Source organism: Ruegeria sp. HKCCD6428, from assembly GCF_013110595.1.
In the GTDB taxonomy this organism is placed as follows: domain Bacteria; phylum Pseudomonadota; class Alphaproteobacteria; order Rhodobacterales; family Rhodobacteraceae; genus Ruegeria.
Map to the genome: position 1 here is coordinate 1 of NZ_WVQX01000003.1, position 55,129 is coordinate 55,129.

Genomic DNA, 55,129 nt, shown 5'->3' on the forward strand with positions numbered 1-55,129 from the left:
AATTCGCGCAAGCGAATGATCAGACGGAAAGGGCGCCCCGCGGGGCGCCTTTTTTCAATTTCGGAAACGCACACCGAGATGTTACCCTTTTCCGTATTGAAACATTGCAATTCGAAAGAGGTCATAAGATGCACGTAACGGCACGTTCACTCTGTCTTGTCGCAGCAATCGCGTTTTCATCAACCTCGGTATCGTCCCAACAAATCGCGGATCGCATTTTTCTTGGCGGTCCAATCGTCACAATGAATGACGAAGGCCCCTCTGCCGAAGCGGTTGCAGTCAAAGACGGGCGTATTCTGGCCGTCGGATCGCTGTCTGATCTATCTGCGTATCAAGGTGATGGAACGGAAACCTTCGATCTGAACGGACGCGCGATGCTGCCGGGCTTTGTGGACAGCCATGGGCATGTTGTCATGGGAGGTTTGCAGGCACTGTCAGCCAACCTTCTCGCGCCGCCGGATGGAGATGTCGTTGATATCGCAAGCCTGCAATCAACACTGTCCAACTGGGCCGCTGAGAATGCGGAAGCCGTTGAGCAGGTGAAAATGATCGTTGGCTTTGGTTACGACAACGCGCAGCTGAAAGAGCTGCGTCACCCGACACGGCAAGAACTGGATATGGTGTCCCAAGACTTGCCGGTCATCATCATTCATCAATCCGGGCATTTGGGGGTCGCAAATTCAAAAGCTCTGGAGTTGGCAGGTATCACCGCCACCTCAGAAGCACCTCCGGGCGGTGTGATTCAGCGCGATGAAGCTGGTGAGCCTAACGGCGTTCTGGAAGAATACGCGTTCTTTTCGGTTCTTGTTCCCATGCTTGGAAATCTGGGTGAGAAAGGCTTGGCGGCATTCGCGAAGGCCGGAACAGAGCTTTGGGCTAAGTTTGGATATACAACCGGACAAGAAGGCCGATCGTCCGGCGAGATTGTCGAGGTTCTCAGGAAAGTTGCAGCCGAAGAAGGGCTGCCCATCGACGTGGTCGCGTTTCCAGACGTTTTGGAAGCTCGGGAGTTCATCAGAGAAAACACATCCGCAGACTATGAGAACCGGGTCCGGGTTGGGGGTTGCAAGCTGACAATCGACGGTTCACCGCAGGGTTTCACAGCCTTGCGGGATCGACCCTATTACAATCCGGTTGGAAATTATGCCGCCGGGTATGCCGGATATGCCGCCATAACGATGGAGCAGCTTCAGGACGCGGTGAACTGGTGTTATGAGAACGGCTTCCAGATCCTTGTGCATTCCAACGGCGAAGGAGCATCCGATATGCTGATTGCGGCGCTCGAAGAAGCGCAGATCAAGTATGGCGACCCGGGCAACCGCCCCGTTCTGATACACGGCCAATTTCTGAGGGAGGATCAGGTTGCCAGTTTCAAACGGCTTGGCGTGTTCCCGTCGCTTTTCCCGATGCACACGTTCTATTGGGGCGATTGGCACCGGGATCATACTGTGGGACCGGTCAATGCCGACAACATCTCACCCACGGGATGGCTGCGAGAAAGGGACATGATGTTCGGCACACACCACGATGCCCCGGTCGCGTTTCCCGACAGTATGCGGGTTCTTGCCGCGACGGTCACTCGCCGCACCCGTTCGGGCGACATATTGGGGCCGCATCAAAGGGTGGACGTCATGACTGCACTTAAGGCCATGACAATTTGGCCTGCGTGGCAGCATTTTGAGGAAAACGAGAAGGGGTCGATTGAAGTTGGCAAAGTTGCAGACTTTGTGATCTTGTCTGACGATCCCACGACGGTCGATCCAGAGACCCTAGCCGAGCTCAAAGTGCTTGTAACCGTCAAAGGTGATGAGGTTGTTTACGAAGCTGAAGAAGGTGTCAGAGAGGGAAAGGTGCGTTTTTCTCCATTTTCCAGTGACCCAGTTATTGCGCATCTTTTTTTGCACGCGGTTTACCAAGGAATGAAGGTCGAAAGTCCATGGTTAACCAATGGCGTTTCTGGAGGTGAATAGAAGGGTTTTCATTCTGGCATTTGCCTCTTGCAAAAACGCTCAGGTCGCTATAGTACGCGCGGGTTCTCAATAAGAACATCAAGGCGGGGTGATTCCCGCCTTTTGGGTTCGATGAGGGTTGGCGATGCGCGTCTGTCCTCCTCTCAACTCCAACGCCTGAATAAAAGGCTGTTAATATGCAAAGCCAAAACATCCGTATTCGGCTGAAGGCATTTGACTATCGCGTTCTGGATGCCAGCACGCAAGAGATCGTCAACACTGCCAAGCGGACCGGCGCGAACGTGCGCGGACCGATCCCGCTGCCGAACAAGATCGAGAAGTTCACGGTTCTCCGTGGCCCTCACGTTGACAAGAAATCCCGCGACCAGTTCGAGATCCGCACGCACAAGCGTCTTCTCGACATCGTTGATCCGACCCCCCAGACCGTTGACGCGCTGATGAAGCTCGACCTCGCTGCTGGTGTGGACGTCGAGATCAAGTTGCAGTCGTAATCGGAGGGTATGAGAATGCGCTCTGGTATTATCGCAAAAAAAGTTGGCATGACCCGCCTGTTCATGGAAGACGGCAAGCAGATCCCTGTGACCGTTCTTCACCTGGACAACCTGCAGGTCGTTGCACAGCGGACCGCTGAAAAAGACGGCTACACCGCCGTTCAGCTGGGCGCCGGTGCTGCCAAGGCAAAACGCACCTCGAAAGCCATGCGCGGTCACTATGCCGCTGCCAAGGTCGAGCCCAAGCGTAAGCTGGCCGAGTTCCGTGTCTCTGAAGATGGCCTGATCGAAGTGGGTGCCGAGATTTCGGCAGAACATTTCCTGGAAGGTCAGAAAGTTGACGTTTCGGGTACCTCGATCGGTAAAGGCTTTGCCGGTGCGATGAAGCGTCACAACTTCGGTGGTCTGCGCGCCTCGCACGGTGTTTCGATCAGCCACCGTTCGCACGGTTCGACCGGTCAGTGTCAGGACCCGGGCAAGGTGTTCAAAGGCAAGAAGATGGCCGGTCACATGGGTGCTGCCCGTGTTACCACCCAGAACCTGGAAGTCGTCAAAACCGACGCCGACCGTGGTCTGGTCTTCATCAAAGGTGCCGTTCCCGGACCGAAATCGGGCTGGGTCACCGTCAAGGACGCCGTGAAGAAGAAAGCACCGGAAGGCCTGCCTTTCCCGGCTGCTGTGAAATCGGCTGCATCTGATGCACCTGCGGAAGAAGCTCCCGCGGAAGGTGGTGAAGCATGAAACTTGATGTAATCAAACTGGACGGCGGCAAGGCCGGCGACATCGAGCTGAACGCCGATCTGTTCGGTCTCGAGCCGCGTGCGGACATCCTGCACCGTGTGGTCCGTTGGCAGCGCAACAACGCGCAGGCCGGCACCCACAAGGTCAAGACCCGCTCGGAAACCAGCTACTCGACCAAGAAGATCTATCGCCAGAAGGGCACCGGTGGCGCACGCCATGGTGACCGTAACGCGCCGATCTTCCGCAAGGGTGGTATCTACAAGGGCCCGACCCCTCGTTCGCACGGCCACGACCTGCCGAAGAAGTTCCGCAAGCTTGGCCTGCGCCACGCTCTGTCGGCCAAAGCCAAAGCAGGTGAACTGGTTGTGATCGAGAACGCCGAAGCCGAAGGCAAGACCGCCGCACTGGCAAAACAGGTTGCAAACCTGGGCTGGAAACGCGCTCTGGTCATCGACGGCGCGACCGTGAACGAAGGTTTCCTGAAGGCGTCGCGCAACATCGAAGGTCTGGATATCCTGCCGTCGATGGGTGCAAACGTTTATGACATCCTCAAGCGTGACACCCTGGTGCTCACCAAAGCGGCTGTCGAAGCACTGGAGGCTCGACTGAAATGAGCGCGAAGGCAGAACACTACGACGTGATCCGCAAGCCGATCATCACCGAAAAGTCGACCATGGCGTCCGAAAACGGCGCGGTTGTCTTTGAAGTGGCGATCGACAGCAACAAGCCGCAGATCAAAGAGGCCGTTGAGGCACTGTTTGGTGTGAAGGTCAAAGCGGTGAACACCACCGTGACCAAAGGCAAGGTCAAGCGGTTCCGCGGCCAGTTGGGCAAGCGGAAAGACGTCAAGAAGGCCTATGTGACCCTGGAAGAGGGTAACACCATCGACGTGACCACCGGTCTCTGATCGGACCCGTCGTTTAGAAAATCAGAACCCCCGCGCGAGCGGGGGTTTTTTTGTTTGGCACAGACTGTTCGCTCTGCGCCCTTAGCGGCTTCTTATTCAGCTTGCTTGCGCGCGGTCTCGATGAAGGCTAGCCAACCATCCGGCTTGCCAAACACGCGCATCTTTTCGTGCAGCAAGGGGCCGTAGATTTCCCACATACGTTTTCGCAGCTCTTTCCCCTTGTCGGTGATCTTCAGGACTTTACCCCGCCGGTCACCGTCAAAGGGCACATATGTGATCAGTCCTTCTGCAACCAGGCGCCTGCTCAAATGGGACAGGTTCGATTGCTCGAATATGGTGTCCTGCGCCAGCTCGTAGGGGCGTAGTTGGCCGCCGTGCCGCTCGAGGGACCAAAGGATATCGTACCATTTCAAAGGCGGCAGGCCAGCGTCTTTCAGGGCGGCACTGATTTCAAACTGGATGAGCCGTGTCGTCCGGTTCATTGCAACCCAGATGTCGGTTTCCAGCGATGTTGGCAGATCACTCTTCACAACTTCGTGTTCTCCTTGATTCCGATTGCGGTTTGTTGCGCGTTCAATTAGATGAAAATTCATCTAATATCCAGCCCCTACCGGATGAAAGGAACTCAGCCATGAGCTTTAACTCTATGATCGCTGCCGTCGCCCTGACCGTTGCCGTGGCACCTGTCTATGCGCAGACCTACAAGACTGACCAGGGGCATACAGAAGTCCGGTTCAGCTGGAGCCATGCAGGGGTGTCCACCCAGCATGGCGAATTCACCAAAGTCGAAGGTGTGCTGGATCTGAACGCGGATGATGTAGAGGCATCGACACTGAACGTGACGATCGACACAAACAGCCTGTCCTCGGGGTTTGGGCCTTTGGACGATCACCTTAAGTCGGCGGATTTTCTCGAGGTCGAAACCTATCCGGAAATCACTTTCGCCAGTACGGGAATTGAACGGACGGGCGACACCACGGCGGATGTGACCGGCGACCTGACCATTCATGGAGTAACCAAACCCGTGACCCTGAACGCCACGCTGACTCACCAAGGCCCGCATCCGCTGGGCGGTGCCATTGAATACTATCAAGGCGACTGGGTGGCGTTCTCGGCCGAAGCTGAGATTGACCACACGGAGTTTGGCGTCGGACCATTCTCAACCGGGCCGATCACCATCCTCATCGACACCGAGATGAAGGCTGACGGGTAAGAATGGTAAGTCAGCCCGCTGGCGCTATATTGAATGCTATGGCTGACTCAAAGAACACACCGCAGCATGGAAATAAGCAGCACACATTGCTACGACGCTTGCTAGGTGGTTTCGCGACCTCGGCGGTTCAAACCGACGAGGTCGCTTTCGTCTCTGATCCAACGGCTGAACGTGAGCAGGTGCTGGCGAAGATGCGCGCGTTTAACGGTGAGCCGTATTTCCAGATAGCCGATGAAAAGCTGGGGCTCTTGTCGGTATTCGATGATCTGAAATACGATCGGGCGGATGTGGACATGATCTCTCCGGCGATGCGTAAGCATGTTGTCACCAAGCTTGGTCCGCTGGGGTTTCGACAGATTTCCGGCACGGTACTGGAGCACGTGAAAGCCGACATGCGTGTACATATTCCAAAGTTCCACGCCCTCGGCGCGTCGCCCTTTGACATTACGCGCTACACAGACAAGCGCGCTCAGGATTATTGCCTGCTGACCCCGACGCAGGTGGCTTGCCAGTTCATCGATCACTATGTGCTGGACGACGCCGTGCAGCGGATCGAAGCGCTTGTTAAAAAGCACCCAATCAATCTGCTAAAGCTGGCGGATTATCTGGAAGGCAAACCCAAGCACCGTGCGTTTCGAGAAGTTCTCAGCCATATCAAGCTCAAACAGCGGATTGCAGTGGAGTCTGAACCACTCTGCCGCAGGCGGTCTTTGGGGTAGGGCGTCAGAAGGCCAGGGGTCAGGGAAACGTATGTTGCGGGAGCCCACGGTTGGAAAGCGCCGTAGAGCCGGATTTTAGCTCCGTACAGCGGCATTGTGATCTTCAGTGGGCCTATCCTGCTGTTACGCGTCTACTGGTCGTGCTGTGAGCCAACGCGTGATACAAAAAAAGGCGCCATTCGGCGCCTTTGTGTCTTGCTGCGGATTATCCGCGATTAAGAGCAGTAAACATGTTTGTGCGCAATATCTGCGATGTCGCAGCGGCGGATGCCGATGTCATCCAGTTCGCGGTTGGTCAGGCTTTGCAGTTCGCGGTATGTGCGCTGATATTCAGCGGCCCGTTTGCGTGCGGTTTTGATCCGTTCGATCATGTCCATGATCCGGGTGCCGAAGTTGAAGCCGGTATTTGTCAGTGTTGCGGTTGTCATTTCTGTGTTCCTTTCTCAAATCAGGGCGAATTCCCTGACGTTACCTTTTGTGTTCCTTGTTTGGACAAGGCTGAGATAGGGTTAATAGTTATCGCTAACAATACAGGTTTCGGTCTAGCCGCTATGCGTTTTCGGTATGACAAAGGTTGATCCCAACGCAATACGGATCGCGCAAGACATTCAGAATATTATTTACTTGCGTCAGAAGCACTCAGAAACTGCCGTAAGGGCGCTTCTCCTATTGAACGCAGGCCGTGTGGCAGTGCTAACGCCTTGCGATAAAGCTGTACGAAATGCCCTAAAAACCGACTATTTCCTAATCTTCCCCTCGTATCGCTCTTTTTGTTCATTAACCAGAATCAGTTTGCCGTTGTTCACGACGTAAAGATCAAACCGGGGGTTTTGGTATCCAATGCAACGCATCCCGTTGTCATAGAATTTGTATGAGTTTGCTTTCCATGTTTGGCCATCCCTTTTGTAGGAATAGGTTCCGTCGGAAAAATATGTTTCTGTGTCTTTGCCAGTGTAAACGACTTTGCGTCCCGCAAGGTTGTTTTGGAGCCAGGCTGCATTCACTTTCTGGTCGCCGTCTGAGAAATAGCTTTTCGAAAGTTTTGGAGCCTTGTTAGGGCAGGCTGCGTGCGCTGAGACACCAATGGCCGTCGCGCAAAGCGCGGATAGGAACAGTTTCATCTTTTCTCACTCTTTAATCAAAATGGATCAAAACGATACGTCAGACGCAGTTAAACGCAAGAAAAAACGCCCCTGAAAAATATCAGGGGCGTTTCGAACTCTGCGAAGATTTAGCGATTAGCCGCGTTCTTCGATGATCTCAACCAGATGCGGGATCTTGTTGACCATGCCGCGGACCGAAGGAGTGTCTTCCAGTTCACGGGTTTTGTGCATCTTGTTCAGGCCCAGACCGATCAAGGTAGCGCGCTGTTCAGCGGGGCGACGGATCGGGGAACCGATTTGCTTGACGACGATGGTTTTTGCCATGGGTCGCTCTCCTTATGCTTCTGCTTCAGCAGCAGCTGGTGCTTCTTCCCGCTTGGGCAGGATGTCGGCAACCTTTTTGCCACGACGCTGTGCAACCGAACGCGGGCTTTGCTCTTTCTGCAGGCCGTTGATGGTGGCACGGATCATGTTGTACGGGTTCTGCGAGCCCAGCGACTTGGACACAACGTCCTTTACGCCCAGCATTTCGAACACGGCACGCATCGGACCACCGGCGATGATACCAGTACCTTCAGGTGCGGTACGCATAACCACTTTACCAGCGCCGTGACGGCCTTCGATATCGTGGTGCAGGGTACGACCTTCGCGTAGTTGCACGCGGATCATCTGACGCTTGGCTTGTTCGGTCGCCTTACGGATGGCTTCAGGTACTTCTTTCGCTTTACCTTTACCAAAGCCGACGCGGCCTTTCTGATCGCCGACAACCACCAGAGCGGCGAAGCCAAAGCGCTTACCACCTTTTACGGTTTTCGACACACGGTTGATCGCAACCAGGCGATCTGCAAATTCCGGTGCTTCGTCACGGTCGCGGCCACGGCCCCGACGGTTTTCACGTTCTGCCATCTTGGCATCCCTTTTCTCTAGAGGCGCTCTCGGCGCCGTTTGTTCAATCCAAGTGAGCCCCGACTAGTGCCGAGGCCCCCGGATCATCGGGGCGGATCGAAACCCGCCCGCAGGTCTTAGATCTTCAGACCACCTTCACGCGCAGCGTCGGCCAGAGCCTTCACCTTGCCGTGGAACAGGAAGCCACCACGATCGAAATAGGCCTCTTCGACGCCTGCCTTCTTGGCACGCTCTGCAATGGCCGCGCCGACTTTGGTCGCCGCATCGATGTTGTTTTTGCCAACAACGCCCAGATCCTTTTCCAGGGTCGAGGCCGAGGCCAAGGTCACGCCACGTACGTCGTCGATCAACTGAACAGAGATGTTCTTGTTCGAACGGTGTACGGACAGACGCGGACGACCCGCGTTGACCTTGCGAAGTTTGTTCCGAACGCGCAGGCGGCGCTTCAGAAACAGGGTTCTTTTGCTGTTTGCCATTGTGTTCGTCCTTACTTCTTCTTGCCTTCCTTGCGGAAGATGAACTCGCCCTTGTAGCGGATGCCTTTGCCTTTGTAAGGCTCGGGGCGGCGCCATTCGCGGATTTTGGCCGCGGTTTCGCCCACCAGCTGCTGGTCGATACCTTCCACAACGATCTCGGTCTGCTTCGGCGCGGTGATGGTGACACCTTCCGGAGCAGTGAAATCAACATCGTGGCTGTAGCCCAGGTTCAGCTTCAGGGTGTTGCCCTGCATCTGAGCCCGGTAACCAACACCCTGGATCTCCAGCTCTTTTTTGAAGCCGGTCGTCACACCGGTTACCAGGTTGGCAACCATGGTGCGGCTCATGCCCCACTGCTGGCGAGCACGTTTGGACATGCCGCGGGGGTCGATCTTGACCACGTTGTCTTCAACCGACAGCGTTACGTCGTCGGTGGCGGTAAAGCTGCGGGTGCCTTTCGGACCTTTCACTTCGATGGTCTGACCCGACACAGTGGCGGAAACGCCGCTGGGCAGCTCGACCGGCTTTTTACCAATACGAGACATTGCAGACCTCCCTCTAGAAGACGGTGCAGAGCACTTCGCCGCCAACATTGTTGGAGCGAGCGTTTGCGTCCGACATCACACCTTTCGGAGTGCTGACAATCGACACACCCAGACCCTGACGGACCTGTGGGATGTCATTGACGCCCATGTATACGCGACGGCCGGGCTTCGAGACCCGCTTCAGTTCACGAATAACAGGGGTGCCTTCGTAGTATTTCAGGCTGATTTCGATGGCCGGATGACCGTTTTCACCGGTCGTCTTTTCATAGCCACGGATGTAGCCTTCGTCCGCCAGCACGTCCAGAACCCAACCGCGCAGCTTGGAAGCCGGGGTGGAAACGGTGGACTTGCCGCGCATTTGCGCGTTGCGGATACGGGTGAGCATATCGCCGATAGGATCATTCATATCTATGTCTCCCTTACCAGCTCGATTTCACCATGCCGGGGATCTGACCAGCAGAACCCAGCTCGCGCAGCGCGATACGGCTGACCTTCAGCTTACGGTAGTAAGCGTGGGGACGACCGGTCAGCTGACAACGGTTGTGCAGACGGGTAGCCGAGCTGTTGCGCGGCAGTTTCGCCAGTTTCAGACGCGCCTTGAAGCGCTCTTCCATCGGCTTGCTCTCGTCATTCGCGATTTCTTTCAGCTCGGCACGCTTCGCGGCATATTTGGCCACCAGGCGTTCGCGCTTCTTTTCGCGTTCGATCATTGCTTTTTTAGCCATGTCTCAATCCTCCCGGCGCTTATGCGTTGAACGGCATGTTGAAAGCTTTCAACAGTGCCTTTGCTTCAGCGTCGGTTTTCGCTGTGGTGGCAATTACGATATCCATGCCCCAGACTTCGTCGACCTTGTCGAAATCGATTTCCGGGAACACGATGTGCTCTTTCATGCCCATGGCAAAGTTGCCCTGACCATCGAAAGCAGGCTTTACACCGCGGAAGTCACGAACGCGCGGCAGCGCGATGGTGATCAGACGATCCAGGAATTCGTACATCCGGTCACCGCGCAGGGTCACTTTCGCGCCCAGCGGCATGTCTTCACGGACGCGGAAGCCCGCGATCGACTTCTTCGCCTTGGTTGCAACGGCCTTTTGACCGGCAATCGCAGTCAGATCCTCGACAGCAGCTTTCGCTTTCTTCGAGTCTTTGACAGCCTCGGCACCACAACCGATGTTCAGAACGATCTTTTCCAGCTTGGGCAGCTGCATGTCGTTCTTGTAACCGAACTCTTCTTTCAGAGCGGCACGGATGGTTTCAACGTACTGAGTTTTCAGACGCGGGGTGTAGGTTGCGTTATCAAGCATCGATCACGTCCCCTGTGGTCTTGGCGAAGCGGACCTTCTTGTCACCTTCCATGCGGAAGCCGACGCGGGTCGCTTTGCCGTTCTTGTCCAGCAGTGCCAGGTTCGACAGGTCGATCGGGTTTGCCTGAGGCAGACGACCACCTTGCGAGTTCTGCGACTGGCGGGTGTGACGGATGGCTATGTTGATGCCATCGACAACAGCTTTGCCGGCTTTGGGGTCAACCGAGGAAATGGTGCCCTCTTTGCCCTTGTCCTTGCCGGCCAGCACGACGACCTTGTCGCCTTTGCGGAGTTTAGCAGCCATGATTACAGCACCTCCGGAGCCAGCGAGATGATTTTCATGAAGTTCTTGCCGCGCAGTTCGCGAACAACGGGGCCAAAGATACGGGTACCGATCGGCTCGTTGTTGTTGTTCAGGATGACGGCGGCGTTGCGATCGAAGCGGATCGCGGTGCCGTCTTCACGACGGACTTCCTTGGCGGTGCGTACGACGACGGCCTTGCGGACGTCCCCTTTCTTTACGCGGCCGCGTGGGATGGCTTCCTTCACCGAGACGACAATGATGTCGCCGACGGAGGCGTATTTACGCTTGGAACCACCCAGGACCTTGATGCACTGAACTCGGCGAGCGCCGGAGTTGTCAGCGACATCCAGATTGGTCTGCATCTGGATCATGTGGTTTCTCCCGACCTGTGGGGGCTGGTCTTGTTAATTCCCCCAGGGTTTCGACAAATGGAAAATTCTGGGGGCTTACGCCTCCAGAACCTCCCAACGTTTCGTCTTCGATTTCGGCGCGCATTCGATGATGCGTACAGTGTCGCCGACCTTGAAGGCGTTCTTTTCGTCATGAGCCCGGTATTTCTTGGACTTACGAACGGTCTTGTGCAGCAGCGGGTGCTTGAAACGGCGTTCAACCGAAACAGTCACGGTCTGCTCGTTGGCGTCGCTGGTTACTACTCCGGACAGGATACGCTTGGGCATGGGATTACTCCTCCGATGCCGCAGCAGCGGCCTTTTCGTTCAGAATGGTTTTGACGCGGGCAGCATTGCGGCGGGCCGCTTTGATGCCGGCTGTGTTTTCCAGCTGACCGGTTGCCTGTTGAAAGCGCAGGTTAAAGCTTTCTTTCTTCAGGTTGGCCAGTTCCTCGCGGAGCTGGTCCGGGGTCTTTTCACGCAGTTCTTGGGCGTTCATCGCCTTTTTCCTTTGCTCAAAACACCAGAAGGCCCCGTACACGGGTCACCTTGGACCTGGTGGATGAATGATAGACATGCGAATCCCCCGACTCAGCCGGGGGACACGCAGGATGACGCCGTATAAGGGTTTAGGGAGTGGGGGGCAAGGGAAAGTTTGACGTCTTCTTTAAGGCGAGGGAATTGGATGCTCTCGGTCGCCGAACGGGTTACCAATCACGAAACTTCCGCGAAGTATTCCTCATCCAAACTCAGGCCAAGGTCTGTATTGCCAACGGGCCGCGTTCGGCGCCCAATAGAACAGGCCCACAAAGGTTTGAAGTTCACAGAGGAGGTAAGAAAATGACCAGCCCATATTCAGGAGGATGTGAACACGTCAAGATAGTCGCGACGGCAGAACCGATAGACAACCATGAATGCCACTGTGATGTCTGTAAGTCCGTGACCGGACAGCACACAACCCATGTTGCGTTCTTTAACTACACAGACCTGTCAGCAGACCCCGAAGATAAGATGAACCGTCAACCATTCAACGCCAACAATCCCGATGGCCCTTTAGAGCTTTGCACCTGTTCTGAGTGCGGGGCCGCGCTGATGCTGGATGATAAGCAAAAACGCATACGCGTGGCTGTACCCAACGTGATGGGGTATGATGACAGCAAGTTTCCTGCAGCGACTTACCACGCGTTTTACGATGACAGCAAAGGGTACCCCAAGCCTGATGACGGACGACCGGTATATGAAGCGTTCCGTCCAGAATTTTCTTGGCCTTCACCTGCCGCCTGACAGGGCTTTCGTTCATTCTGGGCGGAGTGCTAACGGTGTTCGCCTGCATTCAAGATGCCGTTATTCGGTGGGAGCGTTCAGTCCCACCGATAGTTAAAGCTCACCGAAATCCGCTCTTCTTCAGCCATGTTCATTGGCACCTCGTGGCGCAACCAGCTTTCCCACAGCAGGACATCCCCGACCTTAGGCTTCATATAGATAAACGGCTGCAAATCGCGCCGCCCACCCTTCAGGCGCGTGGGCGCAGCCATCATGCGGCCTGAGCGGGGGTCTTCCAATTTCAACGCACTGGCCCCTTCGGGCATTGCCACATAGGTCGTGCCCGAGATCACGCTGTGCGGGTGCAGGTGGCTGGAGTGCATCCCGCCCTCGGGCAGAATGTTGATCCACAGGTCTTCCAGCTTCAGCTCGCCCTCTCCCAGATCAAACTCCAGATCCTTGGCAAAGGCTGCGACATGCTGGTCCAGTGCAGTGACCAGATCGGCGAAGATCGGGAAACGCCAGGGCAGATCGGTCAGCGAGGCATAGCTGGTGTAGCCGGGATAGCCGTTTTCCTCACACCACTCCTGCCCGGCCTCGTCATCCTCGGCGATGACAAGGCAGGAGTTTTCCAACTCTTCCGCATCGATCCTCGGACCGAACTCGGACAAAGCTGCGCGATAAAGACGGGTTACGAAAAGTGATTCAATCTGTGCCATGCGGTGGGCATAACTTAGTAACAAACAAATTGCGAGAGACTGCGCTGTTTCCGACTTTACAATCGGAATTGACCCGTTCTCAAAACAGGCGGATTATCTCCAATATTTTGGGGAAACTAGTTATGACCAATGAGATAGAAGCGAAAATAGCTGAGTTGAACTACAAGACTGCGCTCGCCAACCAAGATGCGGCGAACAAACAACGAGCCAGTGGATTGATGCAGTACGTTGTCGGAGGTGCAATTACTGCGGCACTAGCTGCATGGGCGAGTTATCAGGCTTCGACATACTCATACAATTCGACGCTGCGGGAGCTTGAATTGAAATATGCTAAGGAAAATCGCGAAATCGATCTGGAACTTGCCAAACTAAGCCTTACGATCCTTGCAGGCGATTACCAAGAAGACGTCGAGAACTCTTTGCCTGCTAGGATGTTCGCGTTAAATGCCTTGGAGCGTGGCACCGGCGTACTGATACCTGATGAAGACAAAAAAACTTGGGCTGAGACGGGCTTAACGCCGGTAGATATGTTCGGCTTCGGAGAAATTCAGCTAGAAAACCAGATTGGAATAGCAAATTCGTCTCTTAAACAACTGATGGTTGACGCGTTAACGAAAAAGACACACGGCTGTATCATCCACAAGGAAAAAGAACACTGTGGTGAGCTATTTGAGGCTTCGATTGTCGGAAACATGGCTTGCCTCATGTCGGAAAGAACCGAGAAACTCGTTTGCGGCGAGCTAAGGCAATCTGAATAATAAACCCCCGCCGGTTTCCCGACGGGGGTCAATTTTGTCACGAACGGGGAAACCCCGGATCGCTCACCAGTCTTCGCGAACCACGACGCGGGTCTTGATCGGCAGCTTCATCGCGGCCAGGCGCAGGGCCTCGCGGGCGATGTCGTCATTGACGCCGTCGATCTCGAACATCACGCGGCCGGGCTTGACCTTGCAAACCCAGCGGTCCACCGAACCCTTACCTTTACCCATACGAACTTCGATCGGCTTTGCAGTGACCGGAGTGTCGGGGAAGATACGGATCCAGACACGACCCTGACGTTTCATGTGACGGGTCATGGCACGACGTGCAGCTTCGATCTGACGCGCGGTGACGCGCTCGGGCTGCAAGGCTTTCAGACCGTAGGTGCCAAAGTTCAGATCAGAGCCGCCCTTGGCTTCGCCCTTGATCCGGCCTTTGTGCATCTTGCGGAATTTCGTACGCTTTGGTTGAAGCATCTCAAATCCTCCTTAGCGACGGCCGCCTGCACCGCGAGGTGCCGGACCATCCTGGAGTTCCTGTGCTTTACGGTCACGTGCCTGCGGATCGTGCTCCATGATCTCACCTTTGAAGATCCAGACCTTGATCCCGATAATCCCGTAGGGGGTCATCGCTTCGGCATGTGCGTAATCGATGTCGGCACGCAGGGTATGCAGAGGCACGCGGCCTTCGCGATACCATTCGGTCCGTGCGATTTCGGCGCCGCCCAGACGGCCAGCGACGTTCACCCGGATACCCAGGGCGCCCATGCGCATGGCGTTCTGAACCGAGCGCTTCATTGCGCGACGGAACGAAACACGACGTTCCAGCTGCTGAGCGATCGACTCGGCAACCAGCTGCGCGTCAAGCTCGGGCTTGCGCACTTCGACGATGTTCAGGTGCAGTTCGCTGTCGGTCATTCCAGCAAGCTTTTTGCGCAGAACTTCGATGTCTGCACCTTTCTTGCCGATGATGACACCCGGACGTGCGGTGTGGATCGTTACGCGGCACTTCTTGTGCGGACGTTCGATGATCACACGTGCAACACCGGCCTGCTTGCACTCTTTCTGAATGAACTCACGGATCTTGATGTCTTCCAGCAGAAGATCACCATAATCCTTGGTGTCAGCGTACCAGCGGCTGTCCCAGGTGCGGTTGACCTGAAGGCGCATGCCGATCGGATTGACTTTATGTCCCATTAGGCTTGCTCCTCAACTTGACGCACCTTGATGGTGATCTCCGAGAACGGCTTCATGATCTTGCCGAAACGGCCACGGGCACGCGGACGACCGCGCTTCATGACCAGGTTCTTGCCAACCCAAGCTTCGGCGACGATCAGTTCGTCAACGTCCAGGTTGTGGTTGTTTTCGGCATTCGCGATTGCGGACTGCAGGCACTTTTTGACGTCCTGCGCGACACGCTTGTTCGAGAAAGTCAGGTCGGTCAGAGCCTTCTCGACTTTCTTGCCGCGGATCATTTGCGCAACCAGGTTCAGTTTCTGCGGGCTGGTGCGAAGCATGCGAGTTTTCGCCATTGCTTCGTTTTCAGCCACGCGGCGGGGGTTCTTTTCCTTGCCCATGACTTACTTCCGCTTCGCTTTTTTGTCTGCGGCGTGACCATAGTAGGTACGAGTTGGCGAGTATTCACCGAACTTCTGACCAATCATGTCTTCCGTGACGTTTACCGGGATATGCTTCTGGCCATTGTACACACCAAAGGTCAGACCCACGAATTGGGGCAGAATGGTGGAACGACGCGACCAGATCTTGATGACTTCGTTGCGGCCCGACTCGCGCGCTGCTTCGGCTTTTTTCAGCACATAAGCATCGACGAAAGGACCCTTCCAAACAGAGCGAGACATAGATTAACGTCCCTTCTTCTTGGCGTGCCGCGAGCGGATGATCAGCTTCTGGGACGCTTTGTTCTTGTTGCGGGTACGCTTACCCTTGGTGTCCTTACCCCACGGTGTAACCGGTGTACGGCCACCCGAGGTACGACCTTCACCACCACCGTGCGGGTGATCGATCGGGTTCATTGCAACACCACGAACCGACGGACGAACGCCTTTGTGGCGCATACGACCGGCTTTACCGAGGTTCTGGTTCGAGTTGTCGGGGTTGGACACGGCACCAACGGTGGCCATGCATTCCTGACGGACCATGCGCAGCTCGCCCGAGCTCAGACGGATCTGAGCGTAGCCGCCATCGCGACCAACGAACTGAGCGTAAGTACCAGCCGCACGTGCGATCTGACCGCCTTTTCCAGGCTTCATCTCGATGTTGTGGACGATGGTACCGATTGGCATGCCCGAGAACGGCATTGCGTTGCCCGGCTTGATGTCGGCCTTGGCAGATGCCACGACTTTGTCACCAACAGCCAGACGCTGCGGAGCCAGGATATAGGCCTGCTCGCCGTCTTCGTATTTTACCAGTGCGATGAATGCGGTCCGGTTCGGGTCATATTCGATCCGCTCGACGGTTGCCGCGACATCAAATTTGTTCCGTTTGAAGTCAACGATCCGGTAGAGACGCTTTGCGCCACCGCCGCGGCGGCGTGAAGTGATCCGTCCGGTGTTGTTCCGGCCGCCCGATTTGGTCAAACCCTCAGTGAGAGACTTGACCGGACGTCCTTTCCAAAGCTCCGAACGGTCGATCAGCACCAGCCCGCGCTGGCCCGGCGTCGTCGGCTTGTACGACTTGAGTGCCATGCTTTCTGTCTTCCGTTTAGCAAGTGCGAGGGGGTTCCCCGCTATGTGAGAGGCCCCCGTAGGTGCCAAGGGTATAGGGCCCCGAAGGTCCCCGGTTCAAAATATCTAAGGCCCCGGAACGAATCCGAGGCCGCAAGATTGGGTGCATCTAACAGTGTTGGGGCCGGGTGACAAGAGAGAGTGTCAAACTAATTCTGTGGCCGTGAAAACCGCACGTAATCTTGACGTGGTTTTGCCGCTTGTATCTGCATTTGTCGATTTTGTCAGGTATCTTGCGATGGTTTCAGTCGGCGAAGAAGGCCGCCCCGTTGCGTTCACCCAAAGGTTTTCAGCCCTGAGCGTTGCGAGAGATCGGTTGGAAGGTTATCCCTCTTCGCCTTTTAATCTACGAACACCACGCGAATGAATTTCTTCAAACGAAGAACCCAAAACAACATAAATGCAAGCCAGGCTATCGCGAAGATAATGGTGTTTGTTGCTTTCCAATCGATTCTTTTGGTGATGTCCTTGGGGTCAATCTCATACAAGTAACCGGAAAAAACGACCGTTTCCGGTGTATCGCATTTGGTATATGCCGTCTCGGCTGGGGGAAAGCCTTGGTCTTCCGGTGGAATAGGCATTCCGTCCAGAAATATTCCCCTTTCTTCCTCGAACCTTGCGATATTTTCGTTGTTGTCCAGAATGAGCAGCGAGTTTTGAGTACAATTCGACAGAATGGAATAATCATTCTTGTTGATTTGGTCGTAAGACAGTGCGGTTCCGAGTAGGCTTATTCCTGTAATGAAACCAATCTGAAAAACCGCAAATTTGTTTATGCTTTCTTCTCGCAGGGATCGAAACAGAAGATAACCCATGAACACCGCAATATGAAAAACGATAACAAAATAAAGCACGGTGAATATTTCGAAAAATGGTCTGCTTTCGGATTTGAACAAAATGTAGAGAGAAACGAGTCCGCATATTAGACAGAACGACCGAGAGAACTTTAGCTGATGATCCATGTCGACCATGCTGTCATCGGACACCTCGGTCAGGTTTGTCGTCGTGACCAAGTGCCCGGATGCTTTGGCGTTGTGCCGTACAACCTCGGGTGGGCGGTACAAAAAGGACAGCACGACCGTACAGGCAATCACGCAGTAAATTGGAATATGGTACATCCATCCAAATGGGCTCTCAAACAGGGTGTTCTGAGGTAACAGCAAGCACGTCAGAATTGCGACAGATACCAGCACATAGGGTGATTTGTTTGGCCGCAGATAGTCCAGAAATGGCATCAGGGGTGCAGCAAGTGCGGTGATGGGTTCTGCCATAACAATACTCAAACAAAGGAATTGCAATTAGAGTATCAAATTTGCCTGGCTTTGAGAATAACGGTAAGAAAACAGGCCGCTTGGTATTCCAAGAGCGGCCTGTTCTGGTCATCAATTTATTGCTCTGGGGCGTCTACCGCGCAAACTTTTTGTGCTTCAACCGCTTGGGCTCCAGCGCATCCGGTCCCAAACGGCGCTTTTTGTCCTCTTCGTAGTCCTCGAAGTTGCCCTCGAACCATTCCACATGGGCATCACCTTCAAAGGCCAGAATATGCGTACAGATCCGGTCGAGGAAGAAACGGTCGTGCGAGATCACCACGGCGCAGCCGGCGAAATCGACAAGGGCATCTTCCAGCGCGCGCAGGGTTTCGACGTCCAGATCGTTGGTCGGTTCGTCGAGCAGCAGGACGTTGCCGCCCTCTTTCAGCAGGCGGGCCATGTGGACGCGGTTACGCTCACCCCCTGACAGCAGAGAGACCTTTTTCTGCTGGTCGCCGCCCTTGAAGTTGAAGGACGAGCAATAAGCGCGGGAATTGACCTGCGCGTCGCCCAGTTGAATGATCTCGACGCCGCCGGTGATCGCCTCCCACACGGTGTCGTTGTCGTTGAGGTCGTCGCGCGACTGATCGACATAGGACAGCTGCACCGTGTCGCCGTATTCGATGGTGCCGGCATCGGGCTTTTCATGGCCGGTGAGCATTTTGAACAGGGTCGATTTACCGGCGCCGTTGGGTCCGATCACGCCGACGATGCCACCGGGCGGCAGGCTGAACGAGAGATTTTCGATCAGTTGCTTGTCGCCCATGTGCTTGGCCAGCCCGCTGACCTCGATCACCTTGCTGCCAAGGCGCGGGCCGTTGGGGATGACGATCTGGGCGCGGGTCAGCTTTTCACGCTCGGACTGTTCCGCCAACTCGTTGTAGGCGTTGATACGGGCCTTGGATTTGGCCTGACGCGCCTTTTGACCCTGACGCATCCATTCCAGTTCGCGCTGTAGCGTCTTCTGCTTGGATTTGTCCTCGCGGGCTTCTTGCTCAAGCCGCTTGGCCTTTTGTTCCAGCCACGAAGAGTAGTTGCCTTCGTACGGAATGCCACGACCGCGGTCCAACTCGAGAATCCAGCCGGTGATGTCATCCAGGAAATAACGGTCGTGGGTGACGATCAGGATGGTGCCTTTGTAGTCGATCAAGTGCTGTTGCAGCCAGGCGATGGTTTCCGCGTCCAGGTGGTTGGTCGGTTCGTCCAGGAGCAGCATGTCGGGCGCTTCCAGCAGCAGCTTGCACAGCGCCACGCGGCGTTTTTCACCGCCCGAGAGGTTGGCGATGTCGGCGTCGTCCGGCGGGCAGCGCAGCGCCTCCATCGAGACATCGATCTGGCTGTCCAGATCCCACAGGTTTTCCGCGTCGATCGCGTCCTGAAGGGTGGTCATTTCCTCCATCAGCTCGTCCGAGTAGTTCTCGGCGATCTCCATCGCGATCTCGTTGAACCGGTCGACCTTGGCCTTTTTCCCGGCTACGCCCAGCATGACGTTTTCGCGGACGGTCAGGGATTCATCCAGTTGCGGTTCCTGCGGCAGATAGCCGACCTTGGCGCCCTCGGCGGCCCATGCCTCGCCGGTGAAGTCGGTGTCTAGACCGGCCATGATCTTCATCAGCGTCGATTTACCGGCGCCGTTGACGCCGACGACACCGATTTTCACGCCGGGCAGAAAGCTGAGGTGGATGTTTTCAAAGCACTTCTTGCCACCGGGATAGGTCTTGGAGACACCCTGCATGTGGTAGACATATTGATAGGCGGCCATGTCGCGTCCTCTGGGTCGGGAAATTTGGTTGAAACGCTGGATATCCGAGCGGGACGGGCGGGGCAAGCTGGTGGTATTGTGAATTTCGTCTTTGGGTTGGGCGGCATAGTGTGGGTGCGTTGTAAATGGGGGAGTTATGTCGGAACTGGCCGAATTGATTGCGGGTTGGGCGCAGCCCGGTTGCGTGACTTGGATCGGAGCGCGACCAGAGCGCCGGGCCGAGATGGTGTCACTCGAGGAATCCGTGATTACCGAGGCCGGTCTGATCAGTGACCGCGCCTGCGTTGGCAAGCGGGCGGTGACTTTGATCCAGCAGGAGCATCCGGCGGCGATTGGGTCATATCTGGGGCAGGGGCCGGTTGCGCCTGAAATCCCGCGGCGCAACCTTGTGGTTTCGGGGATCAATCTGACGGCGCTCAAAGGGCGCGAGGTGCAGGTGGGCGAGGCAATTTTGCGCCTCACCGTGATTTGTGCGCCGTGCAGCCGGATGGAAGAAGCGCTGGGCAAGGGTGGCTATTCCTCCGTGCGTGGGCACGGAGGATGGTGCGCCGAAGTCGTGCGACCCGGGCGGGTTCAGCTGGGTGATGTGGTGCAACCTGTTGATTGACAACGCCTCGCAGTTCTGAACATCAGCAGGGTATGGAGCGGTACGGCATACCCTATGCGCGACCTGGACAGGTCGTCGGTCTGTTCGGCGGGTCGTTTGATCCACCGCATCAGGGCCATGTGCACGTCACGCTTGAGGCGATGAAGTCGTTCGGGCTGGATCGGGTTTGGTGGCTGGTATCGCCGGGCAATCCGTTGAAGGAACGCGGGCCCGCGCCCATGGACAGGCGAATGGCGGCAGCGCGGAATGTGATGCAGCATCCGCGTGTCGAGGTGACGGACATCGAGGCGCTGACAGGTACACGCGCGACTGCGGATACTCTGACAGCGTTGCAGCGATTGTATCCACAGGTGCGATTTGTCTGGCTGATGGGGGCGGACAATCTGGCGCAATTTCACCGCTGGAAAGATTGGCGAGGGATCATGGACAGTGTCCCTGTCGGTGTGGTCGCACGGCCCGGCGACCGGATATCTGCCCGGATGTCCAGGGCGGCGCGGGTCTATGCCAAGTACAGGATCGACGGGCAGGCGCGGCATCTTTTGGGGCGGGCGCAAGCTCCGGCCTGGTGTTTCGTGAATGTGCCGATGGTTGATGTCAGTTCCACGGAAATTCGGACGCGCGGCGAATGGCGCGCGGAAGTGTTGCCGGAATAGCCTTGCCCGGCGCATAATCGCAGCGAGTGGTTGCGCGCATTTGATCTGTGGGATTTTATTCCAACTATGGCTGGTCGTTTTTCACGTCGTGTGTTTCTGGGAGGATTGGGGGCGTCTCTGATCCCGGCAGCTGGTCTGGCGCAGGCGCCGCTGGTCTCGCTCAGGCCGCGCGCGCGTGCGGCGCTGTTGAGTGGTGCCGAGCGTTTGGTTGCAGCCGCAGGGTTGACGGGCGAAGTTGTTTTCGCCGTCGCGGATGTGGCGACCGGAAAGCCGCTGGAGGTATTTGGTGAAGGTGCGGGCTTGCCCCCGGCCAGTGTCGGCAAGGCGATGACCGCGCTTTACGCGCTGGACGTTCTGGGGCCCGACCACCGGTTCGAAACCCGTTTGATCGCAGATGGGCTAATTGAAAACGGGATTCTGCGTGGCGATCTGATACTGGCAGGCGGGGGTGACCCGCTGTTGGATACGGATGCGCTGGCCACGATGGCGGCCAACCTGCGCGAGGCCGGAATCACCGAAGTTCGAGGAGCCTTCAAGGTCTATGACGGGGCGCTGCCCTTCGTGTTCAGCATTGATCCCGGTCAGCCGGATCATGTGGGGTACAGCCCGGCGGTAAGCGGGATATCGTTGAATTTCAATCGGGTCCATTTCGAGTGGAAGCGTGCCGGTAAGGGTTACGATGTGACCATGGATGCACGCAGCGCACGATATGTGCCGGCAGTGGATGTGGCAGCCATGCGGGTCGAGAACCGCAGCTTGCCTATCTATACCTATCAGCCAAGTGCGCGGCAGGACCGCTGGACCGTGGCCAAGGGCGCGCTGGGCAATGGCGGGGCGCGCTGGCTGCCTGTGCGCAAACCCGCATTGTACGCAGGTGATGTGTTTCGCACTTTGGCCCGATCCAATGGAATCGTTTTGAATCGGGTGCAAGTGACACGAGAGGCGCCAAAAGGCGTCGACCTTGTGGTGCATCGCAGCGATCCATTGAACAGTATTTTGCAGGGGATGCTGAAATACTCGACGAACCTGACGGCCGAGATGGTTGGGCTGGCCGCAACCAAAGCGCGGGGCGTTGACCCGCGCAACCTGGCGGAGTCGGCGGCCGAGATGAACCGTTGGGCGTCTCAGAGCTTTGGCGTGAACGGGATCGCGATGGTCGATCATTCCGGTCTTGGCGATGCCTCGCGTATGGTGCCGGCGGATCTGGTTGCGGCCCTTGTCGCGGCCCGGAAAATGGGCGTATTGCGCCCATTGATGAAGCCTTTTGCCTTGACGGATCGAAATGGGCGGCCGGTAAAGAACCACCCGATCAAGGTCGATGCCAAGACAGGCACATTGAACTTCGTATCCGGGTTGGGCGGTTTCCTGACAACGGCGGACGGGGTCGATCTGGCCTTTGCCATTTTTACGGCGGACGTGGCCCACCGCGCCAAGATTCCTCGCGCACAACGCGAACGGCCTGAAGGCGCACGCAGCTGGAACCGCAGGTCGCGGAAACTGCAACGGGCCTTGCTGGAACGTTGGGGTTCGCTCTACGGAAGCTAAAACTCGCAGATTGCCAAGATCAGACTGTGTGGCGCGCGCGTGCCCCGCGTTCGATTGCGGCGGCATGCAGACGGTCGATATTCAGTTCGTACCGGATTTCTTCTAGCAGGCGCAGTTCCGTTTCGGCCAGCGAACCGTCGGCGGCTGCAACATCGCAAGCCAGCGCATAGGCCGTTTCGTTCAGACGCTCGGGCAGGTTTTCACGGATCAGGCCAAACAGCGCATCCAAACCGTCTTCCTGTTCGAACAGGTCAAAAACAATCTGTGATACACGACGGGTCCGATCGATGTCGTACCCGGCAAAGACCGGCAGCATGTTCACGGCGACCTCGATCTTGACCAGCTCGGCGGTTCGGATGTTTTCATCAGAGGCCGAGACTGCAACCATGATCGCCACAAGGCAATCTTGCGGGGACATCGGGTGGGGCACTTGCTCGGTCATGGGATGGTCCTGATTGGGGTCGTTCGAGGACGCACGATATGAGCGCAGCGGGTCAGGTTCAACACCTTGTTTCATCCATCCCGCGCGATCAGGTATTCATGACCATCATTCCGGAAATCAAAAGCGCGGCCCCCAGCCAGTAGCGCAGCCCAAGTGTTTCGCCGAAGAAGACGTGCGAGGCCAGTGGCACAAGAACGAAGCTGAGGGCCATGAAGGGGTAGGCCTGGGACAGAGTCAGATACCGCAGGACATACACCCACAGCACCGTAGCCGAGCCATAGATGGCAAAGGCTGTCAGAAGGAAAGGATCGAACAGCGTCTGGATGAGGCCCGCCAATCCGGTGGCTTCGCGCCCATCAATCCGGTTTCCCGCCAGTTTGAACAGAATTTGCCCGGCCGAGATCATAACTGGTGTGAACAGCAAACCAGCCCAGACCAGTGTCGTTGGGGCGGGCGGAGTCATCCTTGGTGCTCCGGTTCCGGTTTTTCCTCGGGGCGGTCTTCGCAATAGTAGATGTCGCGCCCCAGGTCTTCGCAGACATGGATGTCCGGGCTGGGATACACCGCGCGCAGAAAGCTGTGGGTGTAGGGGAAAAAGTTGAAATGCGGATTGAAAGTGTACCTGCTTTCGCGTTCACGCGGAACGACGATAATGACGCGTTTTCGCGCGACACGACGCAGTTCAGCGATCGCTTGCCGGTAATCCAGAAGATGCTCGATCACGTGGGTACAGATTACGGTGTCAAAGCTGTTGTCTTCAAACGGCAGTTCTTCGATCCGAGCTGCAACATAGTCGATATTGTCGATGGCAGCCGCATCATCGACGACGAAATCCACCCCTGTCAGTTGCGTGATGTCGGGCCGGGCGGCCTTTATGCGTTGCAAAAGAACTCCGGTGCCGCAGCCGATATCGCAGATGCTTTGCCCGACGATATCCTTGGCAATCCGCTTGATGCAGGCTTCGGAATTGTCGGTGCCCTGATGTACGCGCGGATGATCGCGGTAGAGTTTTTCGTATTCGTCATCCGTCAGATAGGTTGCGCGTTCACGGAATTCGGCAAGGCGCGTGATATGGTCACCCCAAACCCTGCATGCTAGCCAATGAAACGCGGCGCTGTCACGCAGGATAGGCGGTACGATATCTTCGAGTACAAAGCGTATACGGTTGGTGGTTTCGCGTCGCATCCCGTTTCCTCTGGTCCGGGGAACGCCCCCGTGTCGCCTTTGTCTAACACTGCCCGGTGAACGTGCGAAACAACCGGGTCAAGTTTGCGCCCGCGCCCGTGTCTTTTTTGTTTCGGGTGAACAATCGGCCCAACAATGTGGCCTGAGCAAGGCTGGCCGGTGAAAATGCAGCGCAGATATCCCGGGCAGAGTGTTTGCGGGCCAAGGAACGTTTCCCTACCTGCCCGAGGGCGACTGTTTTTTGGCGCAGTGTGTCGCGAATTGCGCCACTGCTTTATTGACTCATGCTGCACTGGCACAATAGGAGGGGCCGGTCCGGTTGCATGGGGTGACCGCGACACTTTCCCCGATGGAGCACATTGAAATGTCTGAACTGCGTGAAACCGCTATGTCGTCCAAGGCCTGGCCTTTTGAAGAGGCGCGCCGGTTGCTCAAACGCTATCAGAAGGGCGCTCCGGAAAAGGGGTATGTGCTGTTCGAAACCGGTTACGGCCCGTCTGGCTTGCCGCATATCGGAACATTCGGCGAGGTCGCGCGGACCACGATGGTCAAGCGCGCGTTCGAGGCGCTTTCGGACATACCGACCAAGTTGATCTGTTTTTCGGACGATCTGGACGGGATGCGCAAAGTGCCCAGCAACGTGCCCAACCCGGAGGCGCTTGAAGAACATTTGCAGCGCCCGTTGACTTCGGTTCCCGATCCATTTGGCGAATACCCCAGCTTTGGTGAGCACAACAACGCGATGTTGCGCCGGTTCCTTGATACCTTCGGATTCGACTATGAGTTCTATTCGGCACGCGATTTCTATCGTTCAGGCCAGTTCGACGAGATCCTTAAGCGCGCGGTCGAGCGCTATGACGACATCATGGCCATCATGCTCAAAAGCCTTCGGGAAGAGCGCCAACAGACCTATTCGATTTTCCTGCCGATCCATCCGGAAACCGGGCGGGTTCTGTATGTGCCGATGAAGAAAGTGTGTGCAGAGACCTATACCGTCACATTCGATGACGAGGACGGCAAGGAATGGACCGTGCCCGTCACTGGCGGCAACGTGAAATTGCAATGGAAGCCTGATTTCGGGGCGCGCTGGGCAGCGCTGGGCGTCGATTTCGAGATGTACGGCAAGGAACATGCTACCAACGAAAAGATCTATGACGCGATCTGCCGTGCATTGGGCGGCCGTGCGCCCGAGCATTTTTCTTATGAACTGTTCCTGGATGAGAATGGCCAGAAGATCTCGAAATCGTCCGGCAACGGCGTGTCGATCGACGAATGGCTGACCTACGCGCCAACCGAAAGCCTGGCGTATTTCATGTATCAAAAGCCCAAGACGGCCAAGCGGATGCATTTCGACGTGATCCCGAAGGCTTATGATGAATATCATCAACAGTTGCGCGCCTATCCGGGGCAGGACCTGAAAGCTCAGCTGAATAATCCGGTCTGGCACATTCATGGTGGCGACGTTCCCGAATCGACCCTGATCGTACCGTTTGCGATGTTGCTGAACCTGGCGTCGGTCTCGGGCGCGGAAGACAAGGAGACGCTGTGGGGCTTTATTCGCCGCTATGCGCCGGAAGCAACGGCTGAAAGCCATCCCGATCTGGATCAGGCTGCGGGCTTCGCGGTTCGCTACTTCAACGATTTCGTCAAACCAACGCGCAAACATCGCGCACCCACGGATCAGGAGCGCGAGGCGCTGGAAGCGCTGAAAGCCGCGCTTGAGGCTTATGATGGCCCGACCGAGGACGAGGCGCTGCAATCAGTGGTCTATTCCATCGGGCGGGAGCGGTTCGACCCCATGCGCGGTTGGTTCACGGCGTTGTACGAAGTGCTTCTGGGTGCATCGCAGGGCCCGCGTTTTGGCGGCTTTATCGCGCTGTACGGTGTGCCTGAAACAATTGCCCTGATCGACAAGGCGCTGGCCGGAGAGTTGGTCTGATTTGACCTGATCCCGTATGGGGCTACTCTTTTTTGCAGGAGGTGGCCCCATGCGTCGATTTTTACTTGCTGTATCCCTGAGTGTTGGGCTGGGGTCGGGCGCATTTGCGCAAAACGCAGAGATCGAAGCAAACATTTCCGCGCAGATACAGGCCTTCAAGGCGGATGATTTTGCCACGGCCTTCACCTTTGCCAGCCCCAGTATCCAGCGCCTTTTTCAGAACCCCGACAATTTCGGAGCAATGGTACGCAATGGGTATCCGATGGTCTGGCGTCCTTCCGACATACGTTTTCTGGAGTTGCGTGAAATTGCAGGAGCCCTGTGGCAGAAGGTGATGATCGCCGACGCAAACGGGCGTGTGCACATACTGGACTATCAGATGATCCCTCTGGAGGACGGTTGGAAAATCAACGGCGTCCAATTGTTGGGCAACGCTGACCCTGCGGCCTGAGGCAACACCACCGTTACGGTGATATGAGCCGTGGTTAACTCTCTTTCGGTATTCAGACTGACGCGTTCGGGGCGGACCTGGACACGGGGTTTGGACGCGTCGCCAGATTGGTGCGGCGCGATTTAGAAAGGGTTTTCAATGAACAAGGCAATCACTGACGGCATCGTCTTCATGCCGCCTCAATTCGCGAATGGCCTGACCGTTTGGTCTGCGGGGGACGGAACGCCTGGCTCGCCCACATATGGCGGATCCGGTACGGGGGTTTTCGTGCCTGCGGATGCCGATTTTGGTGGCTGTCTGGAGATCCTGAAAGTCCAAACCACCCAACAGCTTCGGTATATGGGCCAGACGCCGATTTTGCCCGGTTGCTATTTGCAGATCAAAGCGCGGGTCAAGGCGATCAGCGGCCCTTTGCCGTCGGTGCGCATAGCGGCCTGGGCCGGGGGCGCAGGGGACACGCATGTGGCAGGTGTCGTGGAGCAGGGGCCCGCAACACAGTTGTCGGGCTATGGAAGCGTGCACGAAGTAACGGCGATTGTCGGAACCGGCAAACGCCCCGGCGTGGACATGCCTTGGGGGCTGGCCGCCCTGTATGGCCATTTCGGTCTGGATATTGAGGGCGCGAATGGGGCGCTGGTGCGTGTCGACGACCTGGAGATCACGGATGTCACCGGTGTCTTCCTGCGTGAGATGATCAGTGTTGTGGATGTGCGCGACTATGGGGCCATCGGCGACGGTGTGACGGATGATTCAGCTGCATTTGAAGCGGCCGATCAGGCGGCGGGTGGCCGTCGGGTTTACGTTCCGCAAGGGACTTATCACCTGGCCGAAAACACCAGTATGACCTCCGAAATGGACTTTGAAGGCACAGTTACCATGCCGGATGACAAGATGCTGTTGCTGACAAAGGATTTCCATCTGCCGGCTTACATTTCGGCTTTCGGAGACGAAGAACTGGCGTTCAAAAAAGCGTTTCAGGCCCTTCTGAACAATTCGGATCATGACTCGCTGGATTTGGGTGGTCGCAAGATTTCCGTCACCGCGCCGATCGACATGGCCGCAGCGGTTCCCAACAAGCAGAGTGGTTTTTCAACCCGTCGCGTGATCCGGAATGGTCAGTTTGACGTCAAAAGCAGTTCGGCTTGGGATACGGAAACGTTCACCTCGACTGCGACCTATGATCCGTCGGACAAAACGCGTCTGACCAATGTCGCGAATGTCGCCAACATTCCCGTCGGGTCCTACGTTGCCGGCAGCGGAGTCGGGCGTGAAATCTATGTACGGTCAAAGAACGTCGGTGCGGGTGAGATCACACTGAGCGCGCCTCTTGTGGGGGCGTCGGGGACCCAGTCCTTTTCGTTCTATTCATTCAAGTACCTGCTGGATTTCAGCGGCTTCAGCACGCTTCGAAAATTCGGCATGGAGCAGATCGAATTTCAATGCAACAGCCGATGCAGCGGAATTCGTTTGGCGGCCGCCGGCAGTACATTTTCGTTAAACGACTGTTTTGTCAGCCGCCCGAAAGACCGGGGGATCACGTCGACCGGAACGGGGTGCAAGGGCATGCTGATCGACAATTGCCAGTTCCTGTCAGCAGAAGAAGCCCTTGTCGTTACGGACCGGTATTCCATTGCGTTGAATACCAATTCAAACGATGTGAAGCTGCGCCACAACCGAGCCGTGCGTTTCAGGCATTTCGCTGTTCTGGGCGGTGACAACAACATGATTCTGGGCAACCATGTCTTTCAGGGCGATAGCATCCCGCAAGGTGTGCGTACGGCCGGTTTGATCATGATCGGCACCTACAACAGTTCCACTATCGCCGAGAATTATGTCGACAACTGTTTCATCGAATGGACGAATGAACGCGACCCGTCGCCGACATACACGAGTGGTTTTTCGTTCAGTGCGATGAGCATCACGGACAACATCTTTTATTCTAGTCAGGCCCCGTCCTGGTTTAGTTTCATCGTCATTCGCCCCTATGGGCCCGGGCATTTTCTCAATGGCCTGGTCGTGACCGGCAACAAGTTTCGTGCCACGAGCGGTGGGATCTTTCGAGCGGAACGTGTAGATACAACCTTCGCCGACTTGAACAAAGACAGGCACACGAACGTGACTTTCCAGAACAATACGTATCATGGCGTAACCAGGAAATCCGCAAACCCGTTGAGGGTTCGCTATACGCAGCACTCGGTGTCCAATCTTTGGCCTGTTTCGGCAAACGGGCAGTTGCCTTTCGACGGCAAGGCACGAGGCTGCGATGGGATTGCGACGATCGGTGTGCTTTCAGGGGTGTTCAACAACCATGTCTTCAGTGCGCCTCATGTTGAGGTCGAACAGGGGGCGACAGGCGACATTTTTCTGTTGCGTTGGCCAGAGCATGTGAAAGGTACGGCCTCGGTTCTGATGCGCATGGAACGTTAAAAGGCTGTCTGGCCACCCCGAAAAGGGTGGCCATTTCACTCTGATCTGACCGTAAATGACTGACCCGGTTTGCACGGTCGGCAGGAAATAGGCTACGTTTCATTTTCATGTGTTAGGCTTGGGACAGAAAGTGGAGAATCCCGATGCTGAAAATCGCCAAAAACGCCAGTGTTCAAACAGTTATCACGACCTTTGAAATGACGCCTGGCACCTGCCAGGACCTTCTGGAAGCTCTGACGGATGCCTATGCCGAGTTCATTTCGAAGCAGCCAGGTTTCGTTTCCGCCGGGCTGCACGTCAATGACGCACAAACCCGAATAGCAAACTATTCGCAATGGGAGCGCCGCGAAGATTTCCTTGCCATGCTGCGCACGCCGGAAATGCGCGATCGCAATCGCAAGATCAACGAACTCTGCAAAAGCTTTGAGCCGGTCATGTATGACGTCGCTGAGACATTCGGCAGTTCCTGACCTGAATCAAAGCCTGCAATTCATATCTGTTTCAAAGTTAGCCTGCAAAAATGGAGGCTCACATCATGTATCACAACATTCTGGTCCCCATCTCGTTCGATGCTGAAAGAGATACATCCGGGCCTTTGAAGCTGGCCCAGATTCTGGCCACGCCAGACGCGCAGGTGACATTGTTGCATGTGGTCGAGCATATTCCAAACTATGCAATCTCGTATATGCCGTCCGAATATCTGACAGAGGCGCGTAAGGCGATTCAGACAGAACTGGATGAACTGGCATCGCAGCTGCCGAATGCCAAGGGTTTGGTGATCGAGGGACATTCCGGCCGGACCATTCTGGATTGGGCCGAGGCGAACAAGCCCGATCTGATCATAATTGCGTCCCACCGGCCGGGGATGCAGGACCTGCTTCTGGGCTCTACCGCGTCTCATGTCGTTCGTCATGCGGGATGTGCCGTGCATGTGGTCCGCTGATGGCTAGAAATCCTGTGCGGTAAGGCGATAGGCCTTGCCAAATCCGGCGTTCAAAAGACCGTCCTGAATGGCGAACCGGACCAGTCCGAAATCGGCGAAATCGATATAGAGTTTCGCTTTGGGCCGTCGCGCCAAGTACCGGTCGCGCAAGTCACCATAGCCTGCCAAGTCCCGGTGAACTGGCTGAGCGATCACGTGCAATGTCAAGCGCGGATGAGTCAGCGGGTCGCCCTTGTCTGCGGGCTCTCCGATCAGAAGGGCGCAGTTGGGGCAAGTGCTCAGGGCGCGCGTATGTTCCGCAAGGGTTGAAATCAGCGAGACAGGGCAACCTGCTTCATCCGTGGCCAACGCGATCCGTGAGACAGACGGCAACCCGGTGTCAGGGCGCAGAAAGGCCAGTGCGGCAAATTTGGCCTGAAAGAGAAGGTCCTGTGCTTGCAAGCGCGCCGCTGCGTCAGGCGTGTGATAAGGATCGGATTGGGTCACGATATCGGTTCGGCAGCAAAAAATCGGGCAGATGACAGGTTCCCTGCCACCTTAAGTGTCTGAAGTGGATTGTGCCATTTGTTTTACCTCAGCGATATCGGATTGCCTCGGCTTTGCCACAAATCGACGTTACAGATCAGACGATGCTGTTCAAGAAACCCTCGCAGGATACGCCTGATCCGAAGCCACGGCCGTCCAGACGACACCGGCGCGCAGAGGCGACGCGCAGGCACGCGCTGTCTCCGCTACGCATACTGGTCATGGTTCTGTTGTTGCCGCTGACCACCGTGCTGATCGCCACGGGTGTTTTTCTGCGCCTGTCCGAATTTGAGCGGGAAGAGGCGGTGATCCACCTGATCGCATTGGCAGGTTGTGATGCAACGCAGTCGTTGGGGGTGGGGCCGTTTTACGAGGGGCAGGCGGGTTATCACAAGCGCAATGACCCGGATGGCGACGGGGTCGCCTGTGGCGCTGCCAGCCCGTCGCGGGCAACTGCGCCGCAAGTTCACAACAGTCCCGAACCGCAACAGCGGTCTCTTGGAACGGCCAAGTTCGTGCGCCCCTGACGGTTGTAATCGCGAAGTCCAGAAAATCTGCTTGGGCCGGGGCCAGTTGCCTGTGTCATCCCGCTTGACCCAAGCGAACGGGCGTCATGTCACAGAGGGATGGCAATGCAGCGGATCAACCCCATCTCATACTGATAGCAAAATGGGAGATCGTATGATGCAATGCCCGATTGACGGAACTCAACTGGTCATCACGGACCGAAACGGGGTTGAAATCGACTACTGTCCGCAATGCCGAGGTGTCTGGTTGGATCGGGGCGAACTGGACAAGATCATTGAGCGGTCGACAGCTTATGCTCCACCGCCTCCGCCACAATCCGGCTATGATGACCGGGCAGATCACGGCTATCGCAAGAAAAAGAAACGTGGCGGCTTTCTGGAAGATCTGTTCGATTTCTGACCCGGTCAGGACAGCTGGGCCCCGGCACATTCGCGGAAAATGCGAACCTGGGGCGCGGCACCGTCCAAGGGAAATTCGGTCACCCTGTCCTGCGTAAACGCATAGGCGGTCAGGTTGTATTCCAGTCCGTCCAGCACGTTTCCAAATCCGGTATCGGTGACTGTCAGCGATGATGCACCGTCGGACAGGACATGATGCGGAGTGGCGATTTCGATGGGGTTCGGCCCCTCGAACCGCATCGCGAACCATGGGGTATTGGTCCAATCTTCGGTCTTGCGGGTAACGGACAGGGTATAGAGCGGTTTTGCCGGGTCATAGGTCAGGAATATCTCTGCCGTGTCCGTCATGTGTGACAGGGTGCAGATCTGGCCCACCGTTGCTTCCCACGCGGCGGCGGGTGTGCCGAGGATCAGTGATAACAAGACAACGCGCATGTCCCGGAGTCTAGCGGCCGAAAGGTCCGGGGCAAGGGCTGCGTCAGCCTTTCATCGCATTCAGCAGGTCCAGCAACCCCTTGCGGTCATCATCATCGGCATAATCGCCCGCGGCCAACCGTTCAGCGATGCTCAGGCGTAGACGTTCCTGTTGGGTGCGCACCTCTTCGCCGGCGGTTTCCGCCAGCGTCTTCATGATCACGGCCACGGCCTGTTGGCGCTTGGTGGTGGGGTTGGCGATATAATCGACGAGGCTCTGCTGCCCGGAATCGAGGATGTTTTCGGCCAGCGCCCGCAACTGATCGCCATTGGGCAGCAGCGGGGCGGGGGTGCCTTCGGGCGGCAGGATCTCGGGCGCGCTGCGCGGGGTTTCAGCCAGGGCGTTGGCGCCGTCGACGAAGGCCTCGGTGATCATGCGGGTGATCCTGATCGCGCGCGGGTCCTTGAACAGGGTCGAGGCGATGGCCACGCCGTAATCGGTATAGACCCACGGGTTGACCCGCCGCCCGCCGCGGCCCTTGGGCTTTGAAATCACATTCCGTGATATCAAATCGGCCACCTCGGCATCGGTCAGCTGAAAGCGGTAGCCTTCGAACAGGTCCTTGTTGCGCGAGGCGGCCTGATTGAAGGCGCTGACGGATTTTCCGTAGAACCGCGCCAGATCCTCGGCCAGCACCACGCGGGTGCCGCGCACCCGGTGAATGGCGCTTTGGACCTCATGCGTGGAGGGCAGGTTTTTGGCGTTTGTCATGGCGCCCTTTTGGAATCACAATTTGTGATTTCAAACGTGGCGGAGGGGGAGGTGGGTGGCAAGGGTGGAGTGAAGGGTGGGGGCAGGCTTAGTTCGATTGCCAACTTATCCCTGGATACATACTTGTCGACTTACACACGGCTCACTAGGCTCACTATTCAATAGCCAAACCTTCTTTTTTCAGAGTTATCTCATTGAGTTGCTTTATTTACATCGATGAAAGCGGCGAGTCCGGAATAGCCAAAATTCGCGATGGAAAGCAGGGCGGATCTTCCCCATACTTTGTGCTTGCTGCTGCTGTCATGCCCAGAGCGGTTGCAATTGACGCAAGGCGTGTACTGGATTCGGTGAATTCTGATCTGGGAAAGAAATGGCGACACGCAACTGATCTCTCGCATAGCCAAACGGTTTATTGGTCGCGCAGAAGCGTCGAAGTCAACTTACGGTACTTTGCGGTAGTTTCTAACAAAGCGACGTTGGGTGCGTATTCAAACCGAATTCAAAAAGACCCGCAAAAGTTCTACAACAAGTGTGCCGTCTACTTATAGGAGCGAGTCGGGAAATACCTTCTCAATCGCGGTTTTGGAAACGAGCCGCCAACAGTGATTTTCGAGACTCGAAACCACGATTACGACGCAATGAGACGCTACATTGGCAAGATAAAAGACAATCCAATGCACTCGGATGCTAAGTATCTTCGAGTGTTTAATCCCTTTGCGATAACAACGAGATCAAAAGAAGAAGAACCTCTCCTGAAGTATGCTGACTTGGCCGCCTACGCGGTTTACCAATGTGCAAACAAGACACCTAAGAACTTTAGCATCCCAGAACCAAGATACTTTGTTGAACTCAGCAAGAGGTTTGGTGCTGATGAAGCGGGGACGATTCTGGGGAACGGCTTAAAGACAATACATACGCTTGAGCAATTAAACCTCGACTCAGACATAGAGGGTCTTTTTCGTTCGATAAAAGCAGCGCCGATGCGCAAGTAAGACTCACCGCCGCTTACGCTTCACATTCCCACCCCGCTGCCCCGGCCTCCCAGCCGTTGAACGCCCGCGCGATTTCACCGCGTCTTCCGAGGCTTTCTCGACCGCCCATTGGCGCGCCATGGGGTCGTCGGCGACGGCCAGATCGACCGCTTCCAGGCGTTTGATCTCATCGCGGATGTTGGCGGCCTCTTCGAATTCCAGGTTCTCAGCCGCCTTGCGCATCTTCTCGCGCAGCCCGTCCAGATGGGCCTCGAGGTTCGCGCCGTGCATCGGTTTGTCGATGGTGGCGGTGACGCGGTTCATGTCGACGTCGCCTTCGTAGAGACCGGCCAGAACGTCCTCGACATTCTTCTTCACCGTCTCGGGGGTGATGCCGTGTTCCTCGTTATAGGCAATCTGCTTGGCGCGGCGGCGGTTGGTTTCCTCCAGCGCGCGCTCCATGCTGCCGGTGATCTTGTCGGCATACATGATCACGCGGCCTTCGGCGTTCCGCGCGGCGCGGCCGATGGTCTGGATCAGCGAGGTTTCCGAGCGCAGGAAGCCCTCTTTATCCGCATCCAGAATGGCGACCAGCCCGCATTCGGGGATGTCCAACCCTTCGCGCAGCAGGTTGATGCCGACCAGCACGTCGAATGCGCCCAGCCGCAGGTCGCGCAGGATCTCGATCCGTTCCAGCGTGTCGATGTCGGAATGCATGTAGCGGACCTTGATGCCCTGTTCGTGCAGGTATTCGGTCAGGTCCTCGGCCATGCGTTTGGTCAGCGTGGTGACCAGCGTGCGGAAGCCATTGGCCGCGACCTTGCGCACCTCGTCCAGCAGGTCGTCGACCTGCATCTCGACGGGGCGGATTTCGACCTCGGGGTCCAAAAGGCCCGTTGGGCGGATCACCTGTTCGGTGAAGACGCCGCCGGTCTGTTCGATCTCCCACTTCGCCGGAGTGGCCGAGACAAAGACGGATTGCGGGCGCATGGCGTCCCATTCCTCGAACTTGAGGGGTCGGTTGTCCATGCAGGACGGCAGGCGGAATCCGTGTTCGGCCAGCGTGAACTTGCGGCGATAGTCGCCCCGATACATGCCGCCGATCTGCGGAACGCTGACGTGGGATTCATCGGCGAATACGATGGCATTGTCGGGGATGAATTCGAACAGGGTCGGGGGCGGCTCGCCCGGCGCGCGGCCGGTCAAATAGCGCGAGTAGTTCTCGATCCCGTTGCAGACGCCGGTGGCCTCGAGCATCTCCAGATCGAAATTGGTGCGCTGTTCCAGCCGCTGCGCCTCGAGCAGCTTGCCCTCGCCCACCAGTTGATCCAGCCGCTGGCGCAGTTCCTTTTTGATGCCGATGATGGCCTGCTGCATCGTCGGTTTCGGCGTGACATAGTGCGAGTTCGCATAGACGCGCACCTGTTCCATTGTCGCGGCGCGCTCGCCGGTCAGCGGATCGAATTCGGTGATGCTTTCCAGTTCCTCACCGAAGAACGAGAATTTCCAGGCGCGATCCTCAAGGTGGGCGGGCCAGATTTCAAGGCTGTCGCCCCGCACCCGGAAGCTGCCGCGCTGGAAGGCTTGATCGTTGCGGCGGTATTGCTGGGCCACCAGATCGGCCATCACCTGCCGCTGGTCGTATTCGTGCCCGACCTTCAGATCCTGCGTCATCGCCCCGTAGGTCTCGACCGAGCCGATGCCATAGATGCACGAGACCGAGGCCACGATGATCACGTCGTCTCGTTCCAGCAGCGCCCGCGTGGCCGAGTGGCGCATCCGGTCGATCTGTTCGTTGATCTGCGATTCCTTCTCGATATACGTGTCTGATCGCGCGACATAGGCCTCTGGCTGGTAGTAGTCGTAGTAGGAAACGAAATATTCGACCGCGTTTTCCGGGAAGAAGCCTTTGAACTCACCATATAGCTGCGCCGCCAATGTCTTGTTGGGGGCGAGGATGATGGCCGGGCGCTGGGTTTCCTCGATCACCTTGGCCATGGTGAAGGTTTTGCCCGTACCGGTCGCCCCCAACAGAACCTGATCGCGCTCTCCATCCAGAATGCCGCCTGCAAGTTCCTTGATCGCGGTTGGCTGGTCTCCTGCGGGGGCGAACTCCGTATGCATGACAAACCGTTTGCCGCCTTCCAGTTTCAGGCGGGCCCGAACATCTTCGGTTGTCATTTGGGTCTTGTCGGAATGGGCGTATGGCATGGGCAGGCTCCGGATCAGGCCCTTACATTTGTTCTTATTTTGTCCAACTGCAAGGGCTGATCCGGTACAAATCCCCAAGTTTAGACACTGGGCAGATACGCATCCGGATTGTGATCCGAACCAACCTTGCCGGCCAACGCGCCAAGCTCGCCGATGAGAGCCTTCGTCATCATCGGTTTGCCGGCGATTACGGTATGGGCTTCGGTCGAGGGCATCGCCCGGTTGTTCCCGGGGTTCGCGTCGACGCCCAGACTGCATTCACGATGGATCATCTGCTTATCCTTCGGCTGATTTATCGAAGATCATAGTCGGCCCTGATGACAGTTTCTGTCATTGGCTTGCTTCGACAATCCGCGACAATTGTTGTCTTGTCCCGGGCTGCGCTCTGACGCATAAACAGGTCCAGCCAAGTGAGTACGGAGAGGCGACATGCGCGCACGGATTTACCAGCCTGCAAGGAATGCGATGACTTCAGGGATGGCCAAGACCCGCAAATGGGTTCTGGAATACGCCCCCGCTTCGGCACGTGAGGTTGATCCGCTGATGGGCTGGACATCATCCAATGACACGCAAACCCAGATACGCCTGAAATTCGACACCAAGAAAGAGGCGATGGATTATGCCAGGGACAATGGCATCGATGCGCAGGTCAGCGAGCCGCACAAGCGCAAACCCAACCTGCGCGCGCGTGGTTACGGAGAAAACTTCGCCACTGACCGCCGTGGCCCCTGGACACACTGAATGATCGAAATTCGCGAGGACGACCCCACCTCGGACGTGTTGCGTCCGATTGTGGAAGCTCATTTCGCCCACAGCGAATCGGCCGGTCCTGCGGAAAGCAACCATACGATGAGCGCAGAATCACTGGCCGGACCGGGCATTCGATTCTGTGCGATTTACGACGATCAGCAGGCGTTGGGCTGCGGCGCCTTGAAGCTGTTGCCCGATGGCACGGCCGAGGTGAAGTCGGTGCATATCCTCGCACAGGCACGGGGGCGCGGACTTGCGCGTGTCATGATGACTCATCTGGCCGATCTGGCGCGCGCAGAAGGCGTAAAAGCTTTGGTTTTGGAAACCGGGGCAGAGCATCTTCCAGAGTATGATGCCGCCCGCAAGCTTTACGAAGCGTTGGGTTATTCCTATTGCGGACCGATCTTTGGGTACAGTGACGATCCGAACAGCGCATTCATGCGCTTGGCTCTTGAACCCCGCTCGTAAAAACCGCAAGAAGGGTGCAGCGGTCCCTTAGCTCAACTGGATAGAGCAGCTGACTTCTAATCAGCAGGTTGAGGGTTCGAGTCCTTCAGGGATCGCCATTCTCGAATTTCGATTTCTGACGTTCGACATCCAAAGTCCGTTTTTACGACAAAAAACGGTTTTTTGAATTGCCCTCGAATCTACCTTCCTTTTAGCGCAGTTCTTTCAACAGCTTGTGTGTCGTGTAGCGGTTCGTTCATTCCGGCCGGGTTCGATGGCGCAACCCAATCAGGATGCGTTGACGCGCAGCACGTTAGATGTTCCTTAATCGTTCCACAGGTTCCGGAACCTTTCATACCCATCAGCCCGCCCGCCCCGGCGGTGTGGACAACGGCGTGGCAAGCACTGTCACGCCTCGAAAGGATTCTGCGATGCCCCGTGCCACGACCACGATTCCATTTCATGCGCTGCGGTTCGAAGACGACCTGCCGACACTGCACGAGGTCGAGCGGCGCCTGAAGACGTTCCTGCGCGCCCTCCGCAGGCAACGCCAGGCGGCGCAGACCGACGACGATGAAGGCGGCCGCGACAAGTTGGAGCAGTTCTTCGACTATCTGAATGAGGCCGAGCGGCGGAAGATCCGGCGTCGCGCGCACCGCTACGTGCAGCGGCTGGACGCCCTGTCCGGCCTGTCTCATCTGAGCGAGGAGAACCGTGCGAAGCTGACGCCCTTGCGCGGCGGACTGCCGGTCACGAGGATCACAACGGAACATGAGGCGGACGAGATCGCGGCTGCGCTGCATGCGGAGATGCCCTGGATGGCGCCCGCCACCGAAGCCGTCTGGCACGGGCTGCGGGCCTCGGCACGCGAGGGCCTGCCCAGTGTCCGTTTCACCCCGCTCGTCCTGAACGGCCCGCCCGGCATCGGCAAGAGTTTCTGGGCCCGGCGGCTGGCGCATCATCTGGAAGTGCCCGCGACCAAGATAGACGCAACCGCGGAGCCGGCGTCGTTCGCGCTCACCGGATCCCAGCGCGGCTGGGGCAGCGCCCATGCGGGCAAGCTGGTCAACACGGTCCTGAACCACCGGCATGGCGGGCCGCTGGTCATCATCGACGAGATCGAAAAGGCTGATGAGATCCACTCCAACAAAGGCGCGCGCCACACGCTGACCGACGCCCTCCTGCCGCTGCTGGAGCGAATGACGGCGGCGACTTGGGAATGCCCGTTCTTTCAGGTCAAGATGGATATGTCCTGGGTCAACTGGGTGATGACGGCGAACAGCAGGCAGGGCCTGCCGGAACCATTCCAGAGCCGCTGCGTGGTGCTGGATCTGCCGGATTTGACCACGGGGCAGTTGAGGGACTTCGCCATGACCGAAGCCGCGCGTCGTGGACTTCCCGAGCCTGCCACCGACGCCCTCGCCGCCATCTTCGAAACCGGTGCATTGGCCCACCGCCGCCTGAGCCTGCGCACCGTCGCCCGGATGCTCGATCGTGCCGAGGCGCTGGCGATGCGCCCCTTGCTGCACTGAGGCGACGGCCATGACCCATGTGACCATTCCGTACCAAACCGGTACCCTCGTGGTTCTTGGTGATCTGCATTTCGACCGCTATCAGCGCCATGCGCTCAATCCGATCAAGGCCTGGGGGCTCGAGGACATCCTGTGGGAGGCCGATGCGCTCATCGGCGGTGGCCGGATGCGGTGAAGGGCGGATTGTGGCGGAGTCGCTGGAGCTGCAGGGGTATTTCCGCGCGGCTGACGGGTATTTCGCGGCGGATCATACGTCGTTCTGGGGCGCAAAGGTCGGTTAAGAAGGCACTGAGTTGAAGCATCTCAGATTAACTGAGCACTTTCGGCACCGATTTCGATCGCGGGTTCGTCGGATAGCAGCCATTCCGACAGGCTTTCGGTTGACGCAGCGATTTGGTCTGGTTTTCGAAGAGCGCACTCCCACACTGTTGCAACACGCCACCCATCTTTCATTAGCTTCCCTTGAACCGCTTCATCCCTGGCGACATTGGCCGCGAACTTCGCCTGCCAGAACTCCTGGCGGGTGGATGGGGTGGTGGTGTAGCGGCACCCTTTGTGACGATGCCAGAAACAGCCATGCACGAAGACGACAGCGCGATACTTCGGTAGAACGAGGTCCGGTCGTCCGTAGACTTTCCTCGAATGGAGCCGGAAGCGGAAACCGCGCGCGTGCAGCGCCCGCCTGAGCGCAAGTTCGGGCTTGGTGTCCCTCCCTTGAATCCCGGCCATCATCCGGGACCGGGTCTGCTTATCCACGATATCTATCACATGCATCCTGGCTTTCGTCTCTGAACCTAGTATACACCGGCTGGATGGAATACGTCAGGAGCCTGATTTGCCTTCGAATTTCGGTATTGTTGATCTTTTTGCCGGGCCCGGCGGACTGCGTGAGGGGTTTGCCTCCCTTGTAGAGGACGGCCACGCGCCGTTCCGGATCGGCATCTCGGTCGAGAAGGAGGCATCGGCGCACCGGACGCTTACACTGCGCGCGTTTCTGCGCGAGTACCGGTCACGTCATGGCAGATTGCCGAAACAGTTCATCGATTTCCATGCGGGAGAAATTCCTGAACCGGACTGGTCAGAAGTCGATGCGTCTGCTTGGCGATTGGCCGCCGAGGAGGCCCGCGGTCTCGAGCTCGGCACCGAGGCCGCAGCAACAGCGATCGATGCCGCCATCGAGAAACTGAAGTCCGGGTACGACGACACGATCCTGATCGGCGGCCCGCCGTGTCAGGCCTACTCCCTCGTGGGTCGGGCCCGGTCCAGGGGAAAGGTTGGTTATGTGCCGGAGGAGGATGAAAGGCACTACCTGTTCCGCGAGTACATCAGGGTGCTCGATAAGCTTCGGCCGGCAGCCTTCGTGATGGAGAACGTCAAGGGCATGCTGTCCTCGACGGTCGAGAGCAGGCTCGTGTTCGAGATGTTGATGGAGGACCTTACCTCCCTCGGCAGCGGCCATGGTCATCAATACGAGCTGCGGGCCATTCGGGTCGAAGACGGTATGGCCAGCCTGCAGGAGGCGATGCGTCCCTCGGACTTCGTCGTGCGTGCCGAACAGTTCGGGGTTCCGCAGCGGCGTCACCGGGTAATCATCGTCGGGATCCGGTCGGACCTGGCTGGCAAGGCGGCGGGTGCCAGCATGGCCGTCTCCGAGCGGATGCGAACGGTCAGTGACGCGATCGGCACGATGCCGCGCCTGCGCAGTGGTATCAGTCGAGGGGCGGACAGCGCGGCAGACTGGCGGCGGGAGGTTGTCAAAGCTGCGAGAATGCTGGAGCGCATTCACCCCGGCAAGGATGGCGAACCACTCCACGAGGCATTTACTACTGTTGCAAGCCGCTTGGCGAAAGAAGCCCCAGTCAGTCGAAAGGACACACGACTTGGCGAGGGTTATGGAGCTTCGAACGATGAACTGCTGCGTTGGCTGGAGCGTCCGGAACTTCGCACAATCGCCCAGCACGAGACGCGTGGACACATGGCGTCTGATCTTGGCCGCTACCTCTTCGCCTCCGTGTTCGGGGACGTTCGCGGCTACAGCCCCAAGGCCGCTGATTTTCCGCTTGTGCTGAGCCCGGATCATCGCAATTGGCACAGCGGAAAATTCAACGATCGTTTCAGAGTCCAGCTGGCTGATGAGCCATCAACTACGGTGACCAGCCATATCTCGAAAGATGGTCATTACTTCATACATCCCGATCCTTTACAGTGCCGCAGCCTGACGGTACGTGAAGCTGCACGCCTGCAGACATTCCCCGACGATTACCTGTTCATGGGCAACCGGACCCAGCAGTACGTCCAGGTGGGGAACGCAGTGCCGCCCTTTCTGGCACGCCAGATCGCAGACGTCGTGTTGAATGCCATTTCAGGCATCAATTCCGCATCGAACTGCACTGATCTTGGGGAGCCGGATATCTCATCGGCCGATGTGGCACCGATGCGAAACGACCTGTTCGACTGTGGATAGACCTAACCTGTTTGGGGGGCTTCACTGTCCGACGGGCTGAGCTTCTTGGTTCAGGCGCGCGATGTCATCACCTGTCCCGACGAGTTCAAGAAAGACATTTGCGCGGCTTGTCGCAACATAGATCAGTTCGGGATCGGTAAGACCCTCGGTCCCGATCAGGAAGACGCATGGACGTGACAGTCCCTTGAAGCGTCGGACCGTATCAAGGACGATATGATCCGGTCGCACACCATCCGCACGACAGGTCGCATGTCCGGCGATTCTCTCGCCAAGAGCAGCCAGGGCATCGCCCGTCCCAGCGAGCACCGCAATCTGTCCCGGCTTTACTTGGCCGGAGCGCACAAGCTGTGCTATCCGTTCGTTCAGTCGCGCTGGAGCCATCTCGCCGGTGCGACACACTATATATCCAACCGGCTCCCCCTCAGGTCCTGCAGGGATGCTTCGCCGACCATGATACCACTTCGCCATCAAGGCATGAATGCGTCGCGTGTTCCGAAGATTTCTTGTCAGCGCGATGGACGATGCGGGAAGCGCATCGATGAAACCTTTCTCAGGAGTGTATAACCGCTGATTGTCGTCGTAGAAAACGTAGAAGCCTCCGGATTCAGGATCCTTGATAGTGAGGCGCAGGGCGTGAAGCCACGAATCCTGAAAGTCCTGTCCTTCATCGACGATGACCGTATCAAAACCGAGGTCAGGCTGATTGCTGATAACTTCGACAAGTGCCTCGGGAAGAAGACGGTCGAACATGAGCTTGTCGTCATCCGAGGGTAGTTCTACCCCAGCCCTCTGAGCAAGCGTTCTGCAAAGAGAATGGAAGCTTGCCACAAAAAGCCCATCATGCCCCTGACAGACCGAGCGAAGGTGGTTTGCAAGTGGTGCGTTATAGCAAGTCAGAAGCGTCCGGCGGCCTTCGACAGCTGATCTTATGCTTTTTTCGAGGGCCAGTACTGTCTTGCCACTGCCTGCACCACCCGAGATCGCCATTTCCTTGTTATCCGCGAGCGAGTCGAGGATCCACGCCTGTTCGCTCGTCAGTCGCTCGATGGTTCTGGCATCGTCGGCGAGGCTTAGTCCGATGTGGGCCCTGAGTTCGAAATGGCTTGCAAGTAGCTCTTCCAGCGCTCTCAAGCCATCCAACCCCAAAGCGCTTTCGCCATGGTCGTCGCCTTCGGTCATCCGACGGACAATCCAGCGATCGAGGGATTCCATGTCGTTCCCGAACGCGATGATTTCGAGCGGCGCATCCGCTGCCAACGCCCGCCGCGGACGGACACTGCCTGGAAGGATCGCGCCATGGCGAGCTCTGATGAAACGCCCCTTCAGCGCCCGGCTTGCTTTGAGGCGCTTTAGGAAATGGTGTTTGCTGCTCCGCGCCTGGGATATCGGGTTCTTGATGCGGAACTTGAACCCGTCTCGGTCCTCACTGAGCCACTGTCCATCGGCTTCACGGCAGCTCACCCTCCCGCCCTTTACCTCAAGGAACAGCAACCCATGTTCCGCATGCGCGACGATGAAATCCGCTTCTCCGTCGAGCTCGGCTCCATCGCGATCCGCTTCATGCCAGGAGCGCGAATAGTAGCAGTTGTAGTCCCCTGGAAGTTTATCCCTTATGCGTTCGTAGACGCGGACCTCCGAAGACAGTTTCGGATTTTCAAGAACATGACGCGGCAATTCCCTTGGATACATGCGGGCCATCTTCAGGACCTCCCATCCAGAAGCTTGCGGAAGAAACCAAGTTCAGGGTTCGTCGGTGTTCCGACCAGCATGCCGCGATCAAGGTGGCGGTTGAAATGCTCGCACGAGGTTTCTGGAAGGAAGGTACAGCAGTGACAGGCTGAGGATCCAGATCCCTCTGAGAGCGAGAGGATGCCGCTGCTGCATAGCGGATCCGAAGAGCACCACTCCAGATCCCGAAGTGCAGCGAGCAGGATCGGGCCAATCTCGCTGGTGCGTCCCTTTCGTGACAATCCGCCCAGTGTTCCATCGGAGTCCGGTGCGGATGTGTAGAGAAGAAATCCGCACATTCCGCCGGGACCTGGCGAGACGTACAACCTCTCTCGGATGGACGCTGTCGAGTACCCGCTGTCGAGTGACAAGCGCTCCGACAGTGCGTGGGCCGTTGTGTGGACCAGGAGCAACCTCGCCGAGATCGTCATGGGAAAAGGGCGATCGCTACCATTGTGGTCTTGCCACGCGCGCTCGGCGGCCTGATGCGCTTTTGCAGCCCTGTCGACTACGTTCGGGTCGTTCTCCCAGGAGCGTACGGCTGTCTCGTCGAAGTTGATGAATATGCCTTCCCCGCGGACCTCGATTGCCGGAAGCCAGTTCAACTTCTTCTCGGACAGTGGAGCCACAAAAGCGCTGTTGTCGGCGGCCTCCACCGGGCTGAGACGAGTGAATGCCTTGAGAGCTCGCACTTCGCGCAACCTCTCGACCGAGACTACACGGTCCAGAATGCCCTTCAGATCGCTCGGGATCGCCTGAGGCGAGATCTGGAACTCCGGGAACTCTTCTCCGTCCGGGCCACCCGAGCAAAGCATCAGGTGCTCGTTGGGACGCAGGTCACCAGTCTTGTTGTCGAGCATTGTCAGCAGGGTCAGGATTCGTGCAGTCAGATCTTCCGGCTGTGTGTCAGGCTCAGGCCACAAGGGAAGGATTTTTTTCCGCACGAAGTCGGGAAGCTGCGCCCTGTCGTCCAGCGCAATGATGTCCGGCCAGAAATCGTCCAGCATATCCCGGAAGGAACCGCCGAATGGCGGCACGTCGAGCGCAGATTCCATCACGGGGAAATAAGCGTTCGACGCGCCTCGCTGAATGGCAATGGGCTTATGGTTGCAGGGGTCGGCCTGCTTTTTGAGCCATGGAGATCTGCCCTCGCACGAAATCTTGCCCAGTCCGCCAGGCGACAAGGCTCCATCCAGGTCGCGTTCGCACCTGCATTCGGTGCAATGCACCTTGAGCCCCTTCAACCCTGCGCCTTCCCCTATGAGCTTGAGAGGCTTCTTCCGGGAGCAGGAGTCAGCATGCTTCGGCCATGACATCCAGGGAAACTCCTGAAGATGGCCAGCCGGGCAGGTAACGATGAAGCGGACCGGCACTACGTATGCCTTCTTCATGCGCTTACCTCGCCCGGAACTGCAGGAAGTGCACCAAAGCTCGGGTTTCCCGATCTCAGAACTCCAGAAGCGGCTACGCTGCAGGAGGTTGCATTTCGGACAGACATGCCAATCCGGGAACCTGTAGGCGGGCAAAAGGCGTGGTCGCTTTTCCCTACCAACTTTTTCGTCTCCGACAGGAGGTAACCTGAACCCGTTCACCTGGAGCCTCGCCTGGAGTGGCTCATGATGAATGCGTTGATCGTTCAGAAGCCCCTTTTTGATGGCCAGTTGATCCCAGGCCTCAAGGCCTGCCGACACTACGGAGACAGGAGCGCCGTTCTCGCCCCTGAAGTCGATGATCGCGCCGGGGCCATTGCCAGTGAGAACCTGACTCCGGCGAATTTTTCCGATCGGCTTCATTGCGCTCTCCCCCTATCCGATCCGCCTGCCAAAAGTACATAAGCTGCCGATGCTTCAACGGAACGCAGTGAGTTCGGGGTCGGCTTCTGCCCGGCAAAGCGAGCCCTGTTCCCGCGCTCCGCCGCCGCTTCCGCCGAGGTCAGAAGAGCTTCTCCATAGTCGTTCCAATATTCCTTCAGGCCCTGTCGGTCGAACCAGTCGTCAAGGAACGAGTTGAGTTGAGCACGCGCAGCATCTGCTTCCACCGGATCAATCCGCTCGATGCGGGCGATTACGGTTTCCAGAAGTGTTTCTGCTTCCTTTTGACGGTGTTCGATCGCACCCGGATCCTCCATTCCGTCGACCAGATGGCGCACCATCGCGACATATGGAGCATGTAGTGCTCGGTCGCGCGCTCGCGGGGCAAAGGGCGTTACGCTCGTAGCTTCTACATCACGGTAGAGACTGCGATGCCAACTAGCAAAGGTCTCGTATCGGCTGCGATCGCGGGACTTGGCAGCATTGAACAGGGTGATTACAAGCCCGGGCGCCTGCTGGCTCCTGCCAACCCGGCTGGTCGCCTGGATATACTCGGCAATCGTCTTTGGCTGACCATTTACTACCATCAGGCCCAGACGGGAAACATCCATCCCGACCGAGATCATATTGCTCGCCAGAACTATGTCGACATGGTCGGGATCGTTCCATGGACGCTCCAGATCCTTGAGGTATTTCGGAATGTCGCTGGAACGGACGCGGCTGGTGAGTTCGATCTGCATCCCCGCGTCGCGTTCGACCTCACCCGGTCTGCGTGCGGCATAATCCCGGATACTGCGCGCAACGTCGTCGCGCATGAGAACGAGTGCGCCCCCCAGTTCTCTGAGCGAATTGAAGTAATTGACGAGGGTCCAGTATCCGTCGCGCCTGTCTTCCGGTAATGTCGCGTCGGTAGCCGCCTGAAGCAAAGATGCCGCGACAGCCTGTTGAGTGAATTTTGCCGAGCGACCGACGGTCGATATGCCTACATAGAGACGGCCCGGAACATCACGATTCTCGATCGCAAAACCCGAATTAGTGTGATCCAGGCCGGGCGGAGGAAATTGAAAAGAACTGCGGTCAAACAGGCTCTTGATCTGGTCTTCTGCTCTGCGGATTGTTGCCGTTGAGCCGATGATCTTGACCCTCACGCCCGCATTCGAACGACACATTTCATCGATCGCAGTCTCGTAGAGCCCGGCCAGGCTACCCAATGGCCCTGATATCAGGTGGAGTTCATCCTGGATCACAAGCTCCGGAGGATCCGCCGGCGTTCCGATGCCAAAAAGGCAGCCGGTTTTCTGGTTTCTTGTTATCTGCGCGTACTTGTCGACTGTGGAGATCAGCAATGTGGGCTGCTCTCGGTAGATGTCCTCGTCAACAGTCCAGACTGGGAGCAATGCCAGTTCCCGCCCCAGATCGCATGACTCGTTGCGGCAGCGTACCTCCACACGGCTCCTGTCCGACGAGATTCTCCAGTCGAGGACTTCACGACAGCATGGGCAGTTGCGCAACTGAGCCGGCGAACTTTCCGATTCCGTACCGAGTGCCTGCTCTGCCTGCGAAACCGTTTTTGGCGTGGCACCTTCTCCGACCCAAAGTCCAAGGGAAATCGGCATATCCGTAGCGAAGTGTGCGGGCAAATCAACCTGTTTCAGCTTGACCTTGCCGCGCCTGACCATCTCGCAGGCACAGATCAAGGAAGCTGCCCGCTCGAACTGCTGTATGGTCAGAAGTCTGAGGGTGTAGCGCATGAATGTTGTCACGCCTGCGCCGCTCGGGTTCCCCCCCACGCGGAGCCGGCGGAGGAAGATGGTGAAAGCTGTCAACAGCAGATAGGCTTCGGTCTTTCCGCCACCGGTCGGAAACCAAAGAAGATCCATCGTCTCGCGATCGCAGGAGTCGGGGTTTGCAATCGACTCCAGACACAGGAGCGCGAAACCGAGCTGAAACGGGCGCCAGATCAGTTCGGGAGGATTTGAGTTGACGCGCCATGAGTACTGAAGCGCAAGAGCGGTGTTCGCGAGCCTGAACGCCGTCAGCACCTCGGGTGATGACTCCAGGAGCGCAATACCAGATCGCATCCGTTGTTGAGCGGTTCGGCAGCGCTGCATATGCACTTGTGCCTGCTTGACGTGCTCCTGCGGCATGTCGAGCGCTGCACCCTCCATCCTCGCAACCCATTTTGTGTATGCGGCAACGAACGATTTCAGCCCTGCGATGAGACTGGGAGCGTCTTCGGATGCAAGCCATGAAGCCGCTAGCGGCAATCGGGCTTCGCCCTGCCGAAACTCGATATCGCCTTCTGCGCTGACGACATGGACGGTGGCTTCCGGAAACCAGCTGGTCTTCACCTGACATACCGTTCCATCAACGGGCTCGTCCCACATCGCTGAACAGGTGTGACCCACTGCGAATTGCTGGACGTCCCGATACAGCAAGGCGGACGCGAGGGCATCGCCTTCGTCGCTCGCCAATCCGGCCCTGTCCGGCTTTGGAACGAATTTGCATTCAGCTTCGCATTCTACACTCAGCGAAAACTGAAAAAGCGCTGCTTCCTCGTTGGCTGCGCGACTTCTTGATTCGGTTGGCCTTGCGTCGTTTGTCACCGCAAGCGTTACTAGCAGAATGTCACCCCAAGGGGCGATACGGCAGTGCAAGGACGTTCCGGCAAGCCCGCAGCCCGCGAGGCTGATGACGGGGGCCGCTTGCTCGCTCAGTTCCGCGAGTTCAAGTGAAACCTCGGCGAATTGAGGATCTCGCCGCCAGCTCTGCACCCGCTTCCTGGATGAACCGGCGCTATCATCGGCCGCGCTTTCGGGCCTGTAGCGAGCCCCATCCACCCGAACCCGCAGTCTGGGCGCCGAACCGCTTGGTCGGACGGCAAAGGAAAGACCAGCCGAACTCGGTCGGAATGCCGAAGCTGCCTTCACCCCATCCAGCGCGGTCCCCACCGCATCCGCATCGTCAGCATCGCTCGCTTCGTCGTCATCTTCCGGCGAAATCGTCGTGCGAGGCGGGAACAGGATTCCGGTCAGGTATCGATCAGTCGGCCGATCCGAGATCAGTTCATTCGGCTCTTCCGGGCCGATGAGATCGACCTTCATCCGTTCGAGGAGCGTGTCGCGCGCATCAATCATTTACGTTCTCCAGACACCAGAATTATCACTCAGCGAGGAATGCTGCCAAAGCCGCCAAGCAGTGGCATGAGCGCAAGGCTCGGTGCCTCTCCAGACCGCCCGGGCACAACAACCGTAGTCGCTCCCACGACGGAAATTCCCGCGACGACTTCTGGAAGCGCGGAATCCGGCTCGACCTTTCGTAGCGCTTGGATCAAGTCGATGAAGGCATGCGACAGGCACCCGATCGCCGCTCCGTCGTGACCTCCGATCCTCAGAACCAGACGTCCGCCTGTATCGGGATAGGCCGCCACTCTCGGTTCATCGATCGATGCACGCCAAATGCACGAGATTGCTTCCGCCTCATTGACGACATGGCCCGAACACGCGAACTCGGCCCAGTCGACGAGATCTCCCTCAAGTCCTATCTCGATCATCCTATGATCGGGATGCGCGGCCCAGTATCGTTCCGGGTCCCCGATCTTGTAGAATTTTCTGGGGCTGATCCACCCTGTCCGCAGTTCCGTGCTTGCGCGGGTTGCTCCGACGTACAAGGTGCGGGCTTCCTCTGCCCAGTCCACACGGTCGCCGTACGGTGCCCGAGTGAGCAGCAGCATGACCCTTTCGGCTTCTCTCCCCTTGATCGCATGGATCGTCGAGAGCAAGGGTCCCGTGCTTCCCTCATGGTCGCTGAGGAGCTCAAGGGGGGGATCCTCAAGGCCTTCGGCGATGTTGCCAACCGAGATCATATCTCGACCCGAAGCATCCAGGTCGAGCAGGATCTCCCAGCACTCATCAAAGCTCCGCCATGGCGCCGGGCTCAGTCCCTCATGGAGGGAAAGAAAGTCACTCTGCGACATACGGGTCGAGGCCGGAAGACCCCCCAGAAGCGCGCCGATCCATGCCTCAATCTTGGGTGGGCGGTCGGGCAGACGCAGCCGGAAGCTTCTGCCGGCGGTGCGCATGTGTTCGGCAGCAGTGAACAGGCCTCGACGGCTTCGTGTCAGGATCAGGCCGCCTGTTGTAGACGGATGAAACGCAAATCCCGTGATGTCATTCTCAACCGCAGCGCTCCTGATCTGCTCTCGAACATGAAAGTAGCTCTCCCGTGAACCCACCGGATCGTCTCTCAGTGTCTCGCGAACTGAGGAGAACATTTCCTTCAAGGCTTCCGTCCGGGTGCGGTGGTCGCGCACAAGCTGATCGTAAGTGAAATCGGCACGCGTCGCGATTTCTGCGAGCAATGTGGAACCTGTAGTGCCCCTGCGTTGGTAGCCGTAGATCGATTGTGCAAAATCCCCGAAGACGGTTACACCGCAGGCGGGATCGAGCAACGCAAGAAGCGCCTCGCACATCTCCTTGCGGTCGCCGACGAGATCCTGCGCTTCATCAATGATCACGTGTTCCAGCTGACCAAGTGCATCTGCAACGAGTGGGTTGTCAGATCGCATCAGTCTTGTCGCAGCCCGAATGCCGGCATCATGGCCGCCTGAAGAACTCAAACCAGCATTTGCAAGCAAGCGCGCCGCGAAAGAGTCGAATGTCCTGACCTGCAACGAGGCGACGTTCGGCAATTCACCAAGGCGGCGACCGATCCGGTCTCGAAGCTCTGCGACCGCGATCCGCGTGAAGCTGAGTAGCAGTATACGCGAAGGGGCGAGACCCTCTGCCTCCACTAGGGAGATGACACGTTCACACGCCACATGGGTCTTGCCGCTCCCGGGGCCAGCCTCGACCACCATTCTCAGTTCAGCAGGAGCCTTCGCCACGCGAAGCTGGGTCTCATCGGGCACAGAGTCCAGAGTCGAAGAATCGAGGGGGGCGAGGCCGAACCATTCATTCAGGAAGGAGGCGTTCTCTTCACTTATCGACCATTTCTGCTCGACTGGATCGAAGGCTCCGCAGAGCGAAAGTGCCCTGCGCAGTGCAGCAGGCATCTTGCCGTCTCCAGTCCAGTGCCCGATGGGCTCAATTACTTGGTGGCCAATCAGGGACACGGGTTCATCAAATGACGCAAGAACCTCGACCAGACTCTCGGTCGCGCCTCCAGTGACTTCCGGAAACAGTTTTTCGGAGCCTGCTCCCACGGAGATACCATGATCGCCGAGGGCTACAATCGTGTCGTCAGGTAGTGCAACCCGACGCTCCGGCAGGCTGACCAGAACTGGCTCGTCGCGCATTGTGCCGTAGCCAATGTCCTTCAACTCGCCCAGCATGTCGATCACTCCGGCTACCCGGGCCGTGGTGTCAACGCGGTCCTTGTCATCGAGGAACTGCAAAACCCAATTCACAACTTCGGCGCGGCTGAGGCCACGGCGCGCGTGGACCATGCGCCGGACCAGATCCGCGATGGTTCTTGTGCTGCCGTCGGTCGGTACGTCCGGCGCGTCCCGACCATGCGCAAGCGTAGTTTCAGAGTTCACGCGGCGCCTCTCCTTTCACGTTCCAGTTGTGATTGACATTCAAGCAGTTGGCAGTCAACCCTGAGGTGATTGCCTCGGTCTGTCCCTGCGGTAATCGGCTTCCACGATCTTGTACGCGAGCGGATGAAAAGATGCATGGTTCGAATGTGCTGACCGATCAACATCAGGTACTTGCCAAGCGCTTTGTCGACCTTGCTCAGACACGAGGCCCACTGCCGGTATTTGCTATCGAGCACGGGCTTGACGAGCTAGCGCTGAAAGAACTGAGAAGGACGGTCGCGCGACAGATTGAGGAGGATCCGCAACTCGCGGGAGCAGTGTGGGCGTGGAACTTTCTTCCGTTGCTTGTGATCGCAACGGAGGTGGGATACCGATACCGAGGCACTGGAACCGATTTCTGGCCGGTACTCTCTCAAGAACTCGGGGTAGAGGCGGGGCCTGCATTCCGTTCCGGTCTGTCTCGACTTTTCGAGATCGGACACAACAAGCTTCGCCTTGCGCGACCCGGCGACAGCCCTTGGGAACGCCATTTCCCCCATATCTCATGGCCTATCGGCAACTCGGTGGTGCCTCTTGAGATTCAGCCCCAGCTTGCAGACGCCCTCAGACGTGCTGTCAGGGCAGGAGTCTCAGCCGATGATACGGACCGGCTGCTCGACTACCTGAGAGCGCTTGCGGCGGGGCATGCAAGTCGTCGCTTCGAGAACTGGCTCCTTCAAAGGGACGTTGCCCTCGAGGTCATGCGCAGGCTACTTGACCCCGAGTCGGAAGGCTGGCTGTCTGGGAGCCTTCTCGCGAGAGTTGATCAGGATATCCGAAAGGATTGGGGTGCGCTTCGAGCAATCACCGAGGCAAGGAAGACGGTCGCAAGAAGAACGGCACGCCTAACCCAGATTGCGGCATCCCGCTATGTTCTTGCGCTGAGGGACGGCGAGCCAAGACATCTGGGCATTCGTGGGCCAACGTTGCCGGCCCAGCTGCGAGATGAAGTGATCGCCGCTTTGCGCATACATGGTGACCGCATACGGGCGGTTGATGGGATTCATGTGATCTCGCTTCGCGCATTCCTTGCCGGTGGTGAAATCGTCCTAAAGAATATTGCTCCTTTCCCGATATCTCCGTTGCGCCGCGGCGACGCTGTTGATCTTGATGAGGGCATTGCAAAAACCACTCTGGAACGTTTGCAGCCGCTTGAACCGGAGTATTTCGCTGTCGAGTCCAATGGCCTTGCAGCTAACGCCGTTTTTCCAGGCGAAAAGCTTCAACCCGATTCCAGGATTCTGCAGCTCATTCATGCAGGTGAGGACGGTAGCGTCGAAACGCGGACCCTCGAAACATCCAACCCCTCGGATATCGAGTTCTTGCGTCGCCGCGGGTTTGTGATAGCGGACCGCGTTCCAACTCTGCGGATTGCTGGATTGCCTGCGCCCGGGGCTTCAAGCAGGTTCATTGATGACTTTCCAGTTCTGGTATCGCAGCGGGGCGTGGCGGACGCTGAATTCCTTCTAGATGGGGCGGTGACCTCAGGCGATCCTCTGAGTATCGGCGGCACCGAATGGAAGGCAATCAGACCGGACGTTGGTCTTCATCTGATCGAACCGGCCGAGGGTCGAGAACTCGACAGGCTGGAGTTCGAAGTATTGGAGCCGCCGGACATAGAACCGGCCATGGTGAAATTGTTGCCGGCCAACGCAAATGCCTCCGATCTCGAGACAGGCCGACTTGAGATCAGAGTGACTGCTCCCCTTGCGCTTGAGGCTGTTCCGATCCGCATTCGAGTGGTTTCCCCGAACGAGCCGGCTCTCGTGGCTCAAGGTGTGATCGACCGCCTTCCGGCGAGGTTAACGGGACGTTCTCCGGTGCTGCATGAAATCCAGACGAAGCTGGCTGGGCAGCGAGCAAACGAAAACGGCTTGCGACTGCATGTCGAAGCCGAGGGTCTTCTGGAGAAGGTGTTTTCGCTTCCACCGGTACGCCGCGAGATACGTTATGACGGGGAGACGCGCGAGTGGACAAGGAGCGGCGATGACGCAGGAGCGATCCCTTCGATCACTGCGACGGTCGTTGCGCCTCTTCTCGGGGCAGAAGGTGACCGCAGCGCGAGAGAAACCCGGCTGGTACTGCCGGATGCGGCCGACCACGAGGCGCTGACGGCGGGCCTGATCCTTTCCGGATCGGACGCCACTCGGCTTGGCTTGGGGGATCGCAGGAGAGTGTCACTTCCTGCATTGCTGCGCGAACCGACGTCGAACGAGCATGGCGTTGGACTCATCGAATTGGCTCGCTCGAATGTTGCGTGGCAACTTGCAGAAGCGAATGACCTTCTTGGAAACTGGCAGCGATGGTCGGTGGTCGAGGAGCTTGAAGCCGCGTTGATCGAACAGCTTTGCGGAGCGAGATGGCGCAGGTTGGAAGCAGGTATCGACCTTTCGATTCTTTCCCCGCATGGCGCGCTACTTCGTTGTGCCGACGCCCTTGGCTTGGTCTCCGGCGAGGACTTGCCGAACATTGAGACTGCCCGCGATCGGGAGTTTCTGCGAGAGCGATTGGTCGTCCGCCTTCGAGAGGCTGTACCGGACATTCCGGAAGCGCTGTTGCAGTGGACTGAAGATCTGGCAGGAGAACTCGATCTTGCGGTGATCGATGCGTATGAAGACTTGAGACAGAAATTGGAAGCGGAAGGTATTGAAGCCTTCGACGACGTGGACATGGCCCGTCCCGCAGACTCGTGGCGCGATGCGCTGGAACGCTCGCGCGAAATCCCGTTGCTTCCGATGTTCCGCCCGTTCATTCCGCCGGAGGCGAGGTGGTCGGCACTTATCAAGCCCTTTTATGGCGAGCTTACGGAGGACGACCTGGTCGATCTTCTTGACTCTACCCATGTTGACGCCTCCAGACGACCCGGGCTCCGTTGGCTCGGACGTTCTGAAATCCGAACCATGTTGCAGCTATGGCTTTCACCCAAGGCCATGGTGGAAACCGAAGGTTGGCGAGAGTTCGTGGCAAAGGGACTTTCGGATGTCCGAACCAGTAGAGCCGTTCGCTACGTTGCGCTTCGACGCAAACTCGCGCTTGGAGACCTGCCGATCGAGAGTGCCATCTGATGGACCACTACCTAAGATTCGTGAATTGCGTTCAGGCGTTGCGGCGAAGGGTTTCCGCTCTCGATATTGGTCTGGGTGGCGCCCTCGGGGTCGCCGCTGATCCCTTGCCCTACCAGATTGCAACTGTGCGCCGGGTCCTTGGAGACGCCCACATTCGTCACTTGATTTCGGACGAGGTGGGACTCGGCAAGACAGTGCAGGCATTGATGATCGTGAATGCCCTGCGCTGGCAAGATACGGCACACCGATCCCTCGTGATTGCACCAGACAATCTGTTGGCGCAGTGGCAGGAGGAATGCTGGATCCGAGGCCACGTGATGCCTGCTATCGCCGGTTCGATCGGAGATGGCACTCACGACGAACTGTCGCCAGTCACGCTGGCGCGCCCGCGCGATCTGATGACACGTCCTGGACAGGGCACGCGAACAATAAGCGCGGATCCTGCTGTGTTCGATCTCTTGATTGTTGACGAGCCCCAAACGATGCCGCGAGACGCGATTCAGGCCATATCGCAAGCAGCGGACGAGTTCCGGCAAGTTCTTGTTCTATCCGCCACTCCGAGACTCGGCGATCCTGCTAGGCGCGAACCGATCTTGCGGATGATTGAGCCGGAGGCTGCTGCACTTGCCAGGATGGAAGGTCGCAGTGTAGCCGACATGCTGCAAGACCGTGAGGAAGCAGCGATTGCGTCTCTGAACGGATCGGATGGTCCAGACGACTGGACCCGAGCGTTCCTGCAGTCGGGAGCGTCACGTCGGATCATCAGGAACAGTCGATCCGAATGGAATGAATATTTGCCGCAACGACGCAATCACGAAGTTCGGCTGCAACCCCTTGAGTCCGAACGAATGCGGCATGAGATAGCTGCGATGGTCATTGAGGGCGCGGACCCCGCCGAAGGCATCCAGGGTCCCGCCTGGACAGCTGCGCGAGCCCTTCAACGGAGCGCAAGAGCTGCAAGAACGGTACTCACGGAACTTGCAACACGGGGAGGTGCCCTAGCTCAGATGGCAGAAGCTGCTCGCGTCAAGTCTCTTGAAGATCCGGGCGATAGCAGACTGGAAGCCTTGCTCGACATCCTCTCGGAGCAATGGTGTCACGATGAGGATCGCGCATTCATCATTGTCTGCGGAGACAATCCAACCATCGACATGCTGCGTGCGGCACTTCCAAGATACTTCCCTTTCCTTGCAGATGGAATCTCAGTGCTGCGGCGCCCCGCAGCTACCGAAGTGGAAGGGGTGACCAACCTTCGCGAAATCCAGGAAACACTTGCACCCTTGTTGTCCCGCGAGAACCGACTTCTGCTTGTAGGCGACTGGGTCCAGGCTGGGCTGAACCTCCATCACGTAGCGCAAGGGATTATTTTCTTTTCCCTTCCGTGGGAAATCGACGGCATAGACCAGCTGATCGGTCGTGTCGATCGTCTTGGCCCCGCTGGCGATCGCAAACGATCAAGGCGCATCATCGACATCTGGCGCATCCTGATTGAAGGTTCTCAAGAAGCGGCAATCGCCGACACGGTGGCAGCGCTGGGCGTGTTCGACAGTCCGCTGCCACCGCTTTCACCCTCAGAAGTGGCTGAGATTCAGACAGTGCTGGGGCGCGCTGCGATCGGGCGGAGGGCGACCCTTTCGATTGCTCCGCTTACGGGAAACAGCACGGGATTGCCTTCTTTTCTCAAAGAAGCAAATCCTTTCACCCATCAGCAAGCAGCTGATGAATTCGATCAATGGCGTCAGAAGCCTTGTCCAGCGCCGGCGATGCTTTCTGAACTCGCGCGCCCGACGGATACACCGATACGGCGAGAAGAGCGAGCAATCGGTGCTTGGCTGAAGACAATAACCGCTTCCAGGGATTTCGATATCGGTTATCGGCGTGACAAGATCGATGACTACGGGTTCCAGACGATCTGGTACCATGGTGTTGGCGAACGAGGGCGCGCGGGCGATAGCCCTTTCGCTCTACCCGGCGCGTCTCGCGAGAGCTGGATGTCCGGACACGTCCCGTTCATCTATCGTCGAGAGGACATCTCTGCACCGCCACGGAAGGTTGTCTTCACGGATGATGGCGAGCGTTCCGGAGCCGGGGAAAGGTCCGGACGCCCGCTACGCTTTC

Annotated in this window: 63 protein-coding genes and 1 tRNA gene (1 of these 64 cut by a window edge); 29 read left to right on the plus strand and 35 right to left on the minus strand. The window is 57.5% G+C overall.

Features of this window, described 5'->3' with window-relative positions; translation table 11 throughout:
* Positions 1-128 precede the first annotated feature (128 nt).
* From GS620_RS08640 to GS620_RS08660, 5 genes are all read left to right on the plus strand, one after another.
* The gene (locus GS620_RS08640) at positions 129-1,970 is read left to right on the plus strand and encodes an amidohydrolase (RefSeq protein ID WP_171364033.1); all 1,842 of its coding nucleotides are present in this window, start codon (positions 129-131) and stop codon (positions 1,968-1,970) included.
* Between the two features lie 176 nt (positions 1,971-2,146).
* Positions 2,147-2,461 (plus strand): 30S ribosomal protein S10, encoded by a 315-nt coding sequence (gene rpsJ / locus GS620_RS08645; protein WP_008756422.1) that lies wholly within the window; start codon positions 2,147-2,149, stop codon positions 2,459-2,461.
* A gap of 15 nt (positions 2,462-2,476) precedes the next feature.
* On the plus strand, positions 2,477-3,202 hold the full coding sequence (gene rplC, locus GS620_RS08650; RefSeq protein WP_171615331.1) for a 50S ribosomal protein L3: 726 nt from the start codon (positions 2,477-2,479) through the stop codon (positions 3,200-3,202).
* Positions 3,199-3,816 carry a 50S ribosomal protein L4 gene (rplD, locus tag GS620_RS08655; protein ID WP_155148664.1) on the plus strand — a complete coding sequence of 206 codons (618 nt, stop codon included), beginning with the start codon at positions 3,199-3,201 and terminating at the stop codon, positions 3,814-3,816. Before rplC ends, rplD begins: the two co-directional genes overlap by 4 nt.
* Complete coding sequence (locus GS620_RS08660) at positions 3,813-4,109, plus strand: 50S ribosomal protein L23 (RefSeq protein ID WP_068348029.1); 297 nt, start codon at positions 3,813-3,815, stop codon at positions 4,107-4,109. The genes rplD and GS620_RS08660 overlap by 4 nt, the downstream gene beginning before the upstream one ends.
* 92 nt (positions 4,110-4,201) lie before the next feature.
* Here the strand turns inward: GS620_RS08660 and GS620_RS08665 are convergent, their stop codons facing one another.
* On the minus strand, positions 4,202-4,639 hold the full coding sequence (locus tag GS620_RS08665) for a MarR family winged helix-turn-helix transcriptional regulator (RefSeq protein WP_371809789.1): 438 nt from the start codon (positions 4,637-4,639) through the stop codon (positions 4,202-4,204).
* A gap of 101 nt (positions 4,640-4,740) precedes the next feature.
* On the opposite strand from GS620_RS08665, the gene GS620_RS08670 reads away from it, so the two are divergent.
* On the plus strand, positions 4,741-5,322 hold the full coding sequence (locus GS620_RS08670) for a YceI family protein (RefSeq protein WP_171615335.1): 582 nt from the start codon (positions 4,741-4,743) through the stop codon (positions 5,320-5,322).
* An 86-nt stretch (positions 5,323-5,408) separates the two neighbouring features.
* Positions 5,409-6,041, plus strand: coding sequence for a hypothetical protein (locus tag GS620_RS08675; RefSeq protein ID WP_171615337.1), 633 nt, complete (start codon positions 5,409-5,411; stop codon positions 6,039-6,041).
* A gap of 215 nt (positions 6,042-6,256) precedes the next feature.
* Here GS620_RS08675 and GS620_RS08680 read toward each other — a convergent pair whose 3' ends face one another.
* The 13 genes from GS620_RS08680 to rpmC all read right to left on the minus strand — a co-directional run bounded on the left by GS620_RS08680 (position 6,257) and on the right by rpmC (position 11,568).
* A complete protein-coding gene (locus GS620_RS08680) occupies positions 6,257-6,418 on the minus strand; it encodes a DUF1127 domain-containing protein (RefSeq protein WP_224859333.1) in 162 nt (53 codons plus the stop codon).
* Between the two features lie 360 nt (positions 6,419-6,778).
* A complete protein-coding gene (locus GS620_RS08685) occupies positions 6,779-7,162 on the minus strand; it encodes a hypothetical protein (RefSeq protein ID WP_152459163.1) in 384 nt (127 codons plus the stop codon).
* Positions 7,163-7,279: 117 nt separating this feature from the next.
* Complete coding sequence (gene rpmD, locus GS620_RS08690) at positions 7,280-7,468, minus strand: 50S ribosomal protein L30 (protein ID WP_008757946.1); 189 nt, start codon at positions 7,466-7,468, stop codon at positions 7,280-7,282.
* Between the two features lie 12 nt (positions 7,469-7,480).
* A complete protein-coding gene (gene rpsE, locus GS620_RS08695) occupies positions 7,481-8,050 on the minus strand; it encodes a 30S ribosomal protein S5 (RefSeq protein WP_170498070.1) in 570 nt (189 codons plus the stop codon).
* A gap of 116 nt (positions 8,051-8,166) precedes the next feature.
* On the minus strand, positions 8,167-8,526 hold the full coding sequence (gene rplR, locus GS620_RS08700; protein ID WP_152459162.1) for a 50S ribosomal protein L18: 360 nt from the start codon (positions 8,524-8,526) through the stop codon (positions 8,167-8,169).
* Positions 8,527-8,537: 11 nt separating this feature from the next.
* Positions 8,538-9,071, minus strand: a complete 534-nt coding sequence (gene rplF / locus GS620_RS08705) for a 50S ribosomal protein L6 (RefSeq protein ID WP_170347645.1) — start codon at positions 9,069-9,071, stop codon at positions 8,538-8,540.
* A 13-nt stretch (positions 9,072-9,084) separates the two neighbouring features.
* On the minus strand, positions 9,085-9,477 hold the full coding sequence (rpsH, locus tag GS620_RS08710) for a 30S ribosomal protein S8 (RefSeq protein WP_068340741.1): 393 nt from the start codon (positions 9,475-9,477) through the stop codon (positions 9,085-9,087).
* Positions 9,478-9,490: 13 nt separating this feature from the next.
* Positions 9,491-9,796: a 30S ribosomal protein S14 gene (rpsN, locus tag GS620_RS08715; protein ID WP_010437098.1), complete on the minus strand. Its 306-nt coding sequence runs from the start codon at positions 9,794-9,796 to the stop codon at positions 9,491-9,493.
* Positions 9,797-9,815: 19 nt separating this feature from the next.
* Entirely contained in the window at positions 9,816-10,376 is a 561-nt protein-coding gene (gene rplE, locus GS620_RS08720; RefSeq protein WP_171615339.1) for a 50S ribosomal protein L5, read from the minus strand.
* Complete coding sequence (gene rplX / locus GS620_RS08725) at positions 10,369-10,680, minus strand: 50S ribosomal protein L24 (RefSeq protein ID WP_152459159.1); 312 nt, start codon at positions 10,678-10,680, stop codon at positions 10,369-10,371. The genes rplE and rplX overlap by 8 nt, the downstream gene beginning before the upstream one ends.
* Before the next feature lie 2 nt (positions 10,681-10,682).
* Entirely contained in the window at positions 10,683-11,051 is a 369-nt protein-coding gene (rplN, locus tag GS620_RS08730) for a 50S ribosomal protein L14 (protein WP_039523372.1), read from the minus strand.
* A gap of 75 nt (positions 11,052-11,126) precedes the next feature.
* On the minus strand, positions 11,127-11,357 hold the full coding sequence (gene rpsQ / locus GS620_RS08735) for a 30S ribosomal protein S17 (protein WP_152459158.1): 231 nt from the start codon (positions 11,355-11,357) through the stop codon (positions 11,127-11,129).
* Positions 11,358-11,361: 4 nt separating this feature from the next.
* Positions 11,362-11,568, minus strand: coding sequence for a 50S ribosomal protein L29 (gene rpmC, locus GS620_RS08740; RefSeq protein WP_093965352.1), 207 nt, complete (start codon positions 11,566-11,568; stop codon positions 11,362-11,364).
* Positions 11,569-11,909: 341 nt separating this feature from the next.
* Between rpmC and GS620_RS08745 the strand changes: the two genes are divergently transcribed.
* Positions 11,910-12,353 (plus strand): GFA family protein, encoded by a 444-nt coding sequence (locus tag GS620_RS08745; RefSeq protein WP_152459157.1) that lies wholly within the window; start codon positions 11,910-11,912, stop codon positions 12,351-12,353.
* A 77-nt stretch (positions 12,354-12,430) separates the two neighbouring features.
* Here GS620_RS08745 and GS620_RS08750 read toward each other — a convergent pair whose 3' ends face one another.
* The gene (locus tag GS620_RS08750) at positions 12,431-13,051 is read right to left on the minus strand and encodes a 2OG-Fe(II) oxygenase family protein (RefSeq protein ID WP_171615341.1); all 621 of its coding nucleotides are present in this window, start codon (positions 13,049-13,051) and stop codon (positions 12,431-12,433) included.
* A 122-nt stretch (positions 13,052-13,173) separates the two neighbouring features.
* On the opposite strand from GS620_RS08750, the gene GS620_RS08755 reads away from it, so the two are divergent.
* The gene (locus tag GS620_RS08755; protein WP_171615343.1) at positions 13,174-13,809 is read left to right on the plus strand and encodes a hypothetical protein; all 636 of its coding nucleotides are present in this window, start codon (positions 13,174-13,176) and stop codon (positions 13,807-13,809) included.
* 63 nt (positions 13,810-13,872) lie between these two features.
* Here the strand turns inward: GS620_RS08755 and rplP are convergent, their stop codons facing one another.
* The 7 genes from rplP to ettA form a co-directional block, all read right to left on the minus strand.
* Positions 13,873-14,286 (minus strand): 50S ribosomal protein L16, encoded by a 414-nt coding sequence (gene rplP / locus GS620_RS08760; RefSeq protein WP_117872242.1) that lies wholly within the window; start codon positions 14,284-14,286, stop codon positions 13,873-13,875.
* A 12-nt stretch (positions 14,287-14,298) separates the two neighbouring features.
* Complete coding sequence (rpsC, locus tag GS620_RS08765; RefSeq protein WP_152459155.1) at positions 14,299-15,006, minus strand: 30S ribosomal protein S3; 708 nt, start codon at positions 15,004-15,006, stop codon at positions 14,299-14,301.
* Complete coding sequence (gene rplV, locus GS620_RS08770) at positions 15,006-15,386, minus strand: 50S ribosomal protein L22 (RefSeq protein ID WP_039538267.1); 381 nt, start codon at positions 15,384-15,386, stop codon at positions 15,006-15,008. The genes rpsC and rplV overlap by 1 nt, the downstream gene beginning before the upstream one ends.
* A 3-nt stretch (positions 15,387-15,389) precedes the next feature.
* A complete protein-coding gene (rpsS, locus tag GS620_RS08775) occupies positions 15,390-15,668 on the minus strand; it encodes a 30S ribosomal protein S19 (protein ID WP_068348022.1) in 279 nt (92 codons plus the stop codon).
* Between the two features lie 3 nt (positions 15,669-15,671).
* Entirely contained in the window at positions 15,672-16,514 is an 843-nt protein-coding gene (gene rplB / locus GS620_RS08780) for a 50S ribosomal protein L2 (RefSeq protein ID WP_008757664.1), read from the minus strand.
* 380 nt (positions 16,515-16,894) lie between these two features.
* Complete coding sequence (locus tag GS620_RS08785) at positions 16,895-17,824, minus strand: hypothetical protein (protein ID WP_171119028.1); 930 nt, start codon at positions 17,822-17,824, stop codon at positions 16,895-16,897.
* Between the two features lie 133 nt (positions 17,825-17,957).
* Positions 17,958-19,625 carry an energy-dependent translational throttle protein EttA gene (gene ettA, locus GS620_RS08790; protein ID WP_171615345.1) on the minus strand — a complete coding sequence of 556 codons (1,668 nt, stop codon included), beginning with the start codon at positions 19,623-19,625 and terminating at the stop codon, positions 17,958-17,960.
* Positions 19,626-19,761: 136 nt separating this feature from the next.
* On the opposite strand from ettA, the gene GS620_RS08795 reads away from it, so the two are divergent.
* The 3 genes from GS620_RS08795 to dacB all read left to right on the plus strand — a co-directional run bounded on the left by GS620_RS08795 (position 19,762) and on the right by dacB (position 22,430).
* Entirely contained in the window at positions 19,762-20,232 is a 471-nt protein-coding gene (locus tag GS620_RS08795) for an MOSC domain-containing protein (protein ID WP_171615347.1), read from the plus strand.
* Between the two features lie 32 nt (positions 20,233-20,264).
* Complete coding sequence (locus tag GS620_RS08800; protein WP_171615722.1) at positions 20,265-20,885, plus strand: nicotinate-nucleotide adenylyltransferase; 621 nt, start codon at positions 20,265-20,267, stop codon at positions 20,883-20,885.
* Between the two features lie 66 nt (positions 20,886-20,951).
* Positions 20,952-22,430, plus strand: coding sequence for a D-alanyl-D-alanine carboxypeptidase/D-alanyl-D-alanine-endopeptidase (gene dacB, locus GS620_RS08805; RefSeq protein WP_171615349.1), 1,479 nt, complete (start codon positions 20,952-20,954; stop codon positions 22,428-22,430).
* A gap of 19 nt (positions 22,431-22,449) precedes the next feature.
* On the opposite strand, the gene GS620_RS08810 is transcribed toward dacB, so the two are convergent.
* From GS620_RS08810 to GS620_RS08820, 3 genes are all read right to left on the minus strand, one after another.
* The gene (locus GS620_RS08810) at positions 22,450-22,872 is read right to left on the minus strand and encodes a tellurite resistance TerB family protein (RefSeq protein ID WP_152459150.1); all 423 of its coding nucleotides are present in this window, start codon (positions 22,870-22,872) and stop codon (positions 22,450-22,452) included.
* A gap of 88 nt (positions 22,873-22,960) precedes the next feature.
* On the minus strand, positions 22,961-23,335 hold the full coding sequence (locus GS620_RS08815; RefSeq protein WP_216597870.1) for an EamA family transporter: 375 nt from the start codon (positions 23,333-23,335) through the stop codon (positions 22,961-22,963).
* On the minus strand, positions 23,332-24,057 hold the full coding sequence (locus GS620_RS08820) for a bifunctional 2-polyprenyl-6-hydroxyphenol methylase/3-demethylubiquinol 3-O-methyltransferase UbiG (protein WP_171206834.1): 726 nt from the start codon (positions 24,055-24,057) through the stop codon (positions 23,332-23,334). The genes GS620_RS08815 and GS620_RS08820 overlap by 4 nt, the downstream gene beginning before the upstream one ends.
* A 364-nt stretch (positions 24,058-24,421) precedes the next feature.
* On the opposite strand from GS620_RS08820, the gene GS620_RS08825 reads away from it, so the two are divergent.
* The 5 genes from GS620_RS08825 (at position 24,422) to GS620_RS08845 (ending at position 29,817) form a co-directional block, all read left to right on the plus strand.
* Positions 24,422-25,996 carry a lysine--tRNA ligase gene (locus GS620_RS08825; protein ID WP_171206848.1) on the plus strand — a complete coding sequence of 525 codons (1,575 nt, stop codon included), beginning with the start codon at positions 24,422-24,424 and terminating at the stop codon, positions 25,994-25,996.
* A gap of 49 nt (positions 25,997-26,045) precedes the next feature.
* Complete coding sequence (locus tag GS620_RS08830; protein WP_171119016.1) at positions 26,046-26,447, plus strand: DUF4864 domain-containing protein; 402 nt, start codon at positions 26,046-26,048, stop codon at positions 26,445-26,447.
* Positions 26,448-26,585: 138 nt separating this feature from the next.
* Complete coding sequence (locus GS620_RS08835; protein ID WP_171615351.1) at positions 26,586-28,874, plus strand: glycosyl hydrolase family 28-related protein; 2,289 nt, start codon at positions 26,586-26,588, stop codon at positions 28,872-28,874.
* Between the two features lie 143 nt (positions 28,875-29,017).
* Positions 29,018-29,344, plus strand: a complete 327-nt coding sequence (locus GS620_RS08840; protein ID WP_152459145.1) for an antibiotic biosynthesis monooxygenase — start codon at positions 29,018-29,020, stop codon at positions 29,342-29,344.
* Between the two features lie 65 nt (positions 29,345-29,409).
* Positions 29,410-29,817, plus strand: a complete 408-nt coding sequence (locus tag GS620_RS08845; RefSeq protein ID WP_152459144.1) for a universal stress protein — start codon at positions 29,410-29,412, stop codon at positions 29,815-29,817.
* A gap of 3 nt (positions 29,818-29,820) precedes the next feature.
* Here the strand turns inward: GS620_RS08845 and GS620_RS08850 are convergent, their stop codons facing one another.
* Positions 29,821-30,303 (minus strand): pyridoxamine 5-phosphate oxidase, encoded by a 483-nt coding sequence (locus GS620_RS08850; protein WP_171615353.1) that lies wholly within the window; start codon positions 30,301-30,303, stop codon positions 29,821-29,823.
* 113 nt (positions 30,304-30,416) lie between these two features.
* On the opposite strand from GS620_RS08850, the gene GS620_RS08855 reads away from it, so the two are divergent.
* Positions 30,417-30,869 (plus strand): excalibur calcium-binding domain-containing protein, encoded by a 453-nt coding sequence (locus tag GS620_RS08855; RefSeq protein ID WP_253283855.1) that lies wholly within the window; start codon positions 30,417-30,419, stop codon positions 30,867-30,869.
* A 157-nt stretch (positions 30,870-31,026) separates the two neighbouring features.
* Positions 31,027-31,269, plus strand: a complete 243-nt coding sequence (locus GS620_RS08860; protein WP_170347365.1) for a zf-TFIIB domain-containing protein — start codon at positions 31,027-31,029, stop codon at positions 31,267-31,269.
* A gap of 5 nt (positions 31,270-31,274) precedes the next feature.
* On the opposite strand, the gene GS620_RS08865 is transcribed toward GS620_RS08860, so the two are convergent.
* Together GS620_RS08865 and GS620_RS08870 are read right to left on the minus strand one after the other, a co-directional pair.
* On the minus strand, positions 31,275-31,703 hold the full coding sequence (locus tag GS620_RS08865) for an excinuclease ABC subunit B (protein ID WP_171119008.1): 429 nt from the start codon (positions 31,701-31,703) through the stop codon (positions 31,275-31,277).
* Positions 31,704-31,746: 43 nt separating this feature from the next.
* Entirely contained in the window at positions 31,747-32,454 is a 708-nt protein-coding gene (locus tag GS620_RS08870) for an ORF6N domain-containing protein (protein ID WP_171615355.1), read from the minus strand.
* Positions 32,455-32,648: 194 nt separating this feature from the next.
* Here GS620_RS08870 and GS620_RS22270 point away from each other — a divergent pair, with 194 nt between their 5' ends.
* Together GS620_RS22270 and GS620_RS08880 are read left to right on the plus strand one after the other, a co-directional pair.
* Positions 32,649-33,002 carry a DUF3800 domain-containing protein gene (locus GS620_RS22270; RefSeq protein WP_171615357.1) on the plus strand — a complete coding sequence of 118 codons (354 nt, stop codon included), beginning with the start codon at positions 32,649-32,651 and terminating at the stop codon, positions 33,000-33,002.
* A 90-nt stretch (positions 33,003-33,092) separates the two neighbouring features.
* Complete coding sequence (locus GS620_RS08880; protein WP_171615359.1) at positions 33,093-33,446, plus strand: hypothetical protein; 354 nt, start codon at positions 33,093-33,095, stop codon at positions 33,444-33,446.
* A 3-nt stretch (positions 33,447-33,449) separates the two neighbouring features.
* Here the strand turns inward: GS620_RS08880 and uvrB are convergent, their stop codons facing one another.
* Together uvrB and GS620_RS08890 are read right to left on the minus strand one after the other, a co-directional pair.
* Positions 33,450-35,636, minus strand: a complete 2,187-nt coding sequence (gene uvrB, locus GS620_RS08885; RefSeq protein ID WP_305849891.1) for an excinuclease ABC subunit UvrB — start codon at positions 35,634-35,636, stop codon at positions 33,450-33,452.
* Between the two features lie 80 nt (positions 35,637-35,716).
* Positions 35,717-35,908 carry a hypothetical protein gene (locus GS620_RS08890; protein ID WP_171615361.1) on the minus strand — a complete coding sequence of 64 codons (192 nt, stop codon included), beginning with the start codon at positions 35,906-35,908 and terminating at the stop codon, positions 35,717-35,719.
* 157 nt (positions 35,909-36,065) lie between these two features.
* On the opposite strand from GS620_RS08890, the gene GS620_RS08895 reads away from it, so the two are divergent.
* The 5 genes from GS620_RS08895 (at position 36,066) to GS620_RS08915 (ending at position 38,540) form a co-directional block, all read left to right on the plus strand.
* Positions 36,066-36,377, plus strand: a complete 312-nt coding sequence (locus GS620_RS08895; RefSeq protein WP_152459136.1) for an ETC complex I subunit — start codon at positions 36,066-36,068, stop codon at positions 36,375-36,377.
* A complete protein-coding gene (locus tag GS620_RS08900; protein ID WP_171615363.1) occupies positions 36,378-36,854 on the plus strand; it encodes a GNAT family N-acetyltransferase in 477 nt (158 codons plus the stop codon). It abuts the gene before it with no gap.
* A gap of 21 nt (positions 36,855-36,875) precedes the next feature.
* Positions 36,876-36,952, plus strand: a tRNA-Arg gene (locus GS620_RS08905).
* 312 nt (positions 36,953-37,264) lie between these two features.
* Positions 37,265-38,365 (plus strand): AAA family ATPase, encoded by a 1,101-nt coding sequence (locus tag GS620_RS08910; protein WP_171615366.1) that lies wholly within the window; start codon positions 37,265-37,267, stop codon positions 38,363-38,365.
* A 10-nt stretch (positions 38,366-38,375) separates the two neighbouring features.
* Positions 38,376-38,540, plus strand: a complete 165-nt coding sequence (locus GS620_RS08915) for a hypothetical protein (protein ID WP_171615368.1) — start codon at positions 38,376-38,378, stop codon at positions 38,538-38,540.
* A gap of 128 nt (positions 38,541-38,668) precedes the next feature.
* Here GS620_RS08915 and GS620_RS08920 read toward each other — a convergent pair whose 3' ends face one another.
* Positions 38,669-39,133, minus strand: coding sequence for a DNA mismatch endonuclease Vsr (locus GS620_RS08920; protein ID WP_171615726.1), 465 nt, complete (start codon positions 39,131-39,133; stop codon positions 38,669-38,671).
* Between the two features lie 67 nt (positions 39,134-39,200).
* Between GS620_RS08920 and GS620_RS08925 the strand changes: the two genes are divergently transcribed.
* On the plus strand, positions 39,201-40,829 hold the full coding sequence (locus tag GS620_RS08925; RefSeq protein WP_171615370.1) for a DNA cytosine methyltransferase: 1,629 nt from the start codon (positions 39,201-39,203) through the stop codon (positions 40,827-40,829).
* Positions 40,830-40,850: 21 nt separating this feature from the next.
* Here GS620_RS08925 and GS620_RS08930 read toward each other — a convergent pair whose 3' ends face one another.
* The 4 genes from GS620_RS08930 to GS620_RS08945 are packed head-to-tail and all read right to left on the minus strand — an operon-like array spanning position 40,851 to position 49,907.
* Positions 40,851-42,527 (minus strand): nuclease-related domain-containing DEAD/DEAH box helicase, encoded by a 1,677-nt coding sequence (locus GS620_RS08930; protein ID WP_171615372.1) that lies wholly within the window; start codon positions 42,525-42,527, stop codon positions 40,851-40,853.
* Between the two features lie 2 nt (positions 42,528-42,529).
* The gene (gene drmB / locus GS620_RS08935) at positions 42,530-44,350 is read right to left on the minus strand and encodes a DUF1998 domain-containing protein (protein ID WP_216597872.1); all 1,821 of its coding nucleotides are present in this window, start codon (positions 44,348-44,350) and stop codon (positions 42,530-42,532) included.
* Positions 44,347-47,505 (minus strand): helicase-related protein, encoded by a 3,159-nt coding sequence (locus GS620_RS08940; protein WP_171615374.1) that lies wholly within the window; start codon positions 47,503-47,505, stop codon positions 44,347-44,349. The genes drmB and GS620_RS08940 overlap by 4 nt, the downstream gene beginning before the upstream one ends.
* 29 nt (positions 47,506-47,534) lie before the next feature.
* Positions 47,535-49,907, minus strand: coding sequence for a UvrD-helicase domain-containing protein (locus GS620_RS08945; RefSeq protein WP_171615376.1), 2,373 nt, complete (start codon positions 49,905-49,907; stop codon positions 47,535-47,537).
* Between the two features lie 131 nt (positions 49,908-50,038).
* On the opposite strand from GS620_RS08945, the gene GS620_RS08950 reads away from it, so the two are divergent.
* Positions 50,039-53,011 (plus strand): hypothetical protein, encoded by a 2,973-nt coding sequence (locus GS620_RS08950; protein ID WP_171615378.1) that lies wholly within the window; start codon positions 50,039-50,041, stop codon positions 53,009-53,011.
* Positions 53,011-55,129, plus strand: partial view of an SNF2-related protein gene (locus GS620_RS08955; RefSeq protein WP_171615380.1) — the 5' portion only. 854 nt of this gene lie beyond the right edge of the window; 2,119 of the gene's 2,973 nt are visible here — the first part of the coding sequence; it begins with the start codon at positions 53,011-53,013; its stop codon lies off the right edge, out of view. Before GS620_RS08950 ends, GS620_RS08955 begins: the two co-directional genes overlap by 1 nt.

Bases quoted from the DNA above. Each gene is read 5' to 3' on its own strand.
- GS620_RS08640 (WP_171364033.1), top strand. From the start codon at position 129: ATGCACGTAACGGCACGTTCACTCTGTCTTGTCGCAGCAATCGCGTTT.
- rpsJ (WP_008756422.1), top strand. From the start codon at position 2,147: ATGCAAAGCCAAAACATCCGTATTCGGCTGAAGGCATTTGACTATCGC.
- rplC (WP_171615331.1), top strand. From the start codon at position 2,477: ATGCGCTCTGGTATTATCGCAAAAAAAGTTGGCATGACCCGCCTGTTC.
- rplD (WP_155148664.1), top strand. From the start codon at position 3,199: ATGAAACTTGATGTAATCAAACTGGACGGCGGCAAGGCCGGCGACATC.
- GS620_RS08660 (WP_068348029.1), top strand. From the start codon at position 3,813: ATGAGCGCGAAGGCAGAACACTACGACGTGATCCGCAAGCCGATCATC.
- GS620_RS08670 (WP_171615335.1), top strand. From the start codon at position 4,741: ATGAGCTTTAACTCTATGATCGCTGCCGTCGCCCTGACCGTTGCCGTG.
- GS620_RS08680 (WP_224859333.1), bottom strand. From the start codon at position 6,418: ATGGACATGATCGAACGGATCAAAACCGCACGCAAACGGGCCGCTGAA.
- GS620_RS08685 (WP_152459163.1), bottom strand. From the start codon at position 7,162: ATGAAACTGTTCCTATCCGCGCTTTGCGCGACGGCCATTGGTGTCTCA.
- rpmD (WP_008757946.1), bottom strand. From the start codon at position 7,468: ATGGCAAAAACCATCGTCGTCAAGCAAATCGGTTCCCCGATCCGTCGC.
- rpsE (WP_170498070.1), bottom strand. From the start codon at position 8,050: ATGGCAGAACGTGAAAACCGTCGGGGCCGTGGCCGCGACCGTGACGAA.
- rplR (WP_152459162.1), bottom strand. From the start codon at position 8,526: ATGGCAAACAGCAAAAGAACCCTGTTTCTGAAGCGCCGCCTGCGCGTT.
- rplF (WP_170347645.1), bottom strand. From the start codon at position 9,071: ATGTCTCGTATTGGTAAAAAGCCGGTCGAGCTGCCCAGCGGCGTTTCC.
- rpsH (WP_068340741.1), bottom strand. From the start codon at position 9,477: ATGAATGATCCTATCGGCGATATGCTCACCCGTATCCGCAACGCGCAA.
- rpsN (WP_010437098.1), bottom strand. From the start codon at position 9,796: ATGGCTAAAAAAGCAATGATCGAACGCGAAAAGAAGCGCGAACGCCTG.
- rplE (WP_171615339.1), bottom strand. From the start codon at position 10,376: ATGCTTGATAACGCAACCTACACCCCGCGTCTGAAAACTCAGTACGTT.
- rplX (WP_152459159.1), bottom strand. From the start codon at position 10,680: ATGGCTGCTAAACTCCGCAAAGGCGACAAGGTCGTCGTGCTGGCCGGC.
- rplN (WP_039523372.1), bottom strand. From the start codon at position 11,051: ATGATCCAGATGCAGACCAATCTGGATGTCGCTGACAACTCCGGCGCT.
- rpsQ (WP_152459158.1), bottom strand. From the start codon at position 11,357: ATGCCCAAGCGTATCCTGTCCGGAGTAGTAACCAGCGACGCCAACGAG.
- rpmC (WP_093965352.1), bottom strand. From the start codon at position 11,568: ATGAACGCCCAAGAACTGCGTGAAAAGACCCCGGACCAGCTCCGCGAG.
- GS620_RS08745 (WP_152459157.1), top strand. From the start codon at position 11,910: ATGACCAGCCCATATTCAGGAGGATGTGAACACGTCAAGATAGTCGCG.
- GS620_RS08750 (WP_171615341.1), bottom strand. From the start codon at position 13,051: ATGGCACAGATTGAATCACTTTTCGTAACCCGTCTTTATCGCGCAGCT.
- GS620_RS08755 (WP_171615343.1), top strand. From the start codon at position 13,174: ATGACCAATGAGATAGAAGCGAAAATAGCTGAGTTGAACTACAAGACT.
- rplP (WP_117872242.1), bottom strand. From the start codon at position 14,286: ATGCTTCAACCAAAGCGTACGAAATTCCGCAAGATGCACAAAGGCCGG.
- rpsC (WP_152459155.1), bottom strand. From the start codon at position 15,006: ATGGGACATAAAGTCAATCCGATCGGCATGCGCCTTCAGGTCAACCGC.
- rplV (WP_039538267.1), bottom strand. From the start codon at position 15,386: ATGGGCAAGGAAAAGAACCCCCGCCGCGTGGCTGAAAACGAAGCAATG.
- rpsS (WP_068348022.1), bottom strand. From the start codon at position 15,668: ATGTCTCGCTCTGTTTGGAAGGGTCCTTTCGTCGATGCTTATGTGCTG.
- rplB (WP_008757664.1), bottom strand. From the start codon at position 16,514: ATGGCACTCAAGTCGTACAAGCCGACGACGCCGGGCCAGCGCGGGCTG.
- GS620_RS08785 (WP_171119028.1), bottom strand. From the start codon at position 17,824: ATGGCAGAACCCATCACCGCACTTGCTGCACCCCTGATGCCATTTCTG.
- ettA (WP_171615345.1), bottom strand. From the start codon at position 19,625: ATGGCCGCCTATCAATATGTCTACCACATGCAGGGTGTCTCCAAGACC.
- GS620_RS08795 (WP_171615347.1), top strand. From the start codon at position 19,762: ATGTCGGAACTGGCCGAATTGATTGCGGGTTGGGCGCAGCCCGGTTGC.
- GS620_RS08800 (WP_171615722.1), top strand. From the start codon at position 20,265: ATGGAGCGGTACGGCATACCCTATGCGCGACCTGGACAGGTCGTCGGT.
- dacB (WP_171615349.1), top strand. From the start codon at position 20,952: ATGGCTGGTCGTTTTTCACGTCGTGTGTTTCTGGGAGGATTGGGGGCG.
- GS620_RS08810 (WP_152459150.1), bottom strand. From the start codon at position 22,872: ATGACCGAGCAAGTGCCCCACCCGATGTCCCCGCAAGATTGCCTTGTG.
- GS620_RS08815 (WP_216597870.1), bottom strand. From the start codon at position 23,335: ATGACTCCGCCCGCCCCAACGACACTGGTCTGGGCTGGTTTGCTGTTC.
- GS620_RS08820 (WP_171206834.1), bottom strand. From the start codon at position 24,057: ATGCGACGCGAAACCACCAACCGTATACGCTTTGTACTCGAAGATATC.
- GS620_RS08825 (WP_171206848.1), top strand. From the start codon at position 24,422: ATGTCTGAACTGCGTGAAACCGCTATGTCGTCCAAGGCCTGGCCTTTT.
- GS620_RS08830 (WP_171119016.1), top strand. From the start codon at position 26,046: ATGCGTCGATTTTTACTTGCTGTATCCCTGAGTGTTGGGCTGGGGTCG.
- GS620_RS08835 (WP_171615351.1), top strand. From the start codon at position 26,586: ATGAACAAGGCAATCACTGACGGCATCGTCTTCATGCCGCCTCAATTC.
- GS620_RS08840 (WP_152459145.1), top strand. From the start codon at position 29,018: ATGCTGAAAATCGCCAAAAACGCCAGTGTTCAAACAGTTATCACGACC.
- GS620_RS08845 (WP_152459144.1), top strand. From the start codon at position 29,410: ATGTATCACAACATTCTGGTCCCCATCTCGTTCGATGCTGAAAGAGAT.
- GS620_RS08860 (WP_170347365.1), top strand. From the start codon at position 31,027: ATGCAATGCCCGATTGACGGAACTCAACTGGTCATCACGGACCGAAAC.
- GS620_RS08865 (WP_171119008.1), bottom strand. From the start codon at position 31,703: ATGCGCGTTGTCTTGTTATCACTGATCCTCGGCACACCCGCCGCCGCG.
- GS620_RS08870 (WP_171615355.1), bottom strand. From the start codon at position 32,454: ATGACAAACGCCAAAAACCTGCCCTCCACGCATGAGGTCCAAAGCGCC.
- GS620_RS08880 (WP_171615359.1), top strand. From the start codon at position 33,093: ATGAGACGCTACATTGGCAAGATAAAAGACAATCCAATGCACTCGGAT.
- uvrB (WP_305849891.1), bottom strand. From the start codon at position 35,636: ATGCCATACGCCCATTCCGACAAGACCCAAATGACAACCGAAGATGTT.
- GS620_RS08890 (WP_171615361.1), bottom strand. From the start codon at position 35,908: ATGATCCATCGTGAATGCAGTCTGGGCGTCGACGCGAACCCCGGGAAC.
- GS620_RS08895 (WP_152459136.1), top strand. From the start codon at position 36,066: ATGCGCGCACGGATTTACCAGCCTGCAAGGAATGCGATGACTTCAGGG.
- GS620_RS08900 (WP_171615363.1), top strand. From the start codon at position 36,378: ATGATCGAAATTCGCGAGGACGACCCCACCTCGGACGTGTTGCGTCCG.
- GS620_RS08910 (WP_171615366.1), top strand. From the start codon at position 37,265: ATGCCCCGTGCCACGACCACGATTCCATTTCATGCGCTGCGGTTCGAA.
- GS620_RS08915 (WP_171615368.1), top strand. From the start codon at position 38,376: ATGACCCATGTGACCATTCCGTACCAAACCGGTACCCTCGTGGTTCTT.
- GS620_RS08930 (WP_171615372.1), bottom strand. From the start codon at position 42,527: ATGGCCCGCATGTATCCAAGGGAATTGCCGCGTCATGTTCTTGAAAAT.
- drmB (WP_216597872.1), bottom strand. From the start codon at position 44,350: ATGAAGCCGATCGGAAAAATTCGCCGGAGTCAGGTTCTCACTGGCAAT.
- GS620_RS08940 (WP_171615374.1), bottom strand. From the start codon at position 47,505: ATGATTGATGCGCGCGACACGCTCCTCGAACGGATGAAGGTCGATCTC.
- GS620_RS08950 (WP_171615378.1), top strand. From the start codon at position 50,039: ATGCATGGTTCGAATGTGCTGACCGATCAACATCAGGTACTTGCCAAG.